Origin of the sequence: Halomonas sp. IOP_6 (assembly GCF_021151565.1) — a bacterium.
Taxonomy (GTDB): Bacteria; Pseudomonadota; Gammaproteobacteria; order Pseudomonadales; family Halomonadaceae; genus Vreelandella; species Vreelandella alkaliphila.
Genome location: NZ_JAIRBO010000009.1, coordinates 57,672 through 114,746, shown reverse-complemented (window position 1 = coordinate 114,746; position 57,075 = coordinate 57,672). Strand labels below are relative to the sequence as shown.

Here is a 57,075-nt window from a genome sequence, read left to right as displayed (position 1 = left end):
ATGAGGCGCTGAGTGTGATTGGCACCCGCTAGCTAACAGGATAATAAGAGTAGATGCGATAAGGGAGAATTTTTTCATAAAGCGTTTCTCTAGGTTTGCGTCATAAAATAATAATCGGATTGATAATGTTTTGCTACCTTAGCTTATGTCTGATGTTTTGTTGTTAACCTGAATCTGTCCCTGTTTTAATGTTTTATATAAATAGTAAGCCTCATGTTTTATGTGTCCTTACTTGATTATATTTTCTGCCTAATCTACTGGTTTAATGAGACCATGAGTGGCGGTATGCTATGTGAAGATAATACGATGGAAAAAATATTATTAATTTCGTTTCTATGTTCTCAATTGATAATAGGGATCTAATGTAAGAGTGTTATCTATTATTAGTGTTTTATGGTTGTTTTTTAACAAATGTCAATTTTTGTTTTTAATACGCTCCGCGTTTCTGTTATAAAAGTACCTTGTTTGTTTATTCAGTATTGACTATATTTTCTGTCAGAAAAAGTATTTAATATTTATTTACTTGTACTTTTATACCGAGGTGCACAATTTTTGTCTAGCTACAATGGAGTGTAGAGATGAAAGGGCTTACTGTGGATCGAGTTCCCCTAGCGAACGATATAAGTCGTAAGAGTAAGCTTGGAAGCTTGGATAATATTAATGCGGCATGTATTAATATATCGCAGGTGCTGGGTCTATATGGCGAAATGGGAGAAAGGTCTCTCAATATGCTGTCAACAATGCCTCAGAAGCCTATGGAGCTAAAGAAAAGTCAGCGGTTTTTCGCTGTAAGTGACGGTCGTTCCGATATTTTTGTTATAAAAGAGGGGTGGGCAAGTCTAGCTCATTCAACGAATACAAGTGGGCAGGGTATTTGTAATATTTTTATGCCTGGCGATATTATTGGTATGCGTGAAAGTTTTTTTGAATGCCATGATTTGATTATCTTTCCTATTACTAATTGTGAACTTATAAAATTTTCTGGTGATTATCTTCATGCGCTTTGTAAAGAAAATGAGGAGGTTAGAAAGGCAATTACGTCTTATGTCATGGTGAATGACAATGTTACGATAGAACGCCTTAGAAGTTGTACGCATCATCAGTCAATAGAACGAGTTGCACACTTTTTACTTGAAATTTACGCACGTTTCAAATTTAAGGGGCTTTTAGAAGGCGATGTTTTTGATTTTCCTGTTACACAAGAAATTGTTGGGGAGCTTTTAGGTATGACGAGTGTTCATGTGAGTCGCTGTATGACGGCGCTTGAACAGAAAAAAATTATTCGTAAAAATCGGAGTAGTATCAAGCTGTTAAAGCCAGATGAAATGGCAGAAAATACTGGTTTTGATAGCGATTTTATTTATGGGCATGTTTGTCTGGGTTAGTTTTTAAAAGTTATTGCTAATTATTTTTTTAGAGGGGTTAAAGAAATTTCATAACACACGTTGTGAATTAAGGTATATAGGTTGAAATGGCTAAGTGTTTAGCTATCCTGTTGGCTGTGTTATGTGAAAGTGAAAGCCGCTACATGTTTTATCGATCTGAAATTTAATCATACAAGGAGTGGATTAGATGACAGTCAGCAACAACTCTCTCAAAACGATTACTGTCTATAAGCAATATAATGAAATGTTAGATATGCCGTCGGCGCAACGTACAGCGGGGAAAGATGAGTACCCAACGCGCTTAGCGGCAGCCCCAGCTTCGCTAACTCAGCCGCGTCGCGATGCGGTGGTTAAAGGTCGGAGCTTATCAGGGCCGCTATCCCCAGAGCAGCTTGATGAGTTTGAGCGCAAAGGTTTTTTGTTTATTCCAAGCCTCATTTCAGGTGAAGAGCTAGAGGCACTTCGCCATGAAATGAGATTATTGATGAGTAATAATGCTTATCGCGATCAGGAATTCAGCGTTACTGAGCCAGAAAGCCACGATATTCGTTCGTTATTTGCCGTGCATAGGCTTTCTGAGCGATTAGGTCAACTGGCCAGTGACGAACGCTTAGCGGGTGCAGCCCGGCAGATCATTGGCGCTAATCCTTACGTGCACCAGTCACGGATTAATTATAAGCCAGGTTTTGCAGGTAAAGGATTTAATTGGCACTCTGATTTCGAGACGTGGCACGCGGAAGATGGTATGCCGAATATGCATGCTGTTAGCGCTTCACTAATCTTGACCGATAACCATGAATTTAATGGTCCGCTTATGCTGGTTCCAGGCTCCCATTTAGAATTTGTGCCCTGCTTGGGGGAAACACCGGAGGATAACCACAAAAGCTCGCTTAAAGCACAGGAGATTGGCGTACCCAGCCAAGAAGCGCTGACTCAGTTAGTAGCAAAATATGGCATTGAAGCGCCGAAGGGTAGGGCTGGTGGCCTGTTGCTATTTGATTGCAACACGTTGCATGCATCTAATGCCAATTTGTCGCCTGACCCCCGCAGCAACGTGTTCTTTGTATTTAATCGTCCGGATAATCGCTGTGTTGCACCGTTTGCTGCTCCCAAGCAGCGCCCTAGCTTTTTGGCGCATGGGCCCGAGGATCGCTGGACGCCCGACGCATAATCTAACGTATCGCTAGTAGTATGTATAAAATGCTATAGAAGAGGTTGTGGAACATACGCATAGCTGGGGTAGACTGTTGCGCCTGTCGTTGCGAATGCGGCACGCATAATGAGAAGGAGAGGACCCGCCATGTGTTTTGTTCCCCAGTTTACCGATGGTCAGGAGTTTCCCCACGCGTTGGGCAAAATCGTCTGCGTTGGCCGCAACTATGCCGACCATGCCAAAGAACTGGATAATCCGGTCCCCAGTGAGCCACTGTTATTTATGAAGCCCGCCACCAGTGTGGTGGACTTGACTAAACCTCTTGATCCGCCGTTTTCACGGGGTGATGTACATTATGAAGTCGAACTTGCGCTTTTGGTTGGAGAGACACTGACTCACGCTACTCAAGATGAAGCAGAGCGTGCCATTGTGGGTATTGGCCTGGCGATGGATTTAACGCTGCGAGATGTGCAAACCAAGCTGAAAGAGAAAGGGCACCCGTGGGAAATAGCAAAAGCATTTGATGGTGCTTGCCCACTATCACCGTTTTTGCCGCTAAGCCGCATCCCCAATTGGAACGCGCTGGTGTTCACCCTTGAGATTGATGGTGAAGAGCGTCAACACGGAGAAGGTGCCGATATGATCTTCGCGATCCCGACGTTGGTGGCAGAGATGAGTCGTCACTTCACGCTAGAGCCGGGTGACGTCATTTTGACAGGCACACCTGCGGGTGTGGGCGAATTGCCCCGTGGAGCTTCGCTGCGTTTAACGTTGACCGGCGGGTTAGAAATCACCACTAGCGTAGTAGAGTAGTTGGATGGCGATGACGCCAAAACCAACAATAGGTAAGCGTTAGCAGTTATGCGAAAAGCCACTGACGATGTCAGTGGCTTTTTCGTTGGCCTATTCTATAAGCACGGTTCTATAAGCACTATTCTAAATAGGTGTAGCCATCCAGGCCTTCGCTCAGGCTAGCGGCAAACTTTGCCTGCTCTTGGGTCGAAAAGCCGCTAGTGATTAGTTGCTCGGTGAGCTTTTGCTTAAGCACTCGAGCATCAAAATTCACGTAGGCTAAAACATCGGCCACCGTATCGCCTGCCTGTAGGTTAGAAAGGACCCACTCGCCATCTTCACCCAGTGCGGCATCGACTGAGTCGGTATCGCCGAACAGGTTGTGCAAGTCGCCGAGAATTTCCTGATAGGCACCTACCAGGAAGAAGCCTAGCCAACGCTCGTCGTCGCTCGCCCACTCGGGCAGCGGTAGTGTGCTTTCCACGCCTTGGCCATCCACGTAGCTATCAATGCGACCATCTGAATCGCAGGTAATATCCTGAATGACTGCGCGACGAGTGGGGGGTTGGTCTAACCCGCTCAACGGCAGAACAGGGAATATCTGTTCGATTCCCCAAACGTCAGGCACCGACTGGAATAATGAGAAATTGACAAACAGCTTGTCGGCTAGCTTTTCGGCCAGTTCGTCCATAATTTCCCGGTGCGCGCGATTACGGGTATCGAGTTGACCGCGTAGGCGTGCACAGGCTGCCATATAAAGTCGTTCACCTTCGGCACGGGCATTGATATCACTTAAGCCCATTACGAAACGGTCTTGCAGCTCACTAACCGCCTGCAGAAGATCATGCCAGGCTTCCACCAAAACACGGGGCTCCTGGCTTTCGGCTAACTGCTCAAAAACCCGCCATAGGGCTTCCACCTGGAGGTCTTCCTGAGAAGAGCGCTCTGGAGGCGAATCGTTAACGCGCTCTTCGCTAATTACGTTGGTGATCAACACGGCATGATGAGCCGTTAGCGCACGGCCTGACTCGCTGATCAGATGAGGCTGGGGAAGGTCAGCCTCCTGACACAGCTGCGCAAAGGCGCTAACGACGTTACGTGCATACTCCTGCATGGAGTAGTTGGCTGAGCAGTAGCTACGTGAGCGGGTGCCTTCGTAGTCGATTCCTAGACCGCCACCCACATCGACGGTATCAATCGGTGCCCCTAGGCTCATCAGGTTTTGGTAAAAACGGGCGCATTCCCGCAGACCGCGCTGAATGTCGCGAATATTGGCAATTTGCGAGCCGAGATGAAAGTGCACTAACTGTAGGCTCTCTAACGCATTTTGAGCGCGCAAGGTCGCGACTACGTCAAGAATTTGACTGGCAGTCAGACCAAACTTCGACTTCTCGCCGCCGGTATTTTGCCATTTACCCTTACCCACTGAGGCAAGCCGTGCCCGCAAACCAATACGCGGGGTGACTTCCAACTCACGCGCCTCTTCTAATATAAGCTCTAGCTCAGACAGCTTCTCAACGACCAGGTAAACGCGATGCCCCAGCTTTTCACCCAGCAGCGCTAGGCGAACGTACTCGCGGTCTTTATAACCATTGCAGACGATCAGCGAGGAGCCGCCATCAGACAGCGCCAGCACTGCCAGCAGCTCCGGTTTACTGCCTGCTTCTAAGCCTACGCGACCATTGCCTCGCTCGGAGGTGGCGAGGATCTCTTCCACCACGCGGCGCTGCTGATTCACTTTGATCGGATAAACGGCTGTGTAGCCGCCCTGATAGTCGATGTCCTGCATCGCGATATCAAACGCACCGCACAGCTGTTCTACGCGGTCGTGCAGAATGTCGCTAAACCTTACCAGTACCGGCAACCGCAGACCCGCAGTCTGCAACTGACGCACAAGCCCGCTAAGTGGCAATGCTGGGCCTTCTGCGTCGCTACCTAGCGGACGAACCAAGGCTTGCCCGTGGTCGTTCACATCAAAGTAGCCACTGCCCCATTGGTCAATATTCCATGTGCGTCGGGCGCGTAAGGCCTGGGCGCTGGTGGTCACCGATTCGATCATCAAGAAACCTCTGGGAGCGGTAGTGCGCCAAATGCAATGCGCGCTTTTAAAATGGTTCGGAAACGCTCAGGGTCATGAGGCGTTAGGTCATGGGCAGGTGGGTCAACATAGACAACCAGCAGGCGCGATAGCCAATATCGCAATGCCGTCATGCGCAACATGGTTGGCCATAATTCACGTTCATCTGCGGTGAGAGGGCGACGTGCTTGGTAAGCGCTCAGAATGGCTTCATAACGCTCAGCATTCAGCGTGCCATCCTCATTGGTTGCCCAGTCGTTAATGACGATGGCGAGATCAAATAGCAAATCGCCGGTACAACCGTTGTAAAAATCGATAACACCGCCTAATTGGTCGCCCTCAAACAGCGTGTTGTCACGGAATAAGTCGCCGTGAAGCGCTCCTTGCGGTAGCTCGCCGTGCTGGCTAAAGGCACCTTCGAAGTCATCGACTTCATTTTTCATCAGCGTTTGGTCGTCAGGGCTAATATACGTTAGCACCTTGTGATGCACTGCTCGCAGCCAGTGAAGGTCGCGCGGGTTTGGCCGATGGCCAGGAAAACGCTGGGAGACAACATGCAAATGCCCCAACGTATTGCCCAGCGCTTGGCATTGGGCAAGGTTAGGGGCGCTAGGATGCTTGCCTGGTAGGCGTGGAAACAGTAAGGCAGGCTTGCCTGCCAAACTGTGTAGCGCAATCCCTTCGCGGTCGTGAATAGTACCGGGCACCGGCAGACGGTGCTCATCCAGGTAATCCAACAACTCGACAAAAAACGGCAGCTCTTCATGTTCGCCCTGTTCAAACAGGGTTAACACCAGCTCACGACGATCGGTGGTCACAAAAAACGTCGAGTTTTCTGTGCCACCGGCAACGCCTTGTAGCGAAACGAAGCTGCCTACATCAAATTTTTCCAAAAACGCGGCGACCTGAACGTCGCTCAGCGGAGTAAATACAGCCATGAGAATCTCGCCCAGGTTGCTAAGCCCATTATTGTAGCGGCTTGCAGGGTCAGTTGGCAGCGTTGTGTGAGTTTGAAATGCGTTATTCGTAACGGTTGTTTCTGCAGCCATTGCCGTGAACGCGTATCATAGCTAATAGACTTCTTACTGTGTTGCTAACAATGGAATTGGTTATGGCCCGTGCCCCAATCGTGCTTGTCGATGGCTCATCGTACCTATATCGCGCTTTTCACGCGCTGCCACCGTTAACGACCTCCAACGGCCAGCCTACGGGGGCCGTGAAAGGCGTATTAAATATGCTCAAGCGGTTGATCAAAGACTACCCGGAAAGCCCAATGGCGGTGGTGTTTGATGCACCAGGAAAAACCTTTCGCGATGAGATGTACAGCGACTATAAAGCTCATCGACCGCCCATGCCGGATGACCTGCGCAGCCAAATTAAGCCGCTGCACGCTTGTGTAAAAGCGCTAGGCTTACCGCTGCTGTGCATTGAGGGCGTTGAAGCCGACGATGTGATTGGTACCCTGGCCCATCATGCCACCCAGGCTGGCCGTGATGCGGTGATCTCAACTGGCGATAAAGATATGGCGCAGTTGGTGAATGACCACATCACACTGGTCAATACCATGAAAGAAGAAACCCTCGATGAAGCGGGTGTCAAAGAGAAATTTGGGCTGCCGCCCTCGCTGATCATTGATTTTCTGGCCTTGATGGGTGACAAGGTTGATAACATTCCCGGCGTGCCGGGGGTGGGCGAAAAGACTGCCATAGGTCTGTTGCAAGGCATGGAAGGTGGTTTAGAGACCATTTATGGTGATCTGGAACGTGTCAAAACACTCAGCTTCCGTGGTGCGAAAACGTTACCTAAGAAGCTGGAAGAGCACCGTGAGCAGGCCTTTCTCTCTTACCAATTAGCGACCATTAAGACCGACTGCGAACTGCCTGTGGGTCTGGATGACTTGGATATTGCGCATCCAGACCGCGAGGCGCTGGTAGAACTCTATAAAGAAATGGAGTTCAAGCAATGGTTGGCTGAGCTACTGGCAGGTACCGATGAGGGCGTCGATGATGTAAAAGGGGGCGAGCCTGCGCCTGATAACGCTGCTAATGACGTGACTGATAGCGCCGCGGCTTCCAGCCAGCGAAACGACCATGTCATCGTTGAGCAAGCTGAGTTTGATGCGTGGCTAGCGCGACTGAAAAAAGCCGAGCGCTTTTGCTTCGACTTAGAAACGACCAGCCTGAATTATATGGACGCCGATATTGTCGGCGTTGGCCTGGCACTGGAGGCTGGTGAAGCGGCCTATATTCCACTGGCCCATGACTATCTGGATGCGCCCGCACAGCTTGATCGTCAACAGGTCCTGCAGGCATTAAAGCCGCTGCTGGAAGATCCTGAAAAAACCAAAGTTGGCCAGAACCTTAAGTACGATATTTCCGTGCTGGCAAACTATGATATTCGCGTAGTGGGGCCGCTGGCCGACACTATGCTAGCCTCGTACGTGTTGAATTCCACCGCCACGCGTCACGACATGGATTCGCTGGCACTGAAGTATTTGGGCGAAAAAACCATCTCTTTCGAAGAGATCGCTGGAAAGGGTGCCAAGCAACTCACGTTTAACCAGATTGCCCTAGAGCAAGCGGTTCCTTATGCCTGTGAAGATGTAGATATCACGCTACGGCTGCAAGAAATACTGCGTCCTCAGGTGGAGCGGGAAGGGCGTTTAGCGGACGTGCTGGATCATCTTGAACTGCCGCTGATTAACGTGTTGTCGCGGATTGAACGCAATGGTGTCGCACTGGATGCCGAACGTCTGCACGAGCAAAGCCAGCAGCTAGAGCGCCGTATTCGTGAGCTTGAAAGCGAGGCATTCGAGTTAGCCGGTCGTGAGTTTAATCTCGGTTCGCCCAAACAGCTGGGGCAGATTCTGTTCGAAGAGCAGAAAATTCCGGTGATCAAGAAAACTCCCAAAGGCGCACCTTCGACAGCAGAGGCGGTGCTAGAGGAGTTGGCGCTGGATTACCCCTTGCCCAAGGTGATTATGCAGCACCGGGGGCTGGCGAAGCTAAAATCCACCTATACCGATAAGCTACCGCGCCTGCTCAATAAAACCACTGGCCGAGTGCATACCAGCTATCACCAAGCGGTGACGGCGACAGGGCGTCTCTCGTCGTCCGACCCGAATCTGCAAAACATCCCGATTCGCACAGAAGAGGGGCGTAAAATCCGTCAAGCGTTTGTGGCACGCCCAGGCTATCGCATTGTGGCGGCAGACTACTCGCAAATTGAGCTGCGTATTATGGCGCACCTCTCAGAAGATAAAGGGCTTTTAGAGGCGTTTGCGGAAGGGCGCGATATCCACACTGCGACCGCTGCCGAAGTGTTTGGTACTGCGCTTGAAAAGGTCTCTGCCGACCAGCGGCGCAGCGCTAAAGCGATCAACTTTGGCCTAATTTACGGCATGAGCGCTTGGGGCTTATCACGCCAGCTGCATATTGATCGCAATCAGGCGCAAACCTACATCGACCGCTATTTTGACCGTTATCCTGGCGTTGCTCGCTATATGGATCGTATTCGCACCCAGGCCGCAGAAGATGGCTTTGTGGAAACCGTGCTAGGGCGGCGGCTGTACCTGCCAGAGATCCACTCGCAAAACCGCAATAGCCGCCAGGGTGCTGAACGCACCGCCATTAACGCGCCTATGCAGGGCACGGCAGCTGATATCATCAAGCAGGCGATGATTGATGTCGATGCATGGCTTGCTGAAGGGGAGTTTGACGCCCTCATGGTTATGCAGGTGCACGATGAGCTAGTGTTTGAGGTGGCCGAAGGGCAAGTTGAGGCGTTTATTGAGCAAGTTCAGGCGCGTATGCAAGCCGCTGCCACGCTTAGCGTGCCGCTGATTGTTGAAGCCGAAAGCGGCGCCAACTGGGATGAAGCCCACTAGTATTAACCACTAGCATGAAGCCTGCTAGGCTAAGGCCTCTAGGCTAAGTAAGGCTTAAACGACGTTACGGGGTCGTGACCGACAGCCCAATAAAAAACACCTGCAGCTGAGCTGCAGGTGTTTTTTTAGTTATGCTTGCGGCTCATGAGTCCTAAGAGCCGCAGAGCTTAACGCCAGCTTACGCGATCGAAAATACGAATCGCTTCTGGGTTATTTTCACCCAGGATGCTGATGTTGATATCGTCTTTGGCGAAATCACCCCAAGATTCAAGCACCGGGTTTTTCTTGATGCCTTCCACGACGGGGAACTCGTAGTTACGGTCAGCCAGTACTTCCTGAGCTTCGTCAGAGGCTAAGAACTCCAGGAAGCGAATGCCGTTTTCTGGGTTTTGCGCGTTAGCCACTAAGCCAGCGCCGCCAACGTTAACGTGGGTGCCACGATCATCCTGGTTGGGGAAAATCATCCCCACTTTGCGCGCGGCTTCGCGGTCGGCATCTTCATCGGAATGCAGTAAACGAACGTAGTAGTAGTGGTTCGCAACTGCTAAGTCGCACTCACCACTCGCAACGCCAAGAATCTGATCGGTATCGCCGCCTTCTGGGTCGCGCGCCATATTATTCACAACACCTTGGGCCCACTCTTCCGCACCTTCTTCGCCGTGGTGCTCAATCAGTGAGGCGAGTAGCGACTGGTTATAAATGTTGTTGGAAGAGCGAATGCATACTTGGCCTTCAAACTGCGGATCGGCCAGGTCTTCATAGGAGGTGATTTGGCTGGGGTCAAAGTTCTCACGGTTGTAGAAAATAACCCGTGCGCGCTGGCTAAAGCCAAACCACAGGCCGTCAGGGTGGCGCATTGATTCTGGCAGGCGCTCGTTAAGCACGTCAGAGTCTACGCTTTGAAAAAGGCCGTCTTGCTCGGCGCGCCATAGGCGGCCTGCATCAACGGTAAGCATTACGTCAGCAGGGCTAGCAATGCCTTCACGCTGCATGCGCTCCATCAACTGGTCGGAGTCGCCTTCCAGTACATTAACTTCGATGCCGGTCTCTTCAGTGAACGCTTTGTAGAGAATCTCATCAGAATCGTAATGGCGGGCGGAGTAAATGTTGACCTCGTTAGCGAGCGCGCTACCTGCAAAAGCAGAACCTGCCATGATGGCAGCTACGGTAGCCGTAAGACGTGCTTTTTTCATAACAAATACCCTGAATGTTTATGATAATAAGTTGCATTAGCGACGTGACGTATTGAAACGCTTCTCTTGGTTGACGTCAAGTTAAATGCTAATGAAACGCATCTGCTGTTTAGCAAGAAACGTGCATCTCTACTCAATAGAAAATAGAATGCAAATAACTTTCAACCGTGTTCGCAGCGGCATGCGTTTATCATGTCGCGGGTGGACGAGACAATGGTGAAATAATGACGGCAACTGTGTCACTTTCCGATGTGTCGGCGCCTGCATCAGCACTGTCGCTTCGTGGTATTCAGCACACGTTTGCGGCTAATAAAGTGGTGAAAGGCATTGATCTTGATATCGCTCCAGGCGAGGTTGTGTGTTTACTGGGCCCTTCTGGTTGCGGCAAAACCACACTGCTTCGGATTGCTGCGGGCTTAGAGGTCGTGCAGGAAGGCTCGGTTAGTCTTGATGGTTTATCCATTGCGGCACCCGGTAAGCGTCATGTGCCACCGGAAAAGCGCAATGTTGGGCTTGCTTTCCAAGACTCAGCCTTGTTCCCACACCTTAGCGTGCTGGAAAATGTTACCTTCGGTCTGAAAAATTTGCCCTCTAGCCAGCGCCGAGAGCGTGCGCTGGAACTGCTGGCTCAACTCGGCATGGCCGACTACGCCGAGAGCTATCCGCATATGTTGTCAGGTGGGCAGCAGCAGCGCGTTGCGCTGGCGCGAGCGCTGGCGCCCACGCCTAAATTAATGTTACTGGATGAACCCTTTTCTAGCCTGGATGCGCGGCTACGTGATCGCATCCGAGACGATACGCTGCACGTGTTGAAAAAGCTCGGCTCAGCGACCCTGCTAGTGACCCACGACCCTGAAGAAGCCATGTTTATGGCAGACCGTATCGCGCTAATGCGGGATGGCGAAATCGTTCAGACTGGCACCCCCCGTGAGCTTTATTGCGCGCCAGTGGCTCCCTTTGTGGTGACGTTTTTTGGCGAGGTGAATGAGTTAAGCGGCATTGTTAAAGGGGGCTTTGTCGCTACGCCAGTTGGGCCGGTAGATGCCAGCTGGTTGCCAGAAGGCAGTAACGTTCAGGTGATGATTCGCCCCGAAGCACTGCGTATCAAAGAGCGTGACTTGCCCGTAGAATCGCATAGCCACAGCCATGTGGTCATGGCTAAGCTGCTAGGGCGTTCCAGCCTTATTCACTTATGTGCGCATGGAGAAGATGGTCAGGAAGCCCACCTTCACGCCCGTGTGCCAGGCGTGTTTTTACCCCAGGAGGGCCAGCCGATTGATATCGACTTGGACCACTCCCAGGTATTTATCTTTCCGCGTTAATTTTTCGCTGTTCAGCGCTTGCTCGCTTCCACTACTCAGCTTGGCTACCAGGGCGCGCCCGGCGCATTGCCAAGCTGAGTAAAATCACCGGTAAGATGCCCACTACCACAATGGTCAGAGAGGCTGTTGACGCTTCAGCTAAGCGTTCATCTGAGGCGAGGCTGTGAGCACGTACTGCCAGCGTGTCAAAGTTGAAGGGGCGCAGGATGATCGTGGCGGGCAGTTCTTTCATCACATCGACAAATACCAGAATCCCAGCTGCTAGGAGACTGCTACGCATCAGCGGCGTATGAATATGGCGCAGTGTACCGCCAGCGGTTTGGCCCAAGGTGCGGGATGCGGCATCCATGCTGGGGGTTACTTTGCCAAGGCTCGCTTCTACCGCGTTAAACGAGACGGCCAAAAAGCGTACTACATAAGCGTAAATCAAAATAAATGCTGAGCCGCTAAACACTAGACCAATGATTTTTCCGTAGTGTTCGTGAAGCCACATGTTCAGCGAGTTATCCAGCCAAGCAAACGGAATCAGGATGCCTACGGCAACCACCGAGCCAGGAATGGCATAGCCCATTGCGGCGATACGTGTGAAAAATCGTGCGCTTGGTGAATTGTTGAGCCTAACCCCGTAGCTCAGGAGTACGGCTAACCCTACCGCAATCAATGCGGCAACGGTCGCGAGGCTCAGGCTATTCATAGCAAAGCCAATAAACCGTGTGCCGAACAAGCTATCGCCCGTTTTAATGGCCATATTGAGCAAAATACCGCTGGGCAATAAAAAGCCGATAATAATGGGCAGCAAACACGCCAGGGTAGCCCCGAGTGCATGCCAGCCACGCAACTGATATTCCGGTAGTTGCTGATAGCGGTTGGTGGTATGGAAGTAGCGCCGTTTACCCCGCGAATAGCGCTCTAGAAGAACCAATACAATGACGAAGGTCAGCAGGCAAGCGGCTAGCTGCGCGGCAGCGACGGGTTCACCCAAGCCAAACCATGTGCGATAGATCCCCGTAGTGAAGGTATCTACTCCAAAAAACTGCACCGCGCCAAATTCGTTAAGCGTCTCCATCAGTACCAGTGAAACGCCGCCTACTAATGCCGGGCGGGCGAGGGGCAACGCCACGCTGGCAAACAAGCGCCAGGGGCCACGCCCCAGAGTGCGGCCTACATCTAATACACATACCGACTGCTCAAGAAAAGAAGCTCTAGCTAACAGATACACATACGGGTAAAGCACAAAGGTAATCAGGGTTGCCGCGCCGCCTAGTGAGCGCACATTGGGGAAATAGTAATCGCCCACTCGCCAGTCAAACCATTCACGCAATAAGCTTTGTAGCGGTCCTGCTACTTGGAAAAAGTCGGTATAGGCGTAGGCAATGACATACGTTGGTACCGCCAGGGGTAACAGCAGCGCCCATTCAAATATGCGCTTGCCTGGGAAACGGCACATCACCACCAGCCACGCAGTCCCGGCGCCTGTAATCAGAGTGCCAATGCCAACCCATAGCACCAGCCAGAACGTATTAGAGAGGTAGCGTGGTAATACGGTGCTTGCAAGGTGCTGCCAAACGCCTTCTGTCGGCACAAAAATATGGCTTAGGACCACAATAATAGGCAGTGCGACAACAAGGGCGATCAAAAAAAGCGCGATTGACCAAGGGTTGAGCGATAGTGAAATGCGTGACGCAAAACCTGAAAGCAGGGCCGATGGTGAGCGGCGAGCTGGCGTAGACACGTCGTTGTCTCCTTGGATGAGGGGCAGCTTGGCTCGTCAATGCGAAAAAATAGCGGCTGCAAATAGTATCACTTGCGTTAGGCTACTGCAGCCAACATTGTGGCTATCAAAAAAATCCCCCCGCAAGGCGGGGGGAAGTTGTGCGTTTTGCATTAGTAGCTTGGTATCACTGGTAGCCCACCAGCACACTAGGTAGTCCCGTAATCAAACTAGGGAAAATAGCCATTAGTATGCAGGCGAAAAGGATGATGGCCACAAATGGCACGACGGCTTTATATAAGTCGATGATTTCGACCCCTGGTGGAGCCACCCCTTTCAAATAGAACAGCGCATAACCAAAGGGCGGCGTTAAGAAGGAGGTTTGTAACACCACCGCCACCATGACGACGAACCACAGTACATCCACGCCCATCTGCGAAATGATTGGCAGCATGATAGGGAAGCTAAGCAACACAATGCCAGTCCAATCAAGGAACATGCCGAGAATGAATACCAGGAACAGCATTAATAGCAGGGCACCAACGGTGCCACCCGGCATGGCCAGTACAAAATCACTGATCACGGTCATCCCGCCACCAATCGAGAATACCCCAGTGAACGCCGTGGCCCCGACGAGCACTAACATCACCATCGTTGTGGTTTTGCCAGCTTCAATCAGCGTGTTGTAACAGGTTGATAGTTTGCGGTCGCCGAAGATTAAAAACAGTAGGAAAGCGATAAAAACACCAATGGCGGATGCCTCAGTCGCCGTCGCCACACCGGTAAACAGTGCCCCCAGTACGCCGAGAATTAACGACATTGGCGGGACAACATACTTGCCCAGCATGATCAGTAGCTGTTTTGTGCTGACTTCAGCGCGCTCTTCTGCAGGTACTTTAGGTCCGTAGCTAGGTTTGAGCCAGCAGATTACCAGCACGTACAGCGCATACATCACCCCCAGTATCAGGCCGGGTACTAACGCGCCAGCAAAGAGTGCGCCCACTGAGACAGGTGAGTAGCTTGCCATTAAAATCAGCATAATGCTGGGGGGAATCAAAATGCCCAGACAGCCGCTAGCCATGATGACGCCAGCACTCAGCTCTTTGTTATAGCCATACTTAAGCATTGGCACTAAGGCAATCATGCCCATAACGGCAATCGACGCGCCGACAATGCCAGTGGTAGCTGCAAGTAAGACAGATACAACCACCACGGTAAGCGCTAATCCACCGCGAAGGTTCGCCAGCAGCAAGCGCATGGCATCAAACATTTTTTCGGTGACGCCTGAGTCATTAAGAAAGCGCGCCATTAGAATAAACAGTGGTATCGCCACTAGTACATAGTTGTCCATAGCGTTGCCATAGACGTTGTTAATGATGATACCCAGGGTATTAATGCCCGGCCCTAAATAAGCACCGATGACCGCCATGCCACCCAATACAAAAGCAAGTGGATGACCCATAAACAGGCCAACTAAAAGACCACCAAACATCACCAGCGTCAGTAGTTCTGCACTCATGCGGACGTCTCCTCACGCAGCTGCATAATGGCGCGCAGAACGATAGCAATCGCCTGCAACAAAATAAGCGCAGCAGCGACTACGATAACGCCTTTCACCGGATACACCGGGATTGAGACCATTCCGTAGGTCGTTTCGCCACGACTGAACGAGCGCTCGAAAAAGCGCCAGCCGTAGGTCAATAGCAGCCAGATGAAGGGCACAAAGAATATCAAATAGCCGAGCAGGTCGAGTACGGCCTGCTTTTTGCGTGATAGCAGGCGTTTAATAACGTCGACTTCCACGTGGGCATGGTGGCGCAATCCATAGGCGGCCATCAGCATAAAGTGGGCGCCGAACAGCATTTTGGTGACATCAAACGCCCAGTCGCTAGGGCGGCCAAAGAAGAAGCGCGACACAATGTCGTAAAGCACTATTAGAGTAATGATGGCAATTAACGGTGCAATGATGCGGCCCAGCAGCTCGTTAATTGCATCGATCGCCTTGGCAATCGCGTTCATGGAAGGTCTCCGCAGCTAAGCAATAACCGCCCCAGCAGCGCAGGGGCGGCACTTAAACGCCTTATAGGCAGGCTTCGATCTCTTCCAATGAGGGTAGGTTATCCATCGTGCGGCTCATGTTGAATGGCGCAGTAACATCACGCCATGCAGCGTACTCTTGTAGATAAGTAATCATGGAGTGATAGACCTTGGCGTGGTCGGAATTTTCACAAGCGCCACGTACAATGACATCGTTGGTAATTTCCTGGATGCGCGCCAAGTCTTCCTCTGAGAACTGGTTAATGGTGACGCCCGCATCAATAAACTTCTGGGTTGCTTCGGTAGATTCACGCTCCGACCAGGAAAGTGACCAAGCCATGGTGGCTTCAGCAGCTGTTTTAAGCTTAGCCTGGGTTTCTTCAGACAGGGCATCCCAAGCGTCTTTGTTAATCATAACGCCGAAAACGCTTGCCGACTGGTGCCAGCCAGGTGTTGCCCAGTATTCAGCAACTTCAGCAAAACCAGCGTTAAAATCAACGCCTGGAGTCGAGAACTCACCTGCATCAATTACGCCGCGTTCAATCGCTTGATACACTTCACCACCGGCCAGAGTGACCTGTGAACCGCCTAACTCTTCGAGTACTCGGCCCTGGTCGCGTCCCGATAGGCGCAAACGCTTACCTTCAAGATCTGCGATGCTCTCAATCGGGGTGCGGCCCATGAAACCAGATTCGTTGTTGGTAATGCCGTAGGGCAAATACACCATGTTGTACTGGCCATAAATTTCTTGATAGAGCTCAAAACCGCCCCACTGTTGAATCCAGTTCAAGTAATCCACGCCGTTAAACAGGCTGGTAGTGGTGGCCAGAGGAGAGAACGCTGGGTTCAAGCCTGCCCAGTAGCCTGGCCAATCGCCAGAAGCCTGGATAGCGCCGGTTTCGGTAGCGTCGAACACTTCAGTGCCAGGCATTAGCGTGCCGCCTGCACGGAAGTTAATTTGTACTTCGTCACCTGCAAGTTGGTTTACAAGCTCTGCCCAGTGCTGATCAATCTTAATCAGGTCAAGGTTTTCGGGCCAGGTAGTCGTCATTGTCCACTGCTCTTGCGCTTGAGCAGTAGAGGTGAGTGCGGCGAAAGCGACACCAGCGGCGAGGCTGGATAGTGCGAATTTAGTCATCTTTTTCATTGTATGTTTCCTGGTACTTTGGCGGTTGGCGTTATTAGTGTTTATTACCTGAAAGCAGGAAAGTACAGCGAGTATGGCTTACGTTTACGTAAGGTAAACGCCGCAAGGCTGCATCGCTAAGCTAGCACACTCCCCCCGCTGCAGCGCAATATCAGTAACTCAAGGAATTTAACGTCATATAAGATGTTTCTTTGAAAAATTTAGATCATTAAAAACAATTATTTGTATATTTTTTAGTAACTTTCTTAACCTTATGGTTAGCTCTAAGAGCGTTGAAAATTACGCTGATCTACAACCAAAGTTGTAAATAAAAGACAATCTCAGGAGTTGCTATGCGAGCAGGCTGTCGCGTTGACAAACTCAACGCTGTCATTAAGCAAGCATCAGCCTTGGTTCATCATGCCACCCGCTTGCAGCGCCGTCGTTGGCGGGCGCTGGTATGGCTATATGGGTCGCCTGATAAGGCCCGCCAGCAGGCGCAACTGTTGTGGGAAGAGCAAATGTGGCAGGCACCGCTGTGGGTGGGCGCTGAGCATGAAACGCCAGTGGCGCCATGTTTACCAGCCAGTAAAGCTCGCACACGGCTAGGTGCGGAGCATCAGCTAATCGTCCTAGACGCTAATGGTAGCCAAGGATTAGATCCAGATGCGCTAGGCGCATTAGCGGGTACCGTGAGTGCTGGTGGGTTATTGGTGATTATTACGCCCAGCAACTGGGGTGAACAGCCTGATCCTGATTATGCCCGCTTTGCCGATTATCCGTGGCGTTGGGATTCGCTGAGCGCTCATTACCTTAAACGGTTAGCGTTTCAGCTGACGGGTGAGAGCGCTATTGTTCGCTGGGAGGTAGACGGTAGCCTCATGCTGCCCAGGCTGTCTATTCGAGACTCGCGTGCGGCTCCGTTTGACGACGCAGACTGTTTGACGGCTGATCAGGCTCGTGCAGTGAATGCGCTAGTAAAACTAAAGCGTCGCCGGCCATTGGTTATTACCGCGGATCGTGGGCGGGGTAAAAGCGCTGCATTGGGGATTGCTTGCGCTCGCCTGCTACAAAAAAGCGTGACGCAACTGGTGGTGACTGCACCTCGACTCAGTTCAGTGGAAAGCTTGTTTGCGCGCGTAGTAGCGCTATGTCCGGAAGGTCAACGCCTCAGCTCAGCGCGGTTTGAACTGCCGAGCGGTAGCTCGCTGTGTTTCCTTGCGCCTGATGCGCTTAACGAACAGGTTGATCAGGCAAGACTCGGCGGTAGCGGCAGCTATTTACTCGTCGACGAGGCAGCGGCCATTCCTGCGGCAATGTTAGCTCACTGGCTTGCTGCCTTTCCACGTATCGCGTTTGCAACTACTGTGCATGGCTATGAAGGCTCAGGGCGCGGTTTTGCACTGCGTTTTCGCGAGGTGCTCAATCGAACAGCTCCTCAATGGCGAGAGTTACCGTTAGATACCCCTGTTCGCTGGTCAGTGGGAGATCCTTTAGAAGCGACTATCCAAGCGTTGCTGCTGCTTAATGCTCCGCTACCTGAGGCTCAGTTACCTGAGGCACACGCCAGTACTCATTGTCAGGCTGCCTCTATGGTGTTGACTCAGACGCAGTTAGCCAAGCAGCGTGAGTTGTTAGCGAAACTGTTTGGCTTGCTGGTGCAGTCCCACTATCGCACCACGCCTAGTGACTTGCGCCAACTGTTAGATGGCCCTGGTACCGCCATTCGCACAATCATCGCAGCAAAAGAGCCGCAGGCTGTTTTGGTGACCCGTGAAGAGGGTGGCTTTAATGCCGCACTTGCTGAGCAAGTGGCTCGTGGTGAGCGACGTCCTCAAGGCCATCTACTGGCCCAGTCGTTGGCGGCTCACAGTGGCAGCCGTGAGGCGTTAACCTCTCGCTGGCGGCGAGTAGCGCGCATTGCTACTCATCCAGAGCGGCGGCGTGAAGGGTTAGGGCGCCGGTTGTTAGAAGAGGATATAGCTAACGCTCGTCAGCAGGGTATCGCGCTTTACGGGGCTACCTTTGGTGCCGAAGCATCGTTGCTGCGTTTTTGGCTGGCGCTCGGGTTTGCGCCTGTTCGTTTAGGCATCACTCGAGAAACGGCTACCGGCGAGTACGCCATTATGGTGGCGCGCGCGCTGACCAGCGAAGGGCACGCAGTGCTGACGACGCTGCGTGATACCTTTGCGGCCTCGTTGATAACGCTATTGGCCTTTGAGCTAGCGACACTGCCCGCGCCGATCGTCGCGTTACTGCTGCCATCCTTGCCTAGTTTGCCGCTTAGCAAAGCTGAGATTCAGGCGGTGGACGATGTGGGGTATGCGCACCGCGACCCTGCCTTGGCAAGGGCGGCGCTTCAGGCGCTGGCCAGAGAGGCTAGCCATTGGCCGTTAGGGCAAGAGGCGCAAATAGCCCACCAGCAGTTGATTACCTGGGCCTTCCAAAACCAGCCGTTAGCAAAGGCGCACGGTGAGTCAGTGCGGCTGATTCGTCGCGCGACTCAACAAATTATTGAACAGCGCACGCTTTTCCCCAGTAGCCCGGAGGGGTAAAGTAAACTGGTTATCGATAATGAAGAGTTTCCATGAACGTACATCTAGAAGCCCTCGAGCCACGTTTAGTGTGGCAGCACTTTCGCACACTATGTAATACGCCGCGTCCCTCTGGTCATGAGGCCGCGCTGGTGGCGACGCTGGAGGCCTGGGCAGATTCCCAGGGGCTACCCCACGACCGTGATGAGTTTGGCAACTTGCGCATTTGTAAGCCAGCCACGCCCGGCTGTGAAAGCGCGCCAGGCATCGTGCTGCAGGGCCATCTAGATATGGTGGCGCAAGCTAACGCAGGCCATGACCACGATTTTACCCGCGACCCTATTCAGACGTATGAAAAAGACGGTTGGCTATTTGCTGATGGCACCACACTAGGTGCTGATAATGGCCTTGGTGTCGCCGCTATTCTGGCAGTATTGGAAGACCCTGCGCTTACGCATGGCCCGTTAGAAGCACTGTTTACGCTAGAGGAAGAGACCTCTATGGGGGGCGCGCTCAATCTTGCTGAAAATTGGCTGGAAGGGTCATTGCTGCTCAATTTAGACAGTGAAGATCGCGGGCAAGTTTATATCGGCTGTGCGGGAGGCGCTGATGTAGTAGTGAATGCGCAGCTCCCCAGCACGGCGCTGCAAGACAATGAGCAGGTGATTTCGCTGGCGCTGACGGGGCTAAAAGGCGGCCACTCGGGGATAGATATTGATAAACCCCTGGGCAACGCGAACCGCTTGCTAGTCCGCGTGCTGTGGGCATTGGAAGCCTTTGGTGCGCGGCTGATTAATTACCATGGCGGCACACTACGTAATGCCATCCCCCGCGAGGCGTTTGCGCAAATTGCCCTGCCAGCCGATGAGCTGGACGCCGCGCTGGCGATGGTGGAAACGCTTGCTGGTACGCTAAAAGCTGAATTGGGCAGTGGCGATAGCAATATGGCGCTTACTGCCGAGCGTGTGGAGCTGGCTGACGCTGAACCATTAACGCGGGATGCCAGTGCGATGCTGCTGGCTGCGCTGCACGCGGCCCCCTGTGGGGTCGAACGCATGAGTGCTGATGTACCGGGAGTAGTGGAAACTTCGAACAATTTAGGTGTATTAAGCGTGGAAGACGGACGTTTCCATCTTTGTGCACTGGTGCGTTCACTGCATGACAGTGCCACTGACGCGATGGCGGGACGTTTTCAGGCGCTGTTTGGCCTGATGGGCGCTAGGGTAAAAGTGGAAAATGGCTACCCAGGTTGGGTGCCTAATCCACAAAGCCCCTTGCTTGCTACCTTTAACGCTCGGCATGCCGCATTAATGGGCCGCGAACCCGAGGTCAAGGTGATTCATGCAGGCCTTGAATGCGGCATCCTGGGAAGTAAATACCCACAGTTAGACATGATTTCGTTTGGTCCGCTGATTCGCGGTGCACATTCGCCGGCCGAACGAGTGGAAATTGCCTCGGTGGCGGAGTTCTGGGAGATGCTACGCGATTTCATTGAAACCTTGGCGAACTCCCGTTAGACAAATCGCCATAAAAAACGGCACCGTATAGGGTGCCGTTTTGGTTAGTGCCTACCTCCTGCCTACGTTAGCCGTCAGCGAGGTAAGCCTCGTATTATTTGCTCAGGTAAGCGTTGAGCATCCATACGGTTTTTTCCTGCTCGCGAATATAGTCACCGGCTTGTGCAGCGGTGCCTTCATCGTCAGCGTCCGACGCAATTGCCAGCAATTCCCGCTGTAATTCAATCAGTGTTTGATAGCCGGTGAGTACGCCTTTCACGCAGGTTTGACCATCATGAACGTCTTTATCTTCTTCAATACGCGAAATTTTTACATAGTCGCTATACGCATGAATAGGCTTGTGGCCTAACGTCAAAATACGTTCTGCCACTTCATCTACTTTGGTAAGCAAGTCGGTATAGAACTCTTCAAATTTCGCGTGTAGCTCAAAGAAGTCGCTACCTCGTACGTTCCAGTGGTAGCCACGAACGTTCATATAGAAAATCTGATAATTGGCCAGCAGGTGATTAAGTTTCTCAGCGAGTTGGCTTGCGCTGCCTTCGTGTAAGCCAATGCTATTTGTATCACTCATGTAGTGCTCCTCCATGGTTGTAACCGCTCTGAAAACAGTACGGTCATCAAATCGTTTGATTTAGCTTAAGACGCTTAGCGAGCGTTGCAAAACAAGTTTTTTGCATCGCGGCAATAGCGTCATAACATTACCTTGGCGGTGAGCTGGCGGCGGCTGACTCATCGCTTACGCAACATAGTACAGGTCTGAGATGTCGTCGAATGTGTGCCTAATAAAAGAGATGTAGGCGCCTAGCGTGTTTTTCAAGGGGGCGTGTTTTTACGCGTTGGCCGGCTGACCCATTTATCGAGCGAGCCAAAGCCTTGCAATGCTCTCACAGCGGTCAGCGAGTAGCTCAGCGGTGCGTGGTAAAGCAGCTTCAAGTGTCATCGGGCCGTCGGCAAGGGCAAACGCAGCGGTAACGCCTTCTCCTAGGCAGGCCTGCCACCCTTCACCCAGGCTGCCGGCCAGTACGATGATCGGTTTGCCGTGGCGTTTAGCGGTACGGGCAACGCCAATAGGCGTTTTACCCGAAAGGCTTTGACCATCTAAGCGACCTTCTCCGGTAATCACTAGGTCAATGTTAGGAAGCAGGCTGGGTAGCTTGGCTTGCTGCATAATCATCTCAATGCCGGGCGTGAGGGTGGCGTTCAGAAAGCAGCGAGCGGCGAATCCCATGCCACCCGCAGCCCCCGCGCCTGCTAATTCTTTTTCATCGCGACCCAGTACCTGGGCGCTTAGTTCAGCAAAATGACCAATAGCGCGATCAAGCGTGGCGACATCGTTAGGTGATGCGCCTTTTTGCGGGCCAAAGACAGCGCTCGCCCCATGTGATCCTAGCAGCGGGTTATCTACATCCACGGCGGCTTCAACTTCTAAGCTGTTTAAACGAGGGTCAAGCGTGGAAAGGTCTAACGTTGCAAGCTGCTGGAGTGCTGCGCCACCGGGGGGAAGCGAGTCGCCGTGCTTATCTAATAACTTGGCTCCCAGTGCTTGGAGCATGCCTGCGCCTGCATCGTTGGTGGCACTGCCACCTAAAAAAAGCAGCGCCTTCGTGGCGCCAGCATCAAGCGCCGCATGAAATAACTCTCCGACCCCGTAAGTGGTGGTATGCAGGGCATTACGTTGATGAGGGGATAGATGCTGCAGCCCACTGGCTTCTGCTAGTTCGATAAACGCGGTACGCTGCTCGCTAAGCCAACCCCAGGATGCTTGACGCGGCCGCCCCAAGGCATCTTGTACCGTTAGTTGACGTCGCTCGGCATGGGTGGCAGCTATAAGCGCATCCAAGCTGCCTTCGCCGCCATCAGCAAGCGGGCAAAGGTGGATCGTGGCGGTTGGCGCAGCCCGTTGAATACCATCGGCCATGGCGCTTGCTGCTTGTTCAGCGCTAAGTGCATCTTTAAAACTATCGGGGCAAAGCAGAACATTCATCGCACAACCTCCCTAACGTGTTGTCATAATTGTTTATCGTGATTTTTTTATCATTTATCTTAATGAATGGCTGCTGGCGAGCTTAGCGCGGCGTTCGATGACACACCAGCCGCATCTGAGGCGAGAGGATCACTCATGAAGGCAATACTACCGATTAGCATGACGTGCTTGTTGATACTGACAGGCTGCCAAGCAGTGCCAGAGCGTCTTCCTCAAGCGGAGCCAGCGCCTTCTGCAGCCTGCTACTTTCCCACTGGGCCGTCTGGCCAAACCGCACCGCCATTGGAGGTGGTGACGCAAAGTATTGACGTATTGGAAGCATGGGGGTTTGAGCTTGAAGCTACCGACACCGATTTAGGCTTGGTGACCGCTAGTCGACAGCGAGATTTGATTGGCTACTACGACCCTTATGATAACGACTTTGGGTATGGGCGAAGCATGCGGGTCTTTGGTGGTTTTGGTTTGGGGCGTGGTGGTTCCAGCATTGGTCTGGGGATTGGTAGTGGATTTGGAGGCGGTTTCCACCATCAACCTGTCGAAGTAGAGCGAGTATCGCTACTGGCACGCGATGGGCATATTCGGCTTTCCCGAGATATTCGGCGCTTTGACCACTTAGGGGATCTGCGTGAATCTTACAGCGCTAGCAATGATGATTTTTGTCAACGTTTTCAAACTGCGTTTGAGCAAACGGTAGCTACCCCGAGGGCGTTATGAAATCACTACGTAAGCACTTTTTAACGGCCACCGCAGTACTCATGATTATTATGCTGGCAGGCTGTGCCTCTACGCAGCCACTAGAGCCGCGAGAACTACGTTACAGCGCTTCCCCAGAGCAAGCGTTCCGCGAAGCCATTGAGTTAATGATGGAGCAAGGCTATGTCGTTCGGCACGCTGATTTAGCGCTAGGGCGCGCAGATGCAACGTTAGCCCGCTGGCCAGAGTATCGCTTGCAACTGCAGGTAAGTGAGGTACCTGGTGGCAGCCGTGTCAGCCTGTCGGCGTTACGTGGGAATCAGCCGCTGCCACCGTATGTATTAGATCCCTGGCTGGTTGAGCTGCAACATAAATTAGGAGAGTTGCCGTGACAGGCGTATTCCCCCCGCTAGGTAGCTCACTGAATAAACTCCGCAGTTACTGGTTAGTGCTGGCAATAGGCGTTTGTAGCACGCTAAACAGCAGTCTTGTGTTGGCTCACCCCCATGGTTGGATTGATCTCAGCGTGAGGGTGATAACAAACGATGAGGGGATCGCAACAGGGCTTCATCAAACATGGCGAATGGATCCCTTTTACAGTTTGGTGGTGTTCGAAGAGTTACAGCAGGTTCAAGGCAGCAACTTGCAAGAGGGACTTGACCAGCTAGGCAGCGATATCCGCGATAACCTGTCGCAGCAGCACTACTTTACGGAGGTTCGTGTGAATGGCGAGCCGCAAGTGCTGGGTGAGGTGTCTGAATACACGGCGTTGGAGCGTGATGGTCGCTTAACCTTTATGTTTATTCTGCCGTTAGCAACGCCTCAGCCATTGGCCGGGCGAATGCTGGAGTATCAGGTCTTTGACCCAACCTACTATATCGAAGTGGTGCACGAAGAAGAGGACGGGGCACCCTCTGAGCAGGCGCTGATTCTCAATGGCGAGCCCGACTGCCGTTTAAGCGTGTTACCTGCTGACCCTGATCCCGAACTCGTTATGCAAGCAGCGCTGTTAGATGTGGATGAAACGGGAGAGTCAGGATTGGGCCGCCATTTTGCAGAAACGGGGCGGATTGAATGTGACTAGCGGAAAACCTGGAAGGTCGTGTATAAAGTGTTACTTTATAACTTTCCGGCGGAGGGGCAATGCCTTTAACGCGGCAACAACTGTTATGGGGAGCGCTTACCGTGTCGGGGGCGCTGCTGTTGGTCTTCATCGTACAGGCTAATTTGCAGGGGGTAAGCCTTCAATTGCTGGCTTGGCAGCGAGATTTACATCGCACCCTGACGCTTGCTATTACCGAACTCTCTCGTACACCTTCTAGCAACACTTGGCTAACGCTGCTAGGGGTAAGTTTTGCTTATGGCGTTTTTCATGCCGCGGGGCCTGGGCATGGCAAAGCGGTATTAGCGACGTATTTAGCGTCTCACGGTGGTGCCACCCGTCGCGCCTTGGGGCTCTCTTTTGCGGCAGCTCTGCTGCAGGGGGGAACGGCGATTGCCATGGTAGCAGTGCTCGTACATGGGCTAGGCTGGGTGACCCGTCAGGCGATGGGCAGTGTGGTTTGGGTAGAGCAAGCCAGCTTTATATTAGTGGCACTGTTAGGTGGTTGGTTATGCTGGCGGGCGATAAAACAATTGCGTCAAGCTTACTCAGTCCACGCTAGTGATGCTGCTGGTCACAGTCACAGCCATGATCATTCCCACTGCTGCGGTGGGGCTCATCATATCGAGCCTCAACAAGCGCTCGACTGGCGCACAGCGCTGATGACCGTTGGTGCGATTGGAATGCGTCCGTGCACTGGGGCAGTGCTTATGCTGGGGGCTGCTAGCCTGCTTGGGCAGTTTTACGTCGGTGTCGCTTCGGTGCTTGCCATGTCGCTTGGTACCGGTATTACCGTTTCTGTGCTGGCGCTGGCAAGCATTGTGGCTCGGGGCTGGGCGGCTAAGCGGTTGCAGCAACAGAGCAGCCGACAGGTGGTCGAGAAAGCGGCTGGTTGGGCGGCGCTTGCAGGCGGTGCTCTCATTGTTGCACTAGGCGTATCACTTTCTATGGCTGGCGCCGCCCAGCCTGCCAGTGGTCCATTACTTAGTGAGCCACCATCCAGACAGGGCTCTTTGCTGGGGAATTAAGTTAAAGCTTTAACCCTTCAATTTGGGCCAGCAACTGTTCGCGGCGACTACCCTGTAGGGGAAGCTCATAAGGCTCTGGGCTACCATTTCCCCATACCGGCGCTGGCCAATTGGCATCATCTGTATAGCGCACTACCAAATGAATATGCAGCTGACTGACCACATTACCTAAGGTGGCAATATTGAGCTTATCACCGTGAAATAGCTCCTTCATCGCCGTCCCTAACGCGATCGTTTCACGCCATAGCTGGGCTTGTTCATCCTGGCTTAGTTCAAACACTTCGCTGACCGAGTCACGCCTGGGTACCAGAACTACCCAAGGGTAGCGTGCATCGTTCATTAGCAGCGCACGGCACAGGGGAAGGTCGGCGAGTGGTAAGGTATCCGCTTCTAGCCGTGGGTCAAGTTCAAACGTTTTCAAGTAAGTGCTCCTTTAGATAATGAAAATTATCATAGCAGCTGCGGATACACCTTGCTCCTTACCCAAGGACTTGCCAAGGGCTTGGGAAGGGGAGGTCAAAACAGGCGAAATTATTAAAATCTGTTACTCTGAAAGCACTCCCATACGGCAAGGCTGCCGTCGGAGCTTCCCGATGTTGAATGATTTGTTAAGGAGAACACAGATGAAAAAACTATTAGGTATTAGCTTTATTCTGTTGATGACGGCGGGCGCTCTAGCGGGCTGCAATACCATTGCAGGTGCAGGACAAGACGTTCAAGAGGGTGGCCAGGCGGTTCAGGATGCGGCGAGTTAATACGCTTTATTTCCACTGCTTCTTGGCGTGAATGAGCGGGTTAGGCATAGTTGTCTAGCCCGTTTTGCATTCAGGGTAGTTATTTGCCAACACAAGGAAGCGCCATAATGAATCACCCAACACGCTGTGCGAAGAAGAAAGTGAGCCGCTTAGCTGCATTACTCGCGTCAGTATTGCCAGTCTCGGTCTTATTGGTGGCATGTGCAGGCTCACCCGATAATGTCTCCGCTCCAGCGCCACCTACTGTAGGTCAGACTTCTAGCGTGACGAACACCACATGCGATGCTGACGCGGTCCAGTATGCTATCGGCTCTCCTTTTGATGAAGCCAATGTGCCCACGCTACAAAGTGAGAGCGGTGCCAAGCAGGTCCGCGTGCTTAGGCCTAACAGCGCCGCCACCATGGACTACCGAGAAGATCGCTTAAATATTCTTCTTGAAAGTAATGACATGATTGAAGCGCTGCGCTGCGGCTAGCGTAAGATCAGTACGACACAGGCGGCCGTTAACAGCCCCATGGTGATATTAAATAACCGCCATGCTTTATCACTTTTGATCCACTGCCCAATCGCGCTGCCAAACGCTGCCCACAGGGCAATGCACGGCAGCGCGACCAATTCCGCGAAACCTGCTAACACTAGTGCGTTGACCACGGGTTGGCCATTTTCGGGAAGAAACCCTGCCATCAACGCCAGCCCCATTACCCACGCTTTGGGGTTGGCGAATTGAAACATCGCGGCTTGGAAAAAGGTTAACGGCACCCCGTGTTGAGTTCCGTTGAGATTCGGAGGTGGCGCAGTGGCTATCTTCCAAGCTAAATACAACAAATAGGCGCTACCCACCCAGCGGAGTGTCGTTTGCGCCATAGGAAAGCGTTCAAACAATACGCCTAGCCCCAGCGCGATACCGGAAAACAGCAGGAAACAGCCGCCTAAAATGCCCCATATATGAGGCATGGTTCTGCGAAAACCAAAATTCGCCCCAGAGGCGGTCAGCATAATATTGTTTGGCCCAGGGGTAAGCGTCATCGACATCATATAAAGCGCAGCCGGGCCAAGCAGTAGCCATTCGTTGTTCATTTTGTATCCATACAATTTTGTGGTTTAGATTGTTCTTTGGTAGCTTTTGTAAGCATAATGGCGGGTAAATTTACGTCAAAGGTTTTATTGTCACCATGACAATTTGGGTGCCATCACTTGAGTGTTTTTCTGGGCCACGCTATCGCGCGATTGCGCAGTCCATTGGCGCAGCCATCTCGGCCGGCGAACTTGCCCCAGGCGAACGTTTACCACCTCAGCGGCGCTTAGCGGATGCGTTGGGGGTAACCGTAGGCACCGTTACTCGGGGGTATGCTGAGGCAGAGCACCACGGCTGGGTAACCGCTCGAGTAGGCAGTGGAACCTTCGTCAAACAATCTGAACCAAGAACCGTTTTTGATATGGCATGGCGGCAGAATGATGACAGCGATGTCATTGATTTAAGCTTAAGCTTGCCGCCACCTCATTCGCTTCGTTTGCAGGCGTTCAGTGCTGCATTAAAGGCTATGAGCGAATCGCCTTCTGCAGTAACGCGAGGAGTCTCCTATCTTGATGCGAGGGGAGCCGAAGGTCACCGCGAGAGGTTGGCAGGGTGGCTAGCGCAGTTAGGTATGTCGCTGGATGCGGATGAGCTACTGATTACTCAGGGAGGACAGCATGGCATTAGTCTGGTGCTTAGTACGTTGCTGCGCCCTGGTGAACTGATGGCGACCGATGCCTTGACCTATCCAGGTGCAATTAGCGCTGCTCAGCAAGCACACCTAAAAATGGTCGGCATTGCCTTTGACGAATCGGGGATGTGTATGGAGGCGCTGGAGGCCCAGTGCGCCCGCCAGCCACCCAGGTTAATCTATGTGACACCCGATCAGAATAACCCTACTGGGGCTTGTCTCAGCGAGGCGCGGCGAGAGCAATTGGTGGCGCTCGCCAGACGCTATGACAGTTGGCTACTGGAAGATGGTGTGCAGTATTTGCCTGCTGAGCAGCGCGGCACACCGCTGTATCAGTTAGCACCAGAGCGAACGCTGTTTGTCTTCAGTACCGCAAAGGTATTAGCGGGTGGGCTGCGTATCGGAGTCTTGCGGACGCCTGATAAGCTGCTTGAACGCCTAGCCGCTGGGTTAAGAGCGCAGAGTTGGATGGTGCCGCCGCTGATGGTTGATATTGCCTGTTATTGGATCGCTCAGCCCGAGGCAGCTTCGCTGCTTGCATGGCAAACCGAGGAGCTGGCCGCGCGACAGCAACTAGTGACAGAGGTGCTTTCCGATTACACGCTGGGTCGAAGTCACAACGGCAGCAATGTCTGGCTTACGCTGCCGGAAGGGAGTCGTGCCATCGAACTGTGTGAACGCTTGCAGCTGGAAGGCGTTAAAGTTTCAAATGCGGAGCCTTTTTGCGTGGGAAGTACGCCTGCGCCCCAGGCCATTAGGATTTGTATTGGCGCTGCTGCTGACAGGCAGATATTAACCCAGGCACTGAACGTTATTAAGCAGTGCCTGGCTCAGCCACCGCTGGCGACCGTTACCGTATAGCAGGGCTGGCTATTAATAGCCCTGCTATTGGTAACCAAACTACTCATAACGGTCCTTCCATCCTTGATGGCGTACCTGCTCTTTGAGCATTTCGAGAATGTCGTAAAGCACTTGTTCGGTGACATGCGCGCTTGTTTCATCCACGGTCAGCCAGCTGTTGAAGCCTGTTTCAGCTGTACGCTCAACCAGTTGACGAAACTCTGTTGAGTGAATGCCCTGAGCGAGTTCATCCACTAGCCGCTGGGCAACTCCGCTAAGTGACGCCTGCATAGCGTTTGAAGCCGTGTGCCCCATGGGAAGGCGGTGTAGTTTTTGAATTTCTGGGCTTTCCCGCAGTGTTCGGTTAACTAAGTCATCAATCGCCGCCATGATAGCGATGCGGTTTTGTTGATAGGCTTGTCCCACCGTTGTTTCTAACCGCTGAGCAATTTCATGAATTAGCTGAGCCTTGCGAGGTAGGATAACGCGATCAATAACCCGCTCTGTTAGTGAATCGCTAGCGACAATTTGCTCTTGTACATTACCTAGTAAGCGCAGTGCAATGCGGTCGGAAAGCTCTTCTAGCAGGATGTCGTAATACTTGGCAAAAAAGCGGTAGCTGTCCCAGCTGGTCACATCAATCAAGCGCAGCCGATGCAGTCGGTTTAATAGCGATACCACGCGCAGCACGCGCAATAAGCGGAATCCGCTGAGGGGAATGCAGCCCAATACGTCGTACCAGTTAACAAACGGGTAGAAAAACCAGCGGTGATAGCGCCGCTCGGCAATTGCTACCATCCAGCCCAGCAGCACATCCGCTATAAAAATACCCACGAAAAATAAGTCGATGGTAATAAAACGGCTGTGGATCACTGTATCGTAAAAAGCGTGAAAGCCGGGTGTGAGGCTGGCAATGGTGTCGTTAATCGGCCCAATCAGAAATAACGAGTCAAGCAGTAACAGGCTAAGGTTGATGATAACCGCGGCGAGAATAAAAAAATCCCAGCCGATATGCGCATACTCAACGGTTTTAGGTAGGTGTGGGTAGCGCTCCCTGGCGGGCATGAGGGCTCCTTGCTCTGGGGTGTGGGTTAGCGTTAAGAGTGCTGCTGATGGTGGTTTTTATGAGTTAGCAACTCTTCCTGCTCTGCCTGCTTACGCAGTTTTTTGCGTAGCGCGGCTTTTTCGAATCTCAGTTTCTGTAGCGACGTTTCCAACGCTAGCGGTGGCACTAACGCCGGCTTGCCGTCTGAATCTACTGCCACCATGGTGAGATAACAGCTATTGGTGTGACGAATCAGCTTCTCACGTATATCTTCGGCCACTACCTTAACCCCGATCTCCATAGAAGAGCGCCCCACATGATTGACGCTGGCAAGAAAGGTTACCAGCTCGCCGACGTGGATCGGCTGTTTAAACAGCACCTGATCGACGGAAAGCGTGACGACATAATGACCAGAGTAGCGGCTGGCACAAGCGTAGGCCACTTCATCGAGCTTTTTAAGAATAGCACCACCATGTACTTTCCCGCTGAAGTTCGCCATATCGGGAGTCATAAGAACCGTCATAGAGAGTTCATGCTGGCCGGGTAGGGCGCTATTTTCTGAGTTCGATGTTGCAGACATGGTAGAACCTTATAAGTTGAAAATGCCCGCCCATGAGTGGGCGGGCATGATAGTGAAAGGAGCCTTTAAAGGTATAGAGCTTAGAACCAGACTAAGCCAACAGAGATGATAATGCCGGTAATCAATAGCTGAACTAGGCAGAAGCCCATGATGTCCTTGGCCTTCAAACCCGCAATCGCCAGTACCGGTAGAGCCCAGAAAGGTTGCAGCAGGTTGGTCCAGGCATCGCCCCAGGCCACTGCCATGGCAATACGTGGAATATCAGCACCCAGCGCTTCTGCGGCAGGTAGCATGACTGGGGCTTGAACAGCCCATTGGCCACCGCCGGAAGGCACGAACAGGTTCACTATGCCGGCACTTAGGAAGGACCAGAATGGCAGCGACGTAGCGGTGGCGAAAGAGACTAACCACTCAGACATGCTCTGAGCCAATCCCGACTGCACCATTATGGCCATAATACCCGCGTAGAAGGGGAACTGAATGACGATGCCAGCGCCGCCTTTTATGGCTTCGTTCAAACTGTTGAGCAGGTTGCGCGGTGTACGATGCAGCACAATAGCTAAGAATAGGAACAGGAAATTAACGACGTTCAGGTTCAAGCCACCACTACGGAGCAGAAAATGGTCGAGCAGGAACAACAGCCCCGGAACGCCCACTAGCAGGGCGAGAGGCATACTGTTTTCGAGCTTTTCGGCTGGGCGGGTAATACGGCCTTGCTGTTCGGGTTCATCGTTTAGCAGTTTGGGATCCACATACACGCTGTCTTTTTCGTCCGGCAGCATGAAGCGGTTAACCAGCGGTACGGCGATAAACAGACAAATAACAATCGCAAGGTTAAAGAAGGCAAAAATGGTTGAGCCGGTACCGATAACGCCGATTTGATCAGCGGAGAAGTGGCCTTCAGTAGCAATAGTCAACGGAATTGAACCAGCAAGACCGCCATGCCATACCACGAACCCAGAGTAAGCGCTGGCAACCAGAAGCCGATAGTCCACTCGTACCAAACGAGCGAGCTCTTTGGCAAAAAGCGCCCCAACAACCAAGCCAAACCCCCAGTTAATCCAACTAGCCGCGAGCGAAACGAGCGTGACTAAAATGATCGCGCCACCAGGGCTTTTCGCAGTGCTAGCGATTTTCTGCAGAATTCGTTTGACCGGTGGTGAGCTTGCCAGCATGAAACCCGTGACGAGTACCAGCAGCATTTGCATTGAGAAGGTGAGTAGCCCCCAAAAACCATCTCCCCACATGCGCAGCACGGCAAGCGGTGTTTGGCGCTCAACGGCGATGGCAGCCACGGAAGCAATTAACGTGAGCAGCAGAACAAAGACATAGGGGTCTGGCAAATAGCGCTCGACCAGCTTAACTGCCGGTTTTGATATGAGTTTTAACATGAGTGCTCTCTTTATTCGTTATTAAGATATGCGTGGCTAATATACGGCGGTACACCGTATTTTTCATCCATTGTTAGGTGCTTTCTCAAGTGCTGGCTCTGATATTCACTATTACGGTAGACCAGTTGGCAGCAGCTAAGCGTGGTGGGCTTTAACGGTGGGAGGGCACTATGAGTTTAGCGGTGTGGATTTCAGTACTATGGGCTTTAGCCCTGAGGGCACCAGTGGCGTTGACGGTAGCGGTAGTAGTAGGCGATCAGTACCGCCGAGCGTGTGAACATAAAGAGCGTAAAGGCTAACCACAGGCCATGGTTACCAAGCCCTTGGGATAGCCACCAAGTTGGTAGGTAAATCGCTAAACCGATAAAAATGCTGTTGCGCATTTCGCGCACAGCGGTGGTGCCGATAAAAACGCCATCTAATAAATAGCTCCATACGGCTATCAATGGCATCACGACCATCCAAGGCAGGTAACTAGCGGCGGTGGCACGAACCTCTGCCAGCCCTGTCAGCATGGCAACTAAATAATTTCCGCCCAGTGCGAAGGCAAAGGTGGCTACAGTGGCTGTCCAGAACGAGAATTGTGCTGTTGCCCGAACCGTCGCTGCAAACTCCCGCCAGTCACGCCGCCCAAACGCGCGGCCTACCAGCGATTCCGCTGCGTGGGCGAAGCCATCAAGTGCGTAGCTAGTGAGCATAATAAATTGCAATAGCACGGCATTTGCGGCTAACACCGTGTCGCCCTGGCGTGCCCCTTGAGCGGTAAAAAAGGCCATTGCAAACAGCAACCCTAAGGTGCGCACAAACAAATTGGCGTTAACATTAAACAGGGCTGAGTAGGCAGACACTACCAAAAGTCGCTGCCGTTGAAAGCAGCCTTCCAAGTGGCCAAGCTGACGCAGTACTAAATAGCCGCCAAAGGTTAGCGCACTGTAATCGGCAATCACGCTGGCCAGGGCGACGCCGCTGCTGGTCATTCCTAGCCCTACGACAAACCAAAGATCGAGCACGATATTGACGCTGTTGGTCAGCACTAAAATCATCAGCGTAACGCGGGCGTTTTGTTGGCCCAAAAACCAGCCGAGGACGGCGTAGTTCGCCAGCACTGCTGGGGCTGACCAGAGGCGTATTTCGGCATACTCGCGTGCCAGTGGTGTCGCCGCTTCACTGCCGTCTAACAGCCATAGGCCGAGCGAAATCAGCGGCGAGCCAAAGATAATCAGTAGCGCGCCGATAACGGCCGCCATAATGAGTGACTGACCCAGCAAATTGCGCACATCGCTATGTGCTTCGCGCCCGATTGCCTGAGCAACCAAACCCGTGGTGCCCATGCGTAGAAAGCCAAACCCCCAATAGAGGAAGCTAAACAGCGTCGCTCCGAGGGTTACCGCCGCTAGGTAGCGAGAATCGGGCAGGTGCCCGACCACAGCAGTATCGACTAGCCCTAGTAAGGGAACTGTTATATTTGAGAGGATGATTGGCCAGGCAAGAGTCCAGATACGCACGTTTCAGAGGGCCTAAGCAGCAGTAATGATGCGGTACTTCTCCATGAGTTTCTCGTGGGTTTCGGGACGCTCTGGGTCGAGAGGAATGCAGTCCACGGGACACACTTGCTGGCACTGTGGCTCATCAAAGTGACCGACACATTCCGTGCATAAGTTGGGGTCAATAACGTAAATCTCTTCGCCAGGAGAGATGGCGTCATTGGGGCATTCAGGTTCGCAGACGTCGCAGTTAATGCATTCGTCGGTGATCATCAGGGCCATGGGCGTACCTCACGAATGGCTTTTCGCCCAGGTAGTTATATACCTGAGCGTTTTACTCAACAATGTCGATCGCTAGATAGTGTAGTGCTTACGCAGCGCCTCTGCGACCTGCGGGTGAACGAGCGGTGAAATATCGCCGCCCAGTTTGGCGATTTCTCGCACGATGGTCGACGAAATATAGGAGTTTTCCACCGCTGGGGTGAGAAATACGCTCTCAAGCTCAGGGTTTTGCGCTCGATTCATATTGGCCAGCTGTAGCTCGTACTCGAAATCCGAGACAGCCCGCAGGCCACGTAGAATAATGGTGGCACCCTGTTCATGCATCATAGTGGTCAGAAGTGTTGAAAAGCCGATGACCTCTACGTTCGGTAGTGAAGCACACACCGTTTTGGCCAGCGCGATACGGGTTTCTAGCTCAAGACTAGGCTGCTTGCCAGGGCTCGCCGCGACGGCAATGACCACCTTATCGAACATCCGTGCGCCGCGTTCGATAAGATCAAAGTGGCCGTTGGTGATAGGGTCAAAGGTCCCGGGATAGACGGCAACATTCACACGTTGATCGCTCATTCGGGTGTCTCCTGCTCGTCAAGCTGACCAAAAGGGTTGTCCGCCGTTAGCGAAACGGCGTGATCATAGCCCGGGATATGAATGCGGTCGGCATGAATCTCAAGCTCAGGGCCTTCTAGAACGGCTTCACCAAACTGATAACGAGGCGCATAGTGCCCATGATCAGCGTCTGCTAAATAAGCGGCGGCATTCTCGCGCACAGCTTCCCGACGTGTTTTCCAAGCGCTGATGGCAGCGCTGCCGTGGCGTTGAGTGAGCAATCGTTCGGTGACCTGAGGGGAGAGCACAACGCCAGTAGCGTTATTACCACCGAACCCTTTTGCATTAATAAAGGCAGCATCGGCGCTAAATGCCACTGGGGTAGTGGAAAAACGTAGCCGCTTAGCGTACACATCGTCCGCGACCGCGTCTAAGGTAGGAATACCTGGCAGTAACCCATGGGCAAAGCTGCCTAAAGCGCTTACCAACTGATCGCCTGCCGCAGACCCTTGGGAGTGGCCGATAAACGCTTTAATAGCGACCACTGGCCAGTTATCGATGCCATTTGCGCGGGCAATTTCATCGAAAACGTGGGATTCGGTAGTACGGTTTTTAGGGGTGCTGGTGCCATGGGCATGCAGGAAGGTACGCTCTTTTAGCGCTTTCTCACCTAGCATATCTTTTACCAAAGCGGCTGCCTTGCCCAGGGTGATGTAGTTACCAATGCCGGGTGCGGAAATAGAGCGCTTAAAGCCATCAGCGTTAACGAATACATCAGGCACTGAACCTAGAATATCCGCCCCTAACTCAAGCGCTAACGCGTCGTCCATTAACAGCACGAACTGGCTCGCTTCCGCCATGGTGAAGCCACAGTTGCGTGCGAACGGGCGACAGGCGCGCTGGTAGTCAGCGTCGGTAAGTAGCGCTAAAGAATCCAGTGCTTTCAGGCTGGCATCATCGGCCAGTGCGCCCATCGAGCGGAAGCCTTCGATGATTTCGGGGGTAATCGGCGCATCTGCGGTGCCTACCATAACGACCCGGCAACGCCCTGTGCGAATATCATCAATACCTAGGCGCAGGTTATATAAAAAGCTTGCGCAGGCACCTAAGGCAGCACCCGTACTTCCCACGCTGCCTAATACGTAGGCATTGAGGAAGTCGGCGGGCATTTGCCCGTAACCCAGCGGCATCTGCTTAGATGTGGCGCGTTGGCCACTAACCAGGCTCTTTAGCAGGCCGCCCCAACCTTGGTCATCTAATTGGCCAATAGAGTTGCCCGCATATACAGCAATATGGTCAGGGTCAAGCCGCTGGCGAATTGTTTCCCAAGCGAGCCCGCTAGCACCTAGGCAGTCACTAGCACTAAAGACTGCCATCGACAGCCCGCGCGGATGATGCACGCTACGGTAAAGGCTAGCGGGGTCGAAGCCACTCGGCAGTTGGGCTGCTGCACGCACCTTGGGCTCTAAAGCGTCAGGCAGCAGAGCACTAAAGTTCCCCGCGGGCACGGTGACGGCGACTACCTTCGCGTCGATGTCCTCCACCTGCCATCCTTCCGGCAGCTGTTCGGGCAACTGACGGCGGCGCAATGTAAACCGCACCGGTTCAGACAGCGTCATTTCTGCCCGTCGGTTGGCTGGCAAGCCCGGGGCGAGAAAACGTGGATCTTCGTTGCGCCGAATCAATGTGTGGTTAAGCACATGATCGCGCAAGGTTTGAGCAGGGGAGTCAATGGGCTGGCCGGCGCTATCCTGCCAGCCGTTAGCGGAATGCTCGGCAAGGCGCATAAGCGCTGCCAAGCCTTCCAGTGTTTGGCGCTGCTGGTCAGCTGGAAGAGCATCAAGCACGGTGCGGCGGAAGGCCTGGTGGCCCGAGGTTCTGCCGGCGGGATTGATGCCGCCCATGCCGACAATCACCGGTAAGTGTGACAAGCCGGGTTCCTCGTGGTGCGGTGGTTTTTAGTAATAGCTATTGTCAGAGGCATAGCAAAAAAGTGCTGCTCATCTGCGCTTAATAATACTCTCGAACGTGATCATAGCACCGGGCGTGCAACGGCGTCATGCCGCGTGCGCGGTAGACTGATAGAATCACGTTTTTTTTAAGCAGGGAATGGCATGCAGCATACTTCACGACCCGTGGTTTCCAATCAGCCCGGCCCGCATCACGATGTAGCACGCCGGGTAGCACGTGCCTTGGAAAACCCACTGCGAAAGCCAATCGCTGCGCATACGCAAGAGGCTTTTGAAGACGCGCATACGTGGCTTCAAAAGCAGCAAGCGCCGTTAATCCTAGATGCCGGCTGCGGTGTGGGGCTTTCGACACGCCGTTTGGCAGAACAGTTTCCAGCGCATGCGGTGATCGGCGTCGATCGAAGCGAAGATCGACTAAGTCGAGACCATGGAGAATTGCCTGCTAATGCACTGTTGGTGCGGGCTGACCTTGTTGATTTCTGGCGACTAGCTGAACAGGAAAAATGGGCGCCCGAGCGGCATTTTCTGCTTTACCCCAATCCTTATCCAAAAGCTGCGCATTTAAAAATGCGCTGGCATGGGCATCCTGTTTTCCCCACACTGCTAGCCCTTGGCGGGCATTTAGAAGTGCGCTCCAATTGGCAGTTGTATGTTGAAGAGTTTGCTTTGGCAACCGCCCTGGTAACGGGAAAGCAGGCAACGATTGCCGCGTTGGTACCTAACGGCAGCTATCTAACACCTTTTGAAGCAAAGTATGATCAAAGCGGCCAAACGCTTTGGCAGTTGCAGATTAAATTGGAGCGGGCATGACGTTTGTATATTTAGTGCTAGCGATTGTTGCCGAGGTTATCGCCACTAGCGCCCTCAAGTCGTCAATGGGATTCACACGACCGCTTCCAAGCATCATGGTCGTTGTGGGCTACGGTGTGGCATTTTATCTGTTGAGCTTGGTGTTGCGGACATTGCCGGTCGGTATTGCTTATGCCATCTGGGCAGGTCTGGGAATCGTGTTGGTCACGCTGGTGGGCATTGTAGTTTTCGGTGAGAAACCTGATTTACCTGCCGTTATCGGCATTAGTTTGATCGTGGCTGGGGTAGTCATACTTCAAGTCTTTTCAAAAATGAACGTGCATTGAGGAAAGTAAGCGTGACGTGCTCAGATACTAGGTCTTCAAATATTGGGTCTTCAGATATTAAGTGTTCAGAAGTTGGCTATTCTGCGGTGGCATTCTCAGCGTTTAATCATTCGGTTAAATCATCCCTACGCCGCTGGCATCGGGCGTTGGTGACCAGTGTGGTAGGTGCCGCCATATGCGCAAGCCCTGCACTGTATGCCGACTTCAGCCAGCTTGGTCAGTTAGAAAGCAAAGGCTTCTCAATTAGTGCTGAAGCACGCTTACTGGATGCGGATACCGGCAGTAATACATTGCTGGGTAGTCTGAATCCTGAGCGTCAGCTATCGCCAGCGTCTGTCACCAAAGCCTATATGTCTGCTGCGGCACTCAATCGTTTTGGGCCCCAGCATCGCTTTACTAGCCAGCTTGTCAGCACAGGTAGTGTGGAAAATGGTGTATTGCGTGGCGACTTGGTATTTGAAGGTGGGGGCGATCCAGGCCTTACAACTGAAGACCTTTGGCGGTTAGTGCAACGTCTGCAGCTGGCTGGTGTGCGCGAAGTGGATGGCGCGCTAGTGGTCAGTCAGTGGCGCTTTGGCCCTGTTGAGTGTATTACCACGGACCGCTGTAATGCGCGTACCCGAGTCACCAATGCTTACAGCGCGCCGCTCACCTCGGCAGGTGTCAATTTTGGTAGCTGGTGCGCCAATATAGCCCCTGCTGCGGCAGCGGGAGAGCCTGCCCGTGTGGGGTTATGCGATAGCCAGGCGCCGTTAATTGCTATTGATAACCAAGTTATCACGCGCCCAGCTAATAGTGGCACTGACATCAGTGCAGAGCGGATTACCGATGAGCGCGGTGATGTTCTGCGTCTTACCGGGCAAATTTCAACCAATGCCGCGGCTCGTGATGTTTACCGTGGCGCTGGTGATGCGGCAGAGAAAACGGCTCAAGTATTGTTAAGCATGCTAAATCAGGCGGGTGTCAGCGTGCGAGATCCCTGGCGGGTTAGCTCCACGCGTCCGCCCAGTAGTGCACAGCGTTTGGCAGCTGTTGACAGCAAGCCGCTGCAGGAGCTGCTGCTGCGTACCATGAACTACTCCAATAATTACATGGCTGATGTGCTGGCGCTGAACCTGGTGGAAACACCCCAAGCGCAATTGCGCCAAGCGGGGGAGGCGATAGAAGCCTATGTGAACAGCTTGTCGGGCCATGGTCCGTTAACCTTACACAGCGGCAGCGGACTGACGACTGATAACCGTACCTCCGCCCACGGCGTCAATGTGATGTTGGAGGATATGTTCCGCCAGAGCGCCTTGTTCCCCAGTTTTGTCGCCTCTTTCCAGTCGCCTGCCAATGGGGTCATGCGCTTTATTCGCCGTGGTTCTCCAACGTTTCAAAATAACGTGATGCTGAAAACAGGCACGCTCAATCAGCCGTTTGCTGTTCGCGCCGCGGCGGGCTATTTCCGTACCGCCCAGGGGCGCTGGGGCGTTTTTAGTGTGCTGGTTAACGGCACTGGCAGTACGCCTTATCTTAGCTGGCCCGAGGTATTAGATCCGCTGTCGCTGGATTTAGATGCGATGATATTGGCTAATTAATCTTAATCTTACCGCTGAGGCAACAGGCATGAAGCCAGGACATACGGGGTTAACCCATTTAATGCACTCAACGCGCTATTCATGGAAAGGGCTAAAAGCCGCTTTTAGAAATGAAGCTGCGTTTCGCCAAGAAGTGGGTATTACAGCGGTGTTGCTGCCGCTGGCTTGGTGGATTGGAGAAGGGCCCATTAGCTGGTTGCTGCTGGTTGGCAGCCTGTGCCTTGTGCTGATTGTGGAACTGCTTAATAGTGCTATAGAGAACGTTGTTGATCGTATTGGCACCGAGCATCACGAGCTTTCAGGGCGTGCTAAAGATATTGGCTCGGCGGCGGTTATGCTGTCATTGATCATGGCAGGCTTAACCTGGGGGCTGTTAGGCTGGCAAAAATTGGTGGGCTAAATTGCTTTTATTCAGCTCATGCAGCGACTCGCTTTATCAACAAACATAATAGACGCTTGGCAGAGAGGTGGTTATGCAGTTAGACGACGCGTTTTTCCCCCAAGTTGGGCTGCCAACAGCGCTTAAGCCCGCCGCTCAGCGCGCCTGGCAGCGATTAAGTGAAGCGCTTAGCCAAGCTGATAATATTGCCTCAATGACCCAGCAGTCGTTGCCTTCCAGTAGTTGGGAGGCACTTTCTGATGCGCGTCGTGAAGCGTTAGCCAACGTCGTAACCGTCTCAAGCTTCGCTCTAGATACCTTGGCACGCTTTCCGCACTGGCTGATTGATTTAGATGTAGCTGGCGAGCTGGATGCGACAGCAAGTAAGGAGTCACAAGCGAGTTGGTTAGATGATGCGCTGGAAAATGCCGATGATGAAGAGGCAATGCATCGCGCTATTCGCCGTTTCCGCCGTGCCCGCATGCTCGGGATTGTGTGGCGCGATCTTAATCGTCCTGATGGCTACACCATGTGGGACACTGCTCAGGCAGTCTCGTGGCTGGCGGAAGTCTGTATTGAAGCCGCGCTCAGCTGGCTTGAACGTTTTTACGCCCCACGCTGGGGATTACCTGCGGCCCGCAGAGATGGCTCGTCCCAGCGGTTGGTGGTGCTGGGTATGGGTAAGCTCGGCGCGGGTGAGCTGAATCTTTCCTCAGATATTGACCTGATCTTCGCCTTCCCTGAAAAAGGTGAAACCGAAGGCGGGCGTAAGCCCCTTGAGCACCAAGAGTACTTCACCAAACTAGGTCAGAAACTGATCGCCGCTTTAGATGCCATGACGGCCGACAGTTTCGTATTTCGCGTTGATATGCGGCTGCGCCCACTGGGTGATGGTGGCCCACTGGTGGGCAGTTTCTCGATGCTCTCCAGTTACTATCAGGATCAGGGTCGTGAGTGGGAGCGTTATGCCATGCTCAAAGCGCGTCCCGTCGCAGGAGATATCGATGGTGGGCATGAATTGCTCGCAAGTCTCAGGCCGTTTGTTTACCGCCGCTACCTGGATTTTGGTGCGATTGAGTCGCTGCGTGAGCTAAAGGCGATGATCAATCGCGAAGTAAAGCGCAAGGGCATGCAAAGCAATATCAAGCTAGGGCCTGGTGGAATCCGGGAGGTTGAGTTCGTTGTCCAGGCATTTCAGCTGATTCGCGGTGGACGTGATACCGAGCTTCAAGTGACCTCACTCAAGACCGCCCTTCATCGATTGCCTGAACTGGGGCTATTGCCACAAGCGGTCGTCGATGAGCTGCTACCCGACTATGCGTATCTTCGTGACATGGAACACGCTATTCAGGCGCTAGAAGACCGTCAAACCCAAACGCTACCCGTTGATGATGAAGATCGGGAACGGGTAGCTTTTGCCTTGGGACATGAAGATTGGCCTGGGCTTATCGCGCGGCTGGAGGAAGTGCGCGAACGCGTTCGTCAGCACTTTGATGCGGTGATCGCTGACCCCGAAGAGGATAGCGATGCAGAGAGTAGCGACGATAACCTTGGCCTGTCTCAGTGGCGGTTATTGTGGCGCGGCGAGCTAGAGCAGGAAGAGGCGGCAGCACTGCTAACTGATGCTGGTTTTATAGAACCAGAGAAAGCGCTTAAACGTCTGCAGAGTCTTTACCATTCTCGCCAAGTGCAAAGCATGCAGCGTATCGGCTTTGAACGGCTGGATGCGCTGATGCCGCTACTACTGGTTGCCGTTGCCGAAAGTGAATTGCCGGATAACGCGCTTAGTGGTGTCCAGCCGCTGATCGAGTCGGTGCTTAGGCGAACCGCTTACCTTGCGCTGCTGCGTGAAAATCCACAGGCGCTTGAGCACCTAATGAAGCTGTGCTCGTCCAGTCACTGGATTGCAGAGCAACTTGCGCGTTACCCGATACTGCTTGATGAGCTACTAACGCCGGATACGCTTTACACCCCCGCTGACAAGTCACGCTTGGCAGACGAGCTACGCCAAACATTGAGCCGCTTGCCAGAAGATGATGATGAGGCGCAGTTGGAAGCGCTTCGCGTGTTTAAGCATGCGCAGATGCTTCACGTTGCTGCATCGGATATCGCTGGAACACGCCACTTGATGAAGGTGAGCGACTACTTAACGTATATCGCTGAAGTCATTCTAGATGCCGTGCTAGCGATGGCCTGGAAACATGTCACGCGGAAACATGGTGTTCCAGAAGGCCTTAATGCACGAGAGCCAGCGTTTTTGATTGTGGGATACGGCAAGCTGGGGGGCATTGAACTTGGTTATGGCTCTGATTTGGACTTGGTGTTCCTTCATGATAGCGACGGAAAAGGTACTACCGATGGTGCTCGGCCCATCGATACAGCGGTCTTTTTTACCCGTCTAGGCCAGCGCATTATCCACCTCTTAACCGCAGTAACGCCTGCCGGCAGTCTTTACGAGGTTGATATGCGCCTTCGGCCTTCGGGCAATGCAGGCCTGTTGGTGACCTCTTTAGATGCTTTTGCGGATTATCAACGCCAAAACGCCTGGACCTGGGAGCACCAAGCGCTGGTACGCGCGCGCGTTGTCGCCGGTAGTAACGCGCTGGCGAGTAAATTTGATGCGATCCGTGGTGAGATGCTGTGTCGCGAGCGTGACCCGCAAGCCTTAAGAGACGACGTTGTCAGCATGCGTCATAAAATGCGTGATCACCTTGGTTCTAAAGGGCAGGGTTCAAAAGGGACGGCCTCTAAAGGGCAGCCAGGTAGTGCGGACGGAGAGGTGTTTAGTCTAAAGCACGATGTGGGTGGCATGGTCGATATTGAGTTTCTTTGCCAATACGCGGTGTTATCACTCGCTCATGACACGCCTGCATTAATCACGTATAGCGATAATATCCGTATTTTAGAAACCCTCGCCAAGAGTGGTCATATTACCGAGTCAGAAGCGGAGCAGCTGCGGGAAGCGTATCTCGCTTATCGTAGCCGTACCCATCGTGCGGCGTTAACCGGGGAAAAAACTGTCGTTGATGCACAGGCATTCAAAGCCCATCGCGATGTGGTTATTGCACTTTGGCAGCGTTTTCTTGAACCTTGATTGGCGAGATGAGTGTTTTTAAGTAGCATCGATAGGGAAGATAGCCTGATAACAATAAGGAAAAGCTCCCTATGCATGCAACAGTTTGTCTCTGCGCCCGCCGCTTGGCGGAGGGCGTATGATCGGTCATATTCTCGCGACGCTATTACCCGTGTTCTTAATTGCTGGCTGTGGTGCGGTTTACGGGCGTTATCGAAACCCCGATATTCGCAGCCTTAACACGCTCAATATGGAGCTATTTGTTCCACTACTAGTATTTGCCGTGTTGGCTGATCGCCAAGCGCCTTTGGCGGACTATGCGTGGCTTGCCACTGCGGCGGTGGCCGTTGTGCTAGGGTCTGGTCTTGTGCTTTGGCCGGTTGCTAGATGGCTGTCGCTGGACACAAAAGTGTTCTTGCCGCCGATGATGTTCAATAACTCTGGCAATATGGGGGTACCGCTACTGGTGCTCGCCTTTGGACCAGAGGCCCTGCCGGCTGCAGTGGTCGTGTTTATTGTTGAAATGTTGCTGCATTTCTCAGTAGGTCTTTATATGTTGGACCCGCGCACGTCTCTTTGGCGACTGTTACGAATGCCCATCGTAGCTGCGAGCCTAGCAGGGCTAGTCATCAACGTTGGAAATGTACCGTTGCCGAGCTGGCTGTTAGAAGCAATGCACATGTTAGGGGGAATCTGTATTCCACTGATGCTCTTTGCATTAGGTGTTCGATTGCTGGAAATTGATTTTAATGACTGGCGAGCAGGCTTGTTGGGAGCGCTCCTCTGCCCACTTTCTGGCTTAGTGATCGCACTACCGCTCATGTGGTTACTACCATTGAATCCGCTACAGACAGCCGTGCTACTGGTATTTGCTGCACTGCCGCCTGCGGTATTGAACTACTTAGTGGCCGAGCAGTATAAACTGGCACCTCAGAAAGTCGCTTCGTTGGTGCTGATCGGCAATTTAGGGAGCTTAATCGTTATGCCACTGACGTTAGCAGCAGCGTTCGCCTGGATTCAAGCGCCGCTTTAACAGCGGCGGTAGTCAGCAACTGATTAAGACCGGTGGTGGTCGTCTTTAACTTCGTAACTACCTTCTATTGCGTCGTGCTGGCTCGTAGAGGTATCCCTGTAAGCATAACCGCCACCAACATCCTGAGCGTTGTCAGCGCGCATCTGCTCCATGTGTTTTTTCATTTTATGGCGGACAAAGGGCATCATTGCCCAGCCAATGAGCAGGAAAAAAAGTCCGAGTACAACACCGACGATCATCAGTGCACCAAACGCTAACCACGTCAGTAGCAGTTTAATACTGCCCATCAGGCCGGTCGGCTGGGTCTGGGCTGCTCGAGCACGCCACTGGTTAGCAGCTTGCCACGCGGCATTGCGTTGATCACGATTCATTTGCGGCATGAAAGCCTCCATCGTTCATATGCGTTCCATTGGAACACAGGCTGGGTATCAAGTTCCTGCTCAGAGTTAACATTTCTTCATTCTGGCCGTGAAGGAGTTTTGTACGAATATGTTAGGTTAAAAGTCATGCCGTTTAATGTTCAGTACAAGATCTGGATTTCAAAAAAACTGCATTTATCGGTACATTTTACGCTGTTACACACAATGCTCATTTAACAGGATGGTTATATGGCAAATCATGGCGGTAAGTCGGTATTTGTCGCCTCTGCGGTGATTATATTCGGCTTGGTTGTTATTGGCGCTGCATTCCCAGAAGGCTTTGGTAATGCAGCCCAAGCAGCGCTCACATCAATTACGGAACTGTTTGGCTGGTTCTACTTATTTTCAGTGTTTGGCTTTGTAGTTTTTCTGGTTGGCTTAGCATTGAGTAAGTATGGAAAAGTGCGCCTTGGCCCTCAGGACAGTACGCCCAGCTACAGTTTTTTCTCGTGGATTAGCATGCTGCTGGCGGCTGGGTTCGGCGTTGGGCTGGTGTTCTACGGTATGGCTGAACCAATGACGCACTATATCAACCCTCCCTATGGTGACGTGCCTGCTGAAACTGACGCTGCTGCGCGCTATGCAATCCAATACAGTTACTTTAACTGGGGCATCCACCAGTGGGCAGCATTTTCTGTTGTGGGCTTAATTATTGCCTACTTTCAATTTCGGAAAGGGCAAGCAGGGCTGGTGTCTTCAGTACTCTCTTCAGTGACGGCTAAGCATCCCCGGGTCCGTCCTTACGCATCATGGCTAGATGTTTTTGCTGTAGTCGCCACCGTTATGGGGGTTGCCACCTCGCTTGGCTTAGGTGTGCTGCAAATGAACGGTGGGCTTAATGCGGTGTTTGGTTTGCCGGAAAATGGCTTTTGGCAGTTTGTCATTCTGTTTGTCATGTTTTGTGCTTACATGGCATCGACATGGTCAGGCTTGGATAAAGGCATTAAGCGGTTATCAAACCTAAACATGATTTTATGTATTGGCTTGATGCTCTACGTATTAATCAGCGGCCCTACTATTGCTATTTTAGAGACTATTACTCTGGGTCTTGGCGATTACCTGCAAAACTTTATCGGTATGAGCCTACGTATTTCGCCCTATAGCGATAATGAATGGGCGAGTAGCTGGACCATTTTTTATTGGGCATGGGTCATTGCCTGGTCGCCGTTTGTGGGTACCTTTGTGGCGCGTGTTTCCCGCGGCCGCACGATCAAAGAGTATGTCTTTGGTGTGTTGTTTGTGCCACCCCTATTAGCCTGTTTATGGATAGGTGTTTTTGGCGGTGCCGCGCTTAATTTGGAAATGTCGAGCAGTGATGCTGGATTGGCTGCCGCCACTGAAGCCAATATTACCGTAGCGTTGTTTGAGATGTTCGAGCTGATGCCCTTTACCGGTGCATTATCGGTAGTTGCTATGTTGCTCATCTTCATTTTCCTGGTGACGTCGGCAGATTCTGCTTCCTACATCGTGGCGCAAATGACCGACAATGGCTCCATCAATCCGCCACTTTATAAGCGTATTATTTGGGGAGTATTGATCGCCGCCATTTGTTTAACACTGATTGTGGCGGGTGGACTTTCTGGCCTGCAGTCAGCGGCGGTGCTTTCGGCATTACCGTTTACCTTTATTTTGTATATGATGATTGTAGTGCTGGTTCGTGAGCTGCGTGCTGACCGTAAGGCGATGCTAACGCAGCTATATCGTCGCCACGGGGAAACGCCGGTTGGTGCTGATGCATTTGAAGCTGAGCAGTTAGGCGAGGAAGAACGCCTACGCCGTGCTCCAAGTGTCGTCAATCGCCGCATTAATAGTTAAATTATTCGCTGATTTATGGGGAATGCACACATGGATAAGGCGTGCTGATGGCCCGGCAAGGACACCACGGCGCCACGCGAAAACAGCCCAAAAGGGACGTTTTTGATCGCTGGCTGGATCGCCTCGTCACCATCGCTGTTATAACAGCGATGGTGGTGGGTATTGCGGCAGTGGTAGCGCACTGGTTGCTATGAATCAGAACGCTAGGGATGGCAAAAGCAATAATGTTCAGCGTGTCACGCTCGGCTATGCCGAGCGTTTGCTTTTTTAAGGTCCCGTCTGCTGTTAAGCCGCCTTACTGAATAATCACCTGCCCTATTATCGTCATGAATTAGCTGTCCTTAATAGGGTAATGACGCTACTACACACTTTTTTGAGAGAGCCTGCATGCTGCCTGCTAACCCCGCCAAGGTTGCTCCCACCTACGCATCGCGACGTGAAATATTTGGTTGGGCGATGTTTGACTTTGCCAACCAGGCTTACACCTTGCTCATCATCACGGTCGTGTTTGGAGAACTGTTCACGACGGTAATCGTAGGTGATCGAGGTGATGGCTTTCGCCTAGCGAATTTTTTGTGGAGTCTCGCGCTAGCGTTGAGCTATCTAATGGTCGTATTAACTGCCCCGCTCTGCGGTGCCGTGATGGACTATCGAGCAGAAAAAAAGCGCTTTTTATTGATCAGTTATCTCGCCACTGTGGCGACAACCGCCATGCTTTACTTTGTCGAGCCTGGTTACGTAGTCGCGGGACTGCTGTTAATTATACTTTCAAACTATGCTTACTCGATGGGCGAGTCGTTTATTGCCGCTTTTTTACCGGAGTTAGGCCCCCCTAGTGCGCTGGGTAAAATTTCTGGGTTTGGCTGGGCGCTTGGCTATATTGGTGGCCTCTTTGCCGCTGGTTTTACGCTGATGGTGCTAGGGGAGGCGACCGCCGATAACTTTGAGCGCATACGTTGGGTAGGTCCTTTTGCGGCTGGCTTTTTCTTAGTAGCGGCGCTTCCCACCTTCCTATGGATGAAAGAGCGAGGTGTGCCTCAACCCCATGCTGTTTCCTATCGACGTATTGCTTTACAGCGTGTTCGCTCAACATTTACTGAGCTGCGCTACTTTAAAGACTTAACTGTCTTTTTAGTGTCGCTGTTATTCTCAATGGCAGGTGTCTACATCATTATTGCGTTTGCTTTTATTTATGGCGCTCAGGTGATTGGTTGGGATGAGAGCGTGCGCAATATTATGTTTATTATTGTTCAAATAACGGCAGCGGCAGGCGCATTGGGCTTTGGTTTTTTACAGGATAAATTGGGCGCCAAGCGCACGTATCAAATGACACTAGCGTTGTGGGTCATCGCTATTGTATCGATATGGGCGACGCCAGAGCTGACTGACTGGGTTAACAGCCATTACGCCGTGCAGTGGCAAGCACAGTACGTTTTTCTGGTGGTCGGCTGTCTGGCGGGTCTTAGTCTAGGGTCTAGCCAATCAGCTAGCCGAGCGCTGGTAGGTGTATTTTCACCACTGGAGAAGTCAGCTGAATTTTTTGGCTTCTGGGGGCTCGCCAACAAATTGGCAGGCGTATTCGGCATTGTCATGCTGGGCATTTTGCAAACGTTAATTGGTTTGCAAGCGTCTATCCTATTATGTTTAGCACTGTTTGTTATCGCGATGTTGATATGCGCTGGCGTGAATGAACAGCGTGGGCGTGATGCTGCACTTGCCTGGAAAAGGAGCGCTTAGTTCGGAGGTGGCGTATGAAAACCCTCGCTACGCAACGAGGTGGTATTGTCATAATGCTACTCTTTTGGGTGCTGCTATTGGCTGCTGGCACATGGCTGTTGGATGGTGGTTTCGAGAAGGTAATGACGCCGAATGCCCATGTGATGTACGCCTCCGCCGATGACGGACCTGTCAATTTGACGCGTAATCGTGCTGGCCATTTTGAAGCACCTGGGAAAATTAACGGGAAGCCGGTGACCTTTTTGTTAGATACCGGGGCGACTTATGTTGCAGTACCGCGCAATTTAGCTAGCGAGTTGGGGCTAAAGCCGGGACGCAGTGCTTGGTTTAACACCGCGAATGGTCGCGCAGAGGGCACGTTGACACAGCTAGATGAAGTTGTGTTAGGCAACATACGTATGAATGGCGTGCAAGGGTCTATAAGCCCTGGTATGGAAAACGATACCGTACTACTTGGCATGAGTTTTCTTAATTTATTGGTGATTGAAATACGTGGCGGGGAAATGATGCTGAGCCTGCCTGCGGAGTGAATGTTACTTGTCTGCATCGAAGCAGTGTGCTTAGCTAAAAATTCATGGAAGCAAACACGCTAAGGAGTAGTTATGGGTATTGAAGTAGGTGGACTGCTAGGGCTTATCTGGCTCATCATTGTTGTCTGGGCCATTGTTAAAGTTGCTAAGAGTTCAGCCGGTGGGCTGGCAAAGCTGTTATGGATCTTGGCACTATTATTTTTTCCGTTAGCTGGACTGATCGCGTGGTTTCTATTTGGCCCTAAAGGGTAGCGGGCAACACACTATTTCTAAAAAATAAAAGGCGGGCCACCTCTGTGGTCTGCCTCTTTAGTAATCTAGCGATCAGGTTACCTAAGCGTCGTGAAGCGGCTAATAGCGTGAACCGTTTTATTCTCTTGGTGGCGCTTTGTAATGCCCAGGAATCGTCAGCTTCTCTCCATTAGGCAGATCGCGCACTTGAGTGGGTACGTAAACGCGCTTGATAACACTTTTTGTTTTGCTGTTTCCCATAATGTCCTCCTTCTGCCAGATTATCGACAGTTAACGAAGTCACATTAGCGTTTGGCGGTTCGAGAATCAAGGTGTCTAGCAGGCGAACCATTACATAGGGTATGGGGAAAGAAGTAAGGGGGCAGGCGTTTGAACGGTTTTGAGGTATCCTGGAAGATATTGCAACCTGCGGTTACATAGGGTGAGCGGGTGATAACACAAACTGCCTAAGCGGAGTGAATATAAAGGATGGTAGACCACTTGGAACAGCAATTTCAGGCGCTTGGGGCTCAAGACGCCGCCACACTTGGCTATCCCGATCAAGATCACGTGTTGATTATTGAAGATGACCAGCGCTTGGCAGAGCTGACCCGCGAATATCTGGAGGCAAATGGCTTTCAAGTGACGCTAGAGGCGGATGGTGCAAAAGGCGTGGATCGTATTTTAACACTTCAGCCTGACTTGGTGATTTTGGACTTAATGTTACCGGGCGAAGATGGTTTGGCTATCTGCCGTCGTGTTAGGCCCAACTTTGCTGGTCCTATCATGATGCTAACGGCCCGCACGGATGATCTTGACCAGGTGCTGGGTTTGGAAATGGGGGCTGATGACTATGTTCCAAAACCGGTTCAACCCCGCGTCCTATTAGCACGTATGCGTGCGTTACTGCGTCGTGCCGATGCACCAGCGCCTGGTGGTGAGATGCGCCTGCGCTTCGAAAATCTAGAGATAGATAACGCAACACGTGAAGCCTGGCTTTCCGGCGAGCGTATTGATCTCACCAGCGCGGAGTTTGATCTACTGTGGCTGTTGGCGAGCAACGCAGGGCGTGTATTAACCAGAGAAGAAATTTTTAATGAGCTGCGTGGCATTAAATACGATGGACAGGATCGTTCAATTGATGTGCGGGTCTCGCGTATTCGTCCCAAGGTAGGCGACGACCCTAACCAACCGCACCGGATAAAAACAGTGCGGAGCAAAGGCTATCTTTTTGTCAAAGACAGTTAACTAACAGAGGTTAACCGCATGCGGCGAGTGCTGGGCCACGGTTCTTTTTTAAGGTTTTATCTTCTGCTAGGGCTAGCACTATGCGTGGTATTTTTTATTGCATTGGGCGGGCGTTCTTTTATCGAGCAGATTCGTCGTGAAGATTATCGTGAACAGCTCGCCGCATTGCCTATGTCGCTAATGACGCAGCAGTTAGCGTCAAGTCCGGTGGCTGAAAGAGAAGCCATGCTTGCTCGCTTCTCGGAACGGCTGGGTATGCAGCTCTCACTTAAGCGCATTGAGAGTGTGGGGCTTAACTACTTTGAACAAGCTCGTATTGAGCGAGGCACGGTATTAGTTGCCGAAGAGCCCTGGCGGTTACGGCAACGCATACCCAACGATGAGTGGATGCTGGAAGCAACGTTCGCCGTCTGGAGCGAGCGTCAGTGGCAGGGCAGCATGATACTACTCGGAGAGTGGCTTGCTAGCATGCCTCATGAGGCGAGGGCCGATGCCATCGCCTCGCTAGACGCGGGTAGCTGGCCACTTGTCCTGCTTTCAACGCCGCCCTCTGACCTTACTCCAGAACAGCAATTTCAACTCGCTCAGGGAGGCGTGCTGACTCGGCTAGTGTCGGATAAGCTCTCACTGATGCTGCTTTACCGGGTGCCTGGTGATAATCAGTGGTTGCAAGCGGGGCCGACCTCTCGTGGTGATACGCTGCCGGTTAATTTGCACCTACCTTTGTTGGTAGGCTTGATGGTGGTGCTTAGCCTGATTATTTACTTAATTATGCGCAGCATTGAAGCGCGTATGGCGCGTTTAGAGCTTGCTGCGACTAGAATCGCCAGCGGGCGCTTAGAAACCCGGGTGAAAGTGGAAAGCGGAGACTTTTTAGGTCGCCTGGGCATGGCATTCAATGGGATGGCGAATCAAGTTCAGAGCTTGCTAAGAGGCCAGCAAGAGATGATTCGCGCGGTCTCTCATGAATTACGCACGCCAGTTGCCCGTATACGGTTTGCGGTGCAAATGGTCGAAGATATGACCGACCAACCTGCGATTCGCCGTCAGCTTCAGGGTATTGATGCTGATATTTCTGAACTAGATGAATTGGTAGACGAAATTCTCACCTATGCCCGCTTGGGGGGGGAGTCGATCAATGGCGTTGAATTAGAAATGGCGTTGGTTGAGTGCCGAGCAATGGCTGAGCGAGTCATCGACACGCTGTCACCGTTGCACCAAAGCCTATCGTTAACGCTGGATGGTAGTGCTGAAGTTGAGCTGTACGCCGAACCCCGCTATTTACAACGAGCGTTGCAGAACCTTGTTAGCAATGCCTGTCGCTATGGCAAGTCGCAAGTAGTGATTCGCCTATGGGATGAGCCTCACCTTGTACGTATTGATATTGAGGATGATGGGCCCGGCATACCACCCGAGGCGCGTAGCGATATCTTCAAGCCGTTTGCTAGGCTTGACGACAGTCGAGCACGTAGCTCTGGGGGCTACGGGCTAGGCTTATCCATTGTGCAAAAAATTATGGCAGGCCATGGCGGTAGCGTCACTGTTGATACCAGTCCTACATTGGGCGGCGCGCGCTTTACGCTGCTGATTCCTCGTCGCGAGTTGCCGGTTTAATACCTGACAGCACTGCAAATGACGTCTCTTTAGCGGTGCGCAAAAAATCCTGCATCCAAGGCGCTTCTATATTTTCCTCCCGAATGGCAGCATAAAGTGTGCTCCAAATGCCGTTCTCGCCCAGTTTTACGGCGCTAACGTAATCCCGCTCTAAATACTCGGTGAGCGCCCAGTTGGGTAGCGCGCAGACGCCTCTACCGCTGGCAACAAGCTGCATCATCATGATGGTGAGCTCTGCGGTGCGAATTTCCTGTGGTCGTACATTGGCGGGAGACAAAAACTGGGTAAACACATCTAGCCGAGAGTGTTCGACCGGATAGGTAATTAGCGTCTCCTCGGCTAACGCTTGTGGTTCGATAAATGGCCGGCCGGCAAAGGCATGCTGTCGAGCAACTGCCAGCAGTCCCTCATAACGAAACAGCGGCACGTAGTGAACCCCTTCCAGTGGCTGAGGGTCGGCGGTAATCACCAAGTCTAACTGCTCTCTAGCAAGTGCAGGGAGTGGATCGAAGTGGTGACCACTGGGGATATCAATTTCCACCTCTGGCCAATGGTCGCGAAAATAATCCACCGTTGGCATCAGCCACTGGAAACAGCTGTGGCACTCGATAGCCATATGTAATCGCCCCTGTTCGGTACCTGCCAAGCGAGCTAAGTCGCGCTCAGCTTTACGTACCTCGGGCAAAATCTCATCTGCCAGGGCCAATAGGCGAAGCCCCGCCCGAGTGAATTCTACTGGGCGCGTTTTACGTACAAACAGTGCGCTGTCAACGCGACCTTCCAAGTCTTTTAACTGATGGGAAAGTGCCGACTGCGTTAGGTGAACCCGCTCAGCAGCCTCCACTAAAGAGCCGGTTTCTCGGAGGGCGAGCAGCGTGCGCAGGTGGCGTAATTCAATCATTGTGAAAATTTTTCATGATTAATATTAGAAACTTTAGTTTGATTCATATTTGTGGGGTGAGCAGACTGTGCGAAATCATTCACGTTGAAAGGTTTCATCATGACAGTTTCTCATATTCTCGGCTATCCCCGAATTGGCGCTCAGCGCGAACTTAAAAAAGCCACCGAAGCCTATTGGAAAGGAGATATATCACGGGGAGACCTTGAAGCAACAGGGCAGGCGCTTAGGCTTTCTCATTGGCAGATCCAACAAAATGCAGGACTCGACTTTATCAGTGTTGGCGATTTTGCATTTTATGACCAGGTACTTAATGTTTCCGTCATGCTGGGAGCGGTGCCCGCGCGTTTTAATGCCCAGCACGAAGTTAGCGCAGGCAACGTTGATTTGGATACCGCGTTTCGCATGGCCCGTGGCCGTGCCCCTAGCGGGACCCCCGCAGTTGCTTGCGAAATGACCAAGTACTTTGATACCAACTATCACTACTTAGTGCCTGAGCTGCATGAGGGGCAGACGTTTACGCTAGCGTCTGACCGCTTATTTAATGAAGTAGATGAAGCTTTACAGGCGGGCTTTACGCCGAAAGTGACGCTAACCGGCCCGCTTACCTGGCTATGGCTGGGTAAGACTAAAGGTAGTGAGTTTGACCGGCTGAGCCTGCTAGACAGTGTAGTAGATGTGTATAGCGAAATTCTGGCACGCTTAGCCACTCAAGGCATTGAGTGGGTGCAGCTTGACGAGCCTGCTTTGGTGCAAGACTTGCCGTTGGCATGGCAGCAAGCGTATGAGCGCGCCTATCATCGCCTGCAATCGGCGCCGCTGAAGTTACTCGTTGCCACTTACTTTGGTGCGCTGGGTGATAACCTTTCGTTAACCACTCGCCTACCAGTGGCTGGGTTGCATATTGATGCTGTGCGTGCGCCGGGCCAGGTAGAGAGCGTGATTGATCGTTTAAGCCCTCATCAAGTGCTTTCAATTGGCTTAGTCGATGGCCGTAATATTTGGCGTGCTGATTTGGCAGCCCTACGTGAGCGTTTGCTGCCCCTAAAAGTGCGTTTAGGGCAGCGGTTATGGCTGGCGCCCAGCTGTTCGTTGCTGCACGTGCCGGTAGACTTGTCCCAAGAAACCGAGCTAGATAGCGAGCTGGTGGGCTGGCTAGCATTTGCTCGGCAAAAACTAGATGAGGTGGTGACCCTCGCTCGGCTCATTGATAACCGAACAACGCCCATTGATGAGCAGCGGGTGAGCGAGGCAACATATGCTTTGGATAAGCGTCGGGAATCAACCCGAATTCATCAGCCTGCTGTCAGCTCACGTCTAGCAGCAATAACGCCTCAAGAGATCCAACGCCAATCACCTTATGCTGCCCGCGCAGCAACACAGCGCAGAGCGCTTGCGTTACCGCTGTTTCCCACCACCACCATTGGCTCTTTTCCACAAACAGATGAGATACGCGCTGCTCGTCGGGCATTTAAAGCCGGTGACCTGAGCCAAACGGATTATGAAGCCCGCATGCGTGAAGAAATTGCCTTCGTCGTAGAGCGCCAGCAAGCACTAGGGCTTGATGTGCCTGTCCATGGTGAGGCTGAACGTAATGACATGGTGGAGTACTTTGGTGAGCAGTTAGAAGGCTTTGCCTTTACGCGCTTTGGCTGGGTACAAAGTTATGGCTCTCGTTGTGTGAAACCACCGATTATTTTTGGTGATGTCACCCGACCAGTACCAATGACAGTGAAGTGGAGCGAATATGCCCAATCGCTCACGGATAAGCCCATGAAAGGCATGCTGACAGGGCCAGTGACGATTTTACAGTGGTCGTTTGTGCGTGATGATCAACCTCGCGCAACCACCTGCCGCCAGATCGCCCTGGCGCTGCGTGACGAAGTATTGGATTTGGAAAAAGCCGGTATTCGGATCATTCAAATTGACGAGCCTGCGCTACGTGAAGGCTTACCGCTGCGCCAGCACGAGTGGCAAGACTATTTAGATTGGGCGGTGGAAAGCTTCCAGCTAAGCGCTGCTGGCGTTAAAGATAGCACCCAAATTCATACCCATATGTGCTATTCGGAGTTTAACGACATCATTGGTGCCATTGCTGCGCTAGACGCGGATGTGATTACTATTGAAACCTCACGCTCCGATATGGAGTTGCTGTACGCTTTCCAGGATTTTGCATACCCGAACGAAATTGGGCCAGGGGTTTATGATATCCACACACCCAACATTCCGGATGTTGGTTGGATGGTGGCGCTGATGGAAAAAGCGCTAGAGAAAATCCCTGCTGAGCGGCTGTGGGTGAACCCAGATTGTGGTCTGAAAACCCGTGGCTGGGCAGAAGTGGAGCCTGCGTTAGCGAATATGGTGGAAGCTGCCAATCAACTGCGTCAGCGTTATGGGTAAAACAAGAGGAATAAAAAGATAGGGGCTATATTAATTGGCCGCTCACTAGTAGAGATGTCTGTGTTGGCACTATCTAACGCAGGCCTCTCTATCTAATTTAGACCCCTCTAGAGTTTTTAAATTAAGCCTCGTTGTGTAATGAACTGCCCTTTAATAGCAGGGGGGTGCTCAGTTGATGCTCCAGGCCTGCGTCCATGGCACAGGACTCAGGCTTTTTAGTTTATTGATGCACTCAAAGTGGTAATAAAATATGTAATACCCAGCCTTTGCTGCAACTACTCGCTATTCTCTTATTAAGCTCTGCTGTTGAACCTTAAAGGTTGACAGTTACATATGGTTTCGTGTCAGGTTCAAGGACTCAGGGGATTTTATATTATAAGATAAGCATCTATCATCGCCGCTGGTGAGCTAATCGAAAACTCGATCGCTTCCAAATAGCAAAAGGGAACATGCGATATGGCTATATGAGAGCTGAATTTTGGAAAGGTCTAGCGAGCATCAAAAGCGACCGATTTTGCTTACACTCGCTGGCGCCTATTGGGGTGGAACCAAAAAAAAGAGGCTTCAACTCCGCCACTGTGACCGGTATTTTACTCGTTGACATTCTGTTCGGCACAAACATCTTGCCGCAGATCTGGTTAATCGTTTTTATCTTTCTTTTATTCGCCATTGGCCGTTCGGTGCAGGCTATAGTCCGAGGCTACGTTCAGGAATATCAAACATCTAAAGAGGTGAGGCAATGATTCTGGCTGCTTTCGGCCGCAGGCTCTTGAAGGGTGGGGAAGGTTGCTCGCTTCTTCCTAGGTTAGCAACCTTTCTGACACCAATGATACTTGCGGGGTGCTCTATGCACGCTCATTCGCCAACAATGTCCCTGTACGGATCGTTCTTCCCTGTCTGGCTGATTGCAGCCCTGCTCGGTGTTATTTGCTCGGTCATCCTACGGCTGCTGTTCATTCGAGTTGGGCTGCACGAGCACCTACCGATGTCGCCGTTGACCTATCTTAGCGCAGCAATTTTTAGCGGTATCATGATCTGGGCGCTCTGGACTGGAGCACTGACAATATGAGTAACCAGAACGATAAAAGTAACCCGAGCGATATGAATAACCCGAAAGACATACCGGCTCAACGCGAACCGGGTATGCGGATATTTGTCGCGCGGGCGATTGGCTTCGCGCTGATTGCTAGTGCCATTGTTGCTATCGTCTTTGCGGCCATGCAGCGCGGCACCAACTTGCGTACTGACCATGCTGCGGTGAGTGCCACGATCGTGCCAATATCGACCAACGTGCCGGGGCCTATCGTAGAGGTGTTTGTCGAGGATAACGTCTTCGTGGAAGCTGGAGATTTACTGTTTCGTATTGATCCAGAGCCTTATGAGCTTCGTGTGGAGCAGGCGCGTGCGATGCTACGCACTGCCGAAGCCGAACTCGAGACGGGTGGTCGTTTGCTCTCCGTCCAGCAGACCAATGCTGAGATTGCTAGTCGTCAGATTGATCGCGCCCGCAATCACGTTGACCTCACCCGTCAGTCGCTTCAGCGACTTGAAAACCTGCTACCGCGTGGCATGGTGACCGCCCAGCAAGTTGATACTGCGCGCACGGTCCACGGGGATGCTTTGATCTCGCTCGACGAGTCATTAAGTCAGCAACTGGCGGCGCAAACGATGATAGGGACCCTCGATGCCCCTGAGTCCCAAGTGGATCTAGCGCGAACCAATCTGGCGCTGGCCGAACGCGAATTACGAAGGACCGAAGTGCGCGCCCCCATCTCGGGCCGCATCACTGGGCTTGACCTCGGTGTTGGTACGTATGTGGTGACCGGTGTTTCGCTGTTCTCGCTCATCGATACCGAAGACTGGGTGGTAACGGCCCTGTTTCGTGAAACCGAATTACCACGCATCCGGGTCGGTGCGCCCGTCGATGTCTTTGTAATGTCGGCGCCGACGCAGCGGCTGAGTGGTCGTATCCAGAGCCTTGGCTACGGGGTTCGAACCACTGATACTATTAGTGTTCTCGGGCTACCGATTATAGATAGCTCAGTAGACTGGGTTCGGGTCGCGCAGCGCTTCCCTGTGACCATCCGTCTCGAAGAGCCACCCGAAGAGCTTATGCGCGTTGGTGCCTCCGCTTCCGTCATTATCCATTCGGCTGAAGAGCATGAGTAGCCACGCCAGCATGTTGCGGGCAGTTATCGACGACCTGCGCCCCTATGATGGGCGTTTGGAGATGACGTTGCATATTGCTTTGCTGTGCGGACTGACAGCGGTTGTTGCAATGACCCTGCAGGTGCCATTGGCGTTGCTCTCCTGCTATCTGATTTTCCTGATGTATCGAGACAATGCGGGCGAGAACATCGGCATTGGTGTCGGCCTGATCCTTGCGGCGACCGTCATCATAGCTTTGAGCATTCTGCTTATGATGTTCGTTGCCGATGCGCCTGCATTGCGGTTAGCGATGATGGGCGCGGTCACTTTCGGCTTTATGTGGCTGGCTCGGGCTAGCAAGCTGGGTGAACCCGCCGGCCTACTAGGGTTCATTATCGTATTTATCCTGACGTTCTACGACTACATCTCTATGCCAGAATTGGTACTGCGTGGCTTGGCCTGGGTATGGATGGTGGTCTTCGTGCCGATGGTACTGCTGGTGGCGCTGAACGTGTTTGTAGGCCGCAGTCCACTACGATTGGTGCGTGGGCGAGTGCGCGAACGGCTACACGAGACGGCGCGCCTCTCCGAAGGAGGAGATCCTACCCCGACCGACCGATTGCTACGGGAAGGCAACGAAGTGGCGGAAAAGCATGCTGGTATGGCACGCCTGCTTGCTCTGGTGTCGAAAGAG

The 57,075-nt window shown here is 52.4% G+C and carries 53 protein-coding genes (2 of these 53 running past the window's edge); 31 read left to right on the top strand and 22 right to left on the bottom strand.

The annotated features are described in order from the left end of the window. A protein-coding gene (locus tag K7H08_RS15675) for an META domain-containing protein (RefSeq protein ID WP_038478271.1) crosses the window boundary here: on the bottom strand, positions 1 to 78 show its 5' portion. Its footprint begins 372 nt before the window's first position; only the first 78 of its 450 coding nucleotides appear in the window; the start codon lies at positions 76 to 78; its stop codon lies beyond the left edge, outside the window. Positions 79 to 578: 500 nt separating this feature from the next. Between K7H08_RS15675 and K7H08_RS15670 the strand changes: the two genes are divergently transcribed. The 3 genes from K7H08_RS15670 (at position 579) to K7H08_RS15660 (ending at position 3,351) form a co-directional block, all read left to right on the top strand. After that, complete coding sequence (locus K7H08_RS15670) at positions 579 to 1,385, top strand: Crp/Fnr family transcriptional regulator (protein ID WP_231658493.1); 807 nt, start codon at positions 579 to 581, stop codon at positions 1,383 to 1,385. Between the two features lie 187 nt (positions 1,386 to 1,572). Further along, positions 1,573 to 2,556, top strand: coding sequence for an ectoine hydroxylase (gene thpD, locus K7H08_RS15665; protein ID WP_231658492.1), 984 nt, complete (start codon positions 1,573 to 1,575; stop codon positions 2,554 to 2,556). Positions 2,557 to 2,685: 129 nt separating this feature from the next. Beyond that, positions 2,686 to 3,351, top strand: coding sequence for a fumarylacetoacetate hydrolase family protein (locus tag K7H08_RS15660; RefSeq protein WP_038478261.1), 666 nt, complete (start codon positions 2,686 to 2,688; stop codon positions 3,349 to 3,351). Between the two features lie 118 nt (positions 3,352 to 3,469). Here the strand turns inward: K7H08_RS15660 and speA are convergent, their stop codons facing one another. Together speA and K7H08_RS15650 are read right to left on the bottom strand one after the other, a co-directional pair. Continuing rightward, complete coding sequence (speA, locus tag K7H08_RS15655) at positions 3,470 to 5,389, bottom strand: biosynthetic arginine decarboxylase (RefSeq protein ID WP_231658491.1); 1,920 nt, start codon at positions 5,387 to 5,389, stop codon at positions 3,470 to 3,472. After that, complete coding sequence (locus tag K7H08_RS15650; protein WP_095604530.1) at positions 5,389 to 6,345, bottom strand: homoserine kinase; 957 nt, start codon at positions 6,343 to 6,345, stop codon at positions 5,389 to 5,391. Before K7H08_RS15650 ends, speA begins: the two co-directional genes overlap by 1 nt. 173 nt (positions 6,346 to 6,518) lie before the next feature. Between K7H08_RS15650 and polA the strand changes: the two genes are divergently transcribed. After that, positions 6,519 to 9,293 carry a DNA polymerase I gene (polA, locus tag K7H08_RS15645; protein ID WP_231658490.1) on the top strand — a complete coding sequence of 925 codons (2,775 nt, stop codon included), beginning with the start codon at positions 6,519 to 6,521 and terminating at the stop codon, positions 9,291 to 9,293. A 167-nt stretch (positions 9,294 to 9,460) separates the two neighbouring features. On the opposite strand, the gene K7H08_RS15640 is transcribed toward polA, so the two are convergent. Continuing rightward, complete coding sequence (locus K7H08_RS15640; protein ID WP_231658489.1) at positions 9,461 to 10,486, bottom strand: Fe(3+) ABC transporter substrate-binding protein; 1,026 nt, start codon at positions 10,484 to 10,486, stop codon at positions 9,461 to 9,463. Between the two features lie 224 nt (positions 10,487 to 10,710). Between K7H08_RS15640 and K7H08_RS15635 the strand changes: the two genes are divergently transcribed. Next, positions 10,711 to 11,808, top strand: a complete 1,098-nt coding sequence (locus K7H08_RS15635) for an ABC transporter ATP-binding protein (RefSeq protein ID WP_038478249.1) — start codon at positions 10,711 to 10,713, stop codon at positions 11,806 to 11,808. Positions 11,809 to 11,839: 31 nt separating this feature from the next. Here K7H08_RS15635 and K7H08_RS15630 read toward each other — a convergent pair whose 3' ends face one another. The 4 genes from K7H08_RS15630 to dctP form a co-directional block, all read right to left on the bottom strand. Continuing rightward, a complete protein-coding gene (locus tag K7H08_RS15630; RefSeq protein WP_120386339.1) occupies positions 11,840 to 13,540 on the bottom strand; it encodes an ABC transporter permease in 1,701 nt (566 codons plus the stop codon). A gap of 166 nt (positions 13,541 to 13,706) precedes the next feature. After that, positions 13,707 to 15,038, bottom strand: a complete 1,332-nt coding sequence (locus K7H08_RS15625; RefSeq protein WP_231658488.1) for a TRAP transporter large permease — start codon at positions 15,036 to 15,038, stop codon at positions 13,707 to 13,709. Continuing rightward, a complete protein-coding gene (locus K7H08_RS15620) occupies positions 15,035 to 15,538 on the bottom strand; it encodes a TRAP transporter small permease subunit (RefSeq protein WP_231658487.1) in 504 nt (167 codons plus the stop codon). The genes K7H08_RS15625 and K7H08_RS15620 overlap by 4 nt, the downstream gene beginning before the upstream one ends. 61 nt (positions 15,539 to 15,599) lie before the next feature. After that, positions 15,600 to 16,703: a TRAP transporter substrate-binding protein DctP gene (gene dctP / locus K7H08_RS15615; protein ID WP_231658486.1), complete on the bottom strand. Its 1,104-nt coding sequence runs from the start codon at positions 16,701 to 16,703 to the stop codon at positions 15,600 to 15,602. A 332-nt stretch (positions 16,704 to 17,035) separates the two neighbouring features. On the opposite strand from dctP, the gene K7H08_RS15610 reads away from it, so the two are divergent. Next, positions 17,036 to 19,237 (top strand): GNAT family N-acetyltransferase, encoded by a 2,202-nt coding sequence (locus tag K7H08_RS15610; protein ID WP_231658485.1) that lies wholly within the window; start codon positions 17,036 to 17,038, stop codon positions 19,235 to 19,237. 32 nt (positions 19,238 to 19,269) lie between these two features. After that, complete coding sequence (locus K7H08_RS15605) at positions 19,270 to 20,733, top strand: aminoacyl-histidine dipeptidase (RefSeq protein ID WP_231658483.1); 1,464 nt, start codon at positions 19,270 to 19,272, stop codon at positions 20,731 to 20,733. Between the two features lie 94 nt (positions 20,734 to 20,827). Here K7H08_RS15605 and K7H08_RS15600 read toward each other — a convergent pair whose 3' ends face one another. Next, complete coding sequence (locus K7H08_RS15600) at positions 20,828 to 21,304, bottom strand: Dps family protein (RefSeq protein ID WP_009724882.1); 477 nt, start codon at positions 21,302 to 21,304, stop codon at positions 20,828 to 20,830. Positions 21,305 to 21,586: 282 nt separating this feature from the next. Then, the gene (locus tag K7H08_RS15595; protein ID WP_231658482.1) at positions 21,587 to 22,717 is read right to left on the bottom strand and encodes a glycerate kinase; all 1,131 of its coding nucleotides are present in this window, start codon (positions 22,715 to 22,717) and stop codon (positions 21,587 to 21,589) included. Between the two features lie 135 nt (positions 22,718 to 22,852). Between K7H08_RS15595 and K7H08_RS15590 the strand changes: the two genes are divergently transcribed. Genes K7H08_RS15590 through K7H08_RS15575 form a run of 4 tightly spaced genes read left to right on the top strand, consistent with a single transcriptional unit; the run spans position 22,853 to position 25,540 of the window. Beyond that, the gene (locus K7H08_RS15590; protein ID WP_038478226.1) at positions 22,853 to 23,431 is read left to right on the top strand and encodes a hypothetical protein; all 579 of its coding nucleotides are present in this window, start codon (positions 22,853 to 22,855) and stop codon (positions 23,429 to 23,431) included. Then, positions 23,428 to 23,802 carry a hypothetical protein gene (locus tag K7H08_RS15585; protein WP_038478224.1) on the top strand — a complete coding sequence of 125 codons (375 nt, stop codon included), beginning with the start codon at positions 23,428 to 23,430 and terminating at the stop codon, positions 23,800 to 23,802. Before K7H08_RS15590 ends, K7H08_RS15585 begins: the two co-directional genes overlap by 4 nt. Beyond that, positions 23,799 to 24,494 (top strand): DUF1007 family protein, encoded by a 696-nt coding sequence (locus tag K7H08_RS15580; RefSeq protein ID WP_442908344.1) that lies wholly within the window; start codon positions 23,799 to 23,801, stop codon positions 24,492 to 24,494. Before K7H08_RS15585 ends, K7H08_RS15580 begins: the two co-directional genes overlap by 4 nt. 59 nt (positions 24,495 to 24,553) lie before the next feature. Then, positions 24,554 to 25,540 (top strand): nickel/cobalt transporter, encoded by a 987-nt coding sequence (locus tag K7H08_RS15575; RefSeq protein WP_095604488.1) that lies wholly within the window; start codon positions 24,554 to 24,556, stop codon positions 25,538 to 25,540. A gap of 1 nt (position 25,541) precedes the next feature. On the opposite strand, the gene K7H08_RS15570 is transcribed toward K7H08_RS15575, so the two are convergent. Next, on the bottom strand, positions 25,542 to 25,961 hold the full coding sequence (locus K7H08_RS15570; protein WP_231658481.1) for an HIT domain-containing protein: 420 nt from the start codon (positions 25,959 to 25,961) through the stop codon (positions 25,542 to 25,544). 202 nt (positions 25,962 to 26,163) lie between these two features. On the opposite strand from K7H08_RS15570, the gene K7H08_RS15565 reads away from it, so the two are divergent. Together K7H08_RS15565 and K7H08_RS15560 are read left to right on the top strand one after the other, a co-directional pair. Further along, positions 26,164 to 26,295, top strand: coding sequence for an entericidin A/B family lipoprotein (locus K7H08_RS15565; RefSeq protein WP_038478218.1), 132 nt, complete (start codon positions 26,164 to 26,166; stop codon positions 26,293 to 26,295). Positions 26,296 to 26,402: 107 nt separating this feature from the next. Continuing rightward, entirely contained in the window at positions 26,403 to 26,771 is a 369-nt protein-coding gene (locus K7H08_RS15560; protein WP_095604490.1) for an I78 family peptidase inhibitor, read from the top strand. Here the strand turns inward: K7H08_RS15560 and K7H08_RS15555 are convergent. After that, positions 26,768 to 27,373, bottom strand: coding sequence for a LysE family translocator (locus K7H08_RS15555; protein ID WP_231658480.1), 606 nt, complete (start codon positions 27,371 to 27,373; stop codon positions 26,768 to 26,770). The two genes, K7H08_RS15560 and K7H08_RS15555, sit on opposite strands and share 4 nt — an antisense overlap. Before the next feature lie 95 nt (positions 27,374 to 27,468). Between K7H08_RS15555 and K7H08_RS15550 the strand changes: the two genes are divergently transcribed. Further along, complete coding sequence (locus K7H08_RS15550) at positions 27,469 to 28,863, top strand: aminotransferase-like domain-containing protein (RefSeq protein WP_231658479.1); 1,395 nt, start codon at positions 27,469 to 27,471, stop codon at positions 28,861 to 28,863. A 39-nt stretch (positions 28,864 to 28,902) separates the two neighbouring features. On the opposite strand, the gene K7H08_RS15545 is transcribed toward K7H08_RS15550, so the two are convergent. The 7 genes from K7H08_RS15545 to K7H08_RS15515 form a co-directional block, all read right to left on the bottom strand. Beyond that, positions 28,903 to 29,907, bottom strand: coding sequence for a hypothetical protein (locus K7H08_RS15545; RefSeq protein ID WP_038478210.1), 1,005 nt, complete (start codon positions 29,905 to 29,907; stop codon positions 28,903 to 28,905). Positions 29,908 to 29,939: 32 nt separating this feature from the next. Further along, on the bottom strand, positions 29,940 to 30,467 hold the full coding sequence (locus K7H08_RS15540; RefSeq protein ID WP_038478207.1) for an acyl-CoA thioesterase: 528 nt from the start codon (positions 30,465 to 30,467) through the stop codon (positions 29,940 to 29,942). Positions 30,468 to 30,547: 80 nt separating this feature from the next. After that, entirely contained in the window at positions 30,548 to 31,858 is a 1,311-nt protein-coding gene (locus K7H08_RS15535; RefSeq protein WP_231658478.1) for a short-chain fatty acid transporter, read from the bottom strand. Between the two features lie 206 nt (positions 31,859 to 32,064). Beyond that, on the bottom strand, positions 32,065 to 33,363 hold the full coding sequence (locus tag K7H08_RS15530) for an MATE family efflux transporter (protein ID WP_231658477.1): 1,299 nt from the start codon (positions 33,361 to 33,363) through the stop codon (positions 32,065 to 32,067). Between the two features lie 12 nt (positions 33,364 to 33,375). Further along, positions 33,376 to 33,624, bottom strand: coding sequence for a YfhL family 4Fe-4S dicluster ferredoxin (locus K7H08_RS15525; RefSeq protein ID WP_038478199.1), 249 nt, complete (start codon positions 33,622 to 33,624; stop codon positions 33,376 to 33,378). Between the two features lie 72 nt (positions 33,625 to 33,696). Further along, on the bottom strand, positions 33,697 to 34,191 hold the full coding sequence (gene coaD, locus K7H08_RS15520) for a pantetheine-phosphate adenylyltransferase (RefSeq protein WP_038478195.1): 495 nt from the start codon (positions 34,189 to 34,191) through the stop codon (positions 33,697 to 33,699). Beyond that, positions 34,188 to 36,074 (bottom strand): beta-ketoacyl synthase, encoded by a 1,887-nt coding sequence (locus tag K7H08_RS15515; RefSeq protein ID WP_231658499.1) that lies wholly within the window; start codon positions 36,072 to 36,074, stop codon positions 34,188 to 34,190. Before K7H08_RS15515 ends, coaD begins: the two co-directional genes overlap by 4 nt. 210 nt (positions 36,075 to 36,284) lie before the next feature. Between K7H08_RS15515 and K7H08_RS15510 the strand changes: the two genes are divergently transcribed. The 6 genes from K7H08_RS15510 to K7H08_RS15485 all read left to right on the top strand — a co-directional run bounded on the left by K7H08_RS15510 (position 36,285) and on the right by K7H08_RS15485 (position 43,341). After that, a complete protein-coding gene (locus K7H08_RS15510) occupies positions 36,285 to 36,950 on the top strand; it encodes a methyltransferase domain-containing protein (protein WP_231658476.1) in 666 nt (221 codons plus the stop codon). Next, a complete protein-coding gene (locus K7H08_RS15505; RefSeq protein WP_120386353.1) occupies positions 36,947 to 37,276 on the top strand; it encodes a DMT family transporter in 330 nt (109 codons plus the stop codon). Before K7H08_RS15510 ends, K7H08_RS15505 begins: the two co-directional genes overlap by 4 nt. A gap of 158 nt (positions 37,277 to 37,434) precedes the next feature. Further along, on the top strand, positions 37,435 to 38,856 hold the full coding sequence (dacB, locus tag K7H08_RS15500; RefSeq protein ID WP_038478186.1) for a D-alanyl-D-alanine carboxypeptidase/D-alanyl-D-alanine endopeptidase: 1,422 nt from the start codon (positions 37,435 to 37,437) through the stop codon (positions 38,854 to 38,856). Positions 38,857 to 38,884: 28 nt separating this feature from the next. Next, positions 38,885 to 39,256: a diacylglycerol kinase gene (locus K7H08_RS15495; RefSeq protein WP_038478183.1), complete on the top strand. Its 372-nt coding sequence runs from the start codon at positions 38,885 to 38,887 to the stop codon at positions 39,254 to 39,256. Between the two features lie 73 nt (positions 39,257 to 39,329). Beyond that, positions 39,330 to 42,329: a bifunctional [glutamate--ammonia ligase]-adenylyl-L-tyrosine phosphorylase/[glutamate--ammonia-ligase] adenylyltransferase gene (gene glnE / locus K7H08_RS15490; protein WP_231658475.1), complete on the top strand. Its 3,000-nt coding sequence runs from the start codon at positions 39,330 to 39,332 to the stop codon at positions 42,327 to 42,329. Positions 42,330 to 42,447: 118 nt separating this feature from the next. Beyond that, the gene (locus tag K7H08_RS15485) at positions 42,448 to 43,341 is read left to right on the top strand and encodes an AEC family transporter (protein ID WP_231658474.1); all 894 of its coding nucleotides are present in this window, start codon (positions 42,448 to 42,450) and stop codon (positions 43,339 to 43,341) included. Positions 43,342 to 43,364: 23 nt separating this feature from the next. Here the strand turns inward: K7H08_RS15485 and K7H08_RS15480 are convergent, their stop codons facing one another. Further along, on the bottom strand, positions 43,365 to 43,721 hold the full coding sequence (locus K7H08_RS15480) for a hypothetical protein (protein ID WP_231658473.1): 357 nt from the start codon (positions 43,719 to 43,721) through the stop codon (positions 43,365 to 43,367). A 228-nt stretch (positions 43,722 to 43,949) separates the two neighbouring features. Between K7H08_RS15480 and K7H08_RS15475 the strand changes: the two genes are divergently transcribed. The 5 genes from K7H08_RS15475 (at position 43,950) to K7H08_RS15455 (ending at position 48,094) form a co-directional block, all read left to right on the top strand. After that, positions 43,950 to 45,575 carry a BCCT family transporter gene (locus tag K7H08_RS15475; RefSeq protein WP_231658472.1) on the top strand — a complete coding sequence of 542 codons (1,626 nt, stop codon included), beginning with the start codon at positions 43,950 to 43,952 and terminating at the stop codon, positions 45,573 to 45,575. A 47-nt stretch (positions 45,576 to 45,622) separates the two neighbouring features. Next, on the top strand, positions 45,623 to 45,769 hold the full coding sequence (locus tag K7H08_RS15470; RefSeq protein WP_167457105.1) for a hypothetical protein: 147 nt from the start codon (positions 45,623 to 45,625) through the stop codon (positions 45,767 to 45,769). A 193-nt stretch (positions 45,770 to 45,962) separates the two neighbouring features. After that, positions 45,963 to 47,312 (top strand): MFS transporter, encoded by a 1,350-nt coding sequence (locus K7H08_RS15465; protein ID WP_231658471.1) that lies wholly within the window; start codon positions 45,963 to 45,965, stop codon positions 47,310 to 47,312. Positions 47,313 to 47,326: 14 nt separating this feature from the next. Continuing rightward, positions 47,327 to 47,842: a retropepsin-like aspartic protease family protein gene (locus K7H08_RS15460; protein WP_231658470.1), complete on the top strand. Its 516-nt coding sequence runs from the start codon at positions 47,327 to 47,329 to the stop codon at positions 47,840 to 47,842. 72 nt (positions 47,843 to 47,914) lie between these two features. After that, positions 47,915 to 48,094, top strand: a complete 180-nt coding sequence (locus tag K7H08_RS15455; protein WP_231658469.1) for a PLDc N-terminal domain-containing protein — start codon at positions 47,915 to 47,917, stop codon at positions 48,092 to 48,094. A 117-nt stretch (positions 48,095 to 48,211) separates the two neighbouring features. On the opposite strand, the gene K7H08_RS18435 is transcribed toward K7H08_RS15455, so the two are convergent. Then, a complete protein-coding gene (locus K7H08_RS18435; RefSeq protein WP_267900561.1) occupies positions 48,212 to 48,334 on the bottom strand; it encodes a hypothetical protein in 123 nt (40 codons plus the stop codon). A 228-nt stretch (positions 48,335 to 48,562) separates the two neighbouring features. Here K7H08_RS18435 and K7H08_RS15450 point away from each other — a divergent pair, with 228 nt between their 5' ends. Together K7H08_RS15450 and K7H08_RS15445 are read left to right on the top strand one after the other, a co-directional pair. Continuing rightward, complete coding sequence (locus K7H08_RS15450; RefSeq protein WP_038478158.1) at positions 48,563 to 49,321, top strand: winged helix-turn-helix domain-containing protein; 759 nt, start codon at positions 48,563 to 48,565, stop codon at positions 49,319 to 49,321. 18 nt (positions 49,322 to 49,339) lie between these two features. After that, positions 49,340 to 50,935: an ATP-binding protein gene (locus K7H08_RS15445; protein WP_231658468.1), complete on the top strand. Its 1,596-nt coding sequence runs from the start codon at positions 49,340 to 49,342 to the stop codon at positions 50,933 to 50,935. On the opposite strand, the gene K7H08_RS15440 is transcribed toward K7H08_RS15445, so the two are convergent. Next, complete coding sequence (locus K7H08_RS15440; RefSeq protein WP_038478154.1) at positions 50,898 to 51,836, bottom strand: LysR family transcriptional regulator; 939 nt, start codon at positions 51,834 to 51,836, stop codon at positions 50,898 to 50,900. The genes K7H08_RS15445 and K7H08_RS15440 overlap by 38 nt on opposite strands. Before the next feature lie 99 nt (positions 51,837 to 51,935). Here K7H08_RS15440 and metE point away from each other — a divergent pair, with 99 nt between their 5' ends. From metE to K7H08_RS15420, 4 genes are all read left to right on the top strand, one after another. Next, positions 51,936 to 54,233 carry a 5-methyltetrahydropteroyltriglutamate--homocysteine S-methyltransferase gene (gene metE, locus K7H08_RS15435; protein WP_231658467.1) on the top strand — a complete coding sequence of 766 codons (2,298 nt, stop codon included), beginning with the start codon at positions 51,936 to 51,938 and terminating at the stop codon, positions 54,231 to 54,233. Positions 54,234 to 54,972: 739 nt separating this feature from the next. Then, the gene (locus tag K7H08_RS18485; RefSeq protein WP_084183596.1) at positions 54,973 to 55,302 is read left to right on the top strand and encodes a YtcA family lipoprotein; all 330 of its coding nucleotides are present in this window, start codon (positions 54,973 to 54,975) and stop codon (positions 55,300 to 55,302) included. Beyond that, positions 55,299 to 56,402 carry an HlyD family efflux transporter periplasmic adaptor subunit gene (locus K7H08_RS15425; protein ID WP_231658466.1) on the top strand — a complete coding sequence of 368 codons (1,104 nt, stop codon included), beginning with the start codon at positions 55,299 to 55,301 and terminating at the stop codon, positions 56,400 to 56,402. Before K7H08_RS18485 ends, K7H08_RS15425 begins: the two co-directional genes overlap by 4 nt. After that, positions 56,395 to 57,075 carry the beginning of an FUSC family protein gene (locus K7H08_RS15420; protein ID WP_231658465.1) on the top strand. The gene runs 1,125 nt beyond the window's last position, so 681 of the gene's 1,806 nt are visible here — the first part of the coding sequence; its start codon is at positions 56,395 to 56,397; its stop codon lies off the right edge, out of view. The genes K7H08_RS15425 and K7H08_RS15420 overlap by 8 nt, the downstream gene beginning before the upstream one ends.

Bases quoted from the DNA above. Each gene is read 5' to 3' on its own strand.
- K7H08_RS15525 (WP_038478199.1), bottom strand. From the start codon at position 33,624: ATGGCCCTGATGATCACCGACGAATGCATTAACTGCGACGTCTGCGAA.
- K7H08_RS15460 (WP_231658470.1), top strand. From the start codon at position 47,327: ATGAAAACCCTCGCTACGCAACGAGGTGGTATTGTCATAATGCTACTC.
- glnE (WP_231658475.1), top strand. From the start codon at position 39,330: ATGCAGTTAGACGACGCGTTTTTCCCCCAAGTTGGGCTGCCAACAGCG.
- K7H08_RS15595 (WP_231658482.1), bottom strand. From the start codon at position 22,717: ATGAATGTTCTGCTTTGCCCCGATAGTTTTAAAGATGCACTTAGCGCT.
- K7H08_RS15540 (WP_038478207.1), bottom strand. From the start codon at position 30,467: ATGTCTGCAACATCGAACTCAGAAAATAGCGCCCTACCCGGCCAGCAT.
- K7H08_RS15600 (WP_009724882.1), bottom strand. From the start codon at position 21,304: ATGAGTGATACAAATAGCATTGGCTTACACGAAGGCAGCGCAAGCCAA.
- K7H08_RS15670 (WP_231658493.1), top strand. From the start codon at position 579: ATGAAAGGGCTTACTGTGGATCGAGTTCCCCTAGCGAACGATATAAGT.
- K7H08_RS15565 (WP_038478218.1), top strand. From the start codon at position 26,164: ATGAAAAAACTATTAGGTATTAGCTTTATTCTGTTGATGACGGCGGGC.
- K7H08_RS15505 (WP_120386353.1), top strand. From the start codon at position 36,947: ATGACGTTTGTATATTTAGTGCTAGCGATTGTTGCCGAGGTTATCGCC.
- thpD (WP_231658492.1), top strand. From the start codon at position 1,573: ATGACAGTCAGCAACAACTCTCTCAAAACGATTACTGTCTATAAGCAA.
- K7H08_RS15455 (WP_231658469.1), top strand. From the start codon at position 47,915: ATGGGTATTGAAGTAGGTGGACTGCTAGGGCTTATCTGGCTCATCATT.
- K7H08_RS15515 (WP_231658499.1), bottom strand. From the start codon at position 36,074: ATGGGCGGCATCAATCCCGCCGGCAGAACCTCGGGCCACCAGGCCTTC.
- K7H08_RS15545 (WP_038478210.1), bottom strand. From the start codon at position 29,907: ATGCCCGCCAGGGAGCGCTACCCACACCTACCTAAAACCGTTGAGTAT.
- K7H08_RS15575 (WP_095604488.1), top strand. From the start codon at position 24,554: ATGCCTTTAACGCGGCAACAACTGTTATGGGGAGCGCTTACCGTGTCG.
- K7H08_RS15560 (WP_095604490.1), top strand. From the start codon at position 26,403: ATGAATCACCCAACACGCTGTGCGAAGAAGAAAGTGAGCCGCTTAGCT.
- K7H08_RS15480 (WP_231658473.1), bottom strand. From the start codon at position 43,721: ATGCCGCAAATGAATCGTGATCAACGCAATGCCGCGTGGCAAGCTGCT.
- K7H08_RS15445 (WP_231658468.1), top strand. From the start codon at position 49,340: ATGCGGCGAGTGCTGGGCCACGGTTCTTTTTTAAGGTTTTATCTTCTG.
- K7H08_RS15605 (WP_231658483.1), top strand. From the start codon at position 19,270: ATGAACGTACATCTAGAAGCCCTCGAGCCACGTTTAGTGTGGCAGCAC.
- K7H08_RS15590 (WP_038478226.1), top strand. From the start codon at position 22,853: ATGAAGGCAATACTACCGATTAGCATGACGTGCTTGTTGATACTGACA.
- K7H08_RS15635 (WP_038478249.1), top strand. From the start codon at position 10,711: ATGACGGCAACTGTGTCACTTTCCGATGTGTCGGCGCCTGCATCAGCA.
- coaD (WP_038478195.1), bottom strand. From the start codon at position 34,191: ATGAGCGATCAACGTGTGAATGTTGCCGTCTATCCCGGGACCTTTGAC.
- K7H08_RS15550 (WP_231658479.1), top strand. From the start codon at position 27,469: ATGACAATTTGGGTGCCATCACTTGAGTGTTTTTCTGGGCCACGCTAT.
- K7H08_RS15485 (WP_231658474.1), top strand. From the start codon at position 42,448: ATGATCGGTCATATTCTCGCGACGCTATTACCCGTGTTCTTAATTGCT.
- K7H08_RS15465 (WP_231658471.1), top strand. From the start codon at position 45,963: ATGCTGCCTGCTAACCCCGCCAAGGTTGCTCCCACCTACGCATCGCGA.
- metE (WP_231658467.1), top strand. From the start codon at position 51,936: ATGACAGTTTCTCATATTCTCGGCTATCCCCGAATTGGCGCTCAGCGC.
- K7H08_RS18485 (WP_084183596.1), top strand. From the start codon at position 54,973: ATGATTCTGGCTGCTTTCGGCCGCAGGCTCTTGAAGGGTGGGGAAGGT.
- K7H08_RS15495 (WP_038478183.1), top strand. From the start codon at position 38,885: ATGAAGCCAGGACATACGGGGTTAACCCATTTAATGCACTCAACGCGC.
- K7H08_RS15470 (WP_167457105.1), top strand. From the start codon at position 45,623: ATGGCCCGGCAAGGACACCACGGCGCCACGCGAAAACAGCCCAAAAGG.
- K7H08_RS15425 (WP_231658466.1), top strand. From the start codon at position 55,299: ATGAGTAACCAGAACGATAAAAGTAACCCGAGCGATATGAATAACCCG.
- K7H08_RS15640 (WP_231658489.1), bottom strand. From the start codon at position 10,486: ATGAAAAAAGCACGTCTTACGGCTACCGTAGCTGCCATCATGGCAGGT.
- K7H08_RS15510 (WP_231658476.1), top strand. From the start codon at position 36,285: ATGCAGCATACTTCACGACCCGTGGTTTCCAATCAGCCCGGCCCGCAT.
- K7H08_RS15650 (WP_095604530.1), bottom strand. From the start codon at position 6,345: ATGGCTGTATTTACTCCGCTGAGCGACGTTCAGGTCGCCGCGTTTTTG.
- K7H08_RS15535 (WP_231658478.1), bottom strand. From the start codon at position 31,858: ATGTTAAAACTCATATCAAAACCGGCAGTTAAGCTGGTCGAGCGCTAT.
- K7H08_RS15555 (WP_231658480.1), bottom strand. From the start codon at position 27,373: ATGAACAACGAATGGCTACTGCTTGGCCCGGCTGCGCTTTATATGATG.
- K7H08_RS15440 (WP_038478154.1), bottom strand. From the start codon at position 51,836: ATGATTGAATTACGCCACCTGCGCACGCTGCTCGCCCTCCGAGAAACC.
- K7H08_RS15620 (WP_231658487.1), bottom strand. From the start codon at position 15,538: ATGAACGCGATTGCCAAGGCGATCGATGCAATTAACGAGCTGCTGGGC.
- K7H08_RS15585 (WP_038478224.1), top strand. From the start codon at position 23,428: ATGAAATCACTACGTAAGCACTTTTTAACGGCCACCGCAGTACTCATG.
- K7H08_RS15625 (WP_231658488.1), bottom strand. From the start codon at position 15,038: ATGAGTGCAGAACTACTGACGCTGGTGATGTTTGGTGGTCTTTTAGTT.
- speA (WP_231658491.1), bottom strand. From the start codon at position 5,389: ATGATCGAATCGGTGACCACCAGCGCCCAGGCCTTACGCGCCCGACGC.
- dctP (WP_231658486.1), bottom strand. From the start codon at position 16,703: ATGAAAAAGATGACTAAATTCGCACTATCCAGCCTCGCCGCTGGTGTC.
- K7H08_RS15660 (WP_038478261.1), top strand. From the start codon at position 2,686: ATGTGTTTTGTTCCCCAGTTTACCGATGGTCAGGAGTTTCCCCACGCG.
- K7H08_RS15450 (WP_038478158.1), top strand. From the start codon at position 48,563: ATGGTAGACCACTTGGAACAGCAATTTCAGGCGCTTGGGGCTCAAGAC.
- K7H08_RS15610 (WP_231658485.1), top strand. From the start codon at position 17,036: ATGCGAGCAGGCTGTCGCGTTGACAAACTCAACGCTGTCATTAAGCAA.
- K7H08_RS18435 (WP_267900561.1), bottom strand. From the start codon at position 48,334: ATGGGAAACAGCAAAACAAAAAGTGTTATCAAGCGCGTTTACGTACCC.
- K7H08_RS15475 (WP_231658472.1), top strand. From the start codon at position 43,950: ATGGCAAATCATGGCGGTAAGTCGGTATTTGTCGCCTCTGCGGTGATT.
- polA (WP_231658490.1), top strand. From the start codon at position 6,519: ATGGCCCGTGCCCCAATCGTGCTTGTCGATGGCTCATCGTACCTATAT.